The organism is Aeromonas sp. Y293-4 (assembly GCF_027705905.1).
Taxonomy (GTDB): domain Bacteria; phylum Pseudomonadota; class Gammaproteobacteria; order Enterobacterales; family Aeromonadaceae; genus Aeromonas; species Aeromonas veronii.
This window is the reverse complement of the sequence record NZ_JAPDCI010000001.1, coordinates 313,275-370,450: the sequence shown is the minus strand read 5'-3', so window position 1 is coordinate 370,450 and position 57,176 is coordinate 313,275. Positions and strand designations below refer to the sequence as shown.

The following is a 57,176-nucleotide window of genomic DNA, read 5'->3' as shown; positions in this document are numbered from 1 at the left end:
GACACCGGCACCGCGATACAGGGGATCAGGGTGGCGCGGAAGTTTTGCAGGAACAGGTAGACCACCACGAACACCAGCACGATCGCCTCGAACAGGGTGTGTACCACCTCTTCGATGGAAATCTTCACGAACTCGGTGGTGTCGTAGGGGATCTGGTACTCGATATCCTGCGGGAAGCGCTCCTTGAGTCGCTCCATGGTGGCATGTACCGCATCGGCAACCGCGACGGCGTTGGCGCCGGGTTGCAGATAGGTGGCAATACCGATGGCCGGTTTGCCGTTGGCGCGGGCGACCAGGTCATAATCCTTGCCCCCCAGCTCGACCCGGGCGACATCGCGGACCCGGATCTTGGAGCCATCGGGCATGGAGCGGACGATGATGTTCTGGAACTCCTTCACATCCTCAAGGCGCCCCTTGGTCTGCACCGTGTAGGTGAAGTCGATGGGGGCCGTGGTGGGTTGGGCACCGATCTTGCCTGCCGCGAACTGGGTGTTCTGCTCGCGAATGGCGCCGATCACGTCGCTCGGGGTGAGCTCGAGCTGGGCCAGTCGATCCGGTCGCAGCCAGATACGCATCGCGTAGTCGGTACCGCCAAACAAGGTGGTATCACCGATGCCGGGAATCCGCTTGAGCTCGTCGATGATGTTGAGCAGGGCGTAATTCGACAGATAGGTGGTATCAAACGAGCCGTTCGGTGACTGGAGGGTGACCACCTGCAGGATGGAGGTCGATTTCTTCTTGACCGTCACCCCCTGCTTTTTCACCTCTTCCGGCAGCTGGGCCATGGCGGCCGAGACCCGGTTGTTGACGTTGATGGTGGCCTGATCCGGATCGGTGCCGATCTCGAAGTAGACGTTGAGGTTCATCTGGCCGTTGGAGGCCGACCCCGATTGCATGTAGATCATCCGCTCGACGCCGTTGATCTGCTGCTCCAGCGGCGCAGCCACGGTCTGGGAGATCACCTCCGGGGTTGCGCCCGGATAAAACGCCGTGACCGAGACCACCGGCGGGGTGATCTGGGGATATTGCTCGATGGGGAGCGCCCGCATCGCCGCCAAACCGCCCAGCACGATAATGATCGAAATCACGCTGGCGAAGATGGGGCGTTCTATGAAGAACTTGGAAAACATACGGGCTCCTTACTTGGCCGCAGACTGGCTGACTACCTTGCCGGTGATCGCCTTCATCTCGTCGGCAGAGACAGGTTTTACCACGGCGCCGGGGCGAGCCTTCATCAAGCCTTCGACGATATAGCGCTCACCTGCCTGCAGGCCGCTCTCGATCAGCACGCCGGAGTCGACCGCTGCGCCCAAGGTCACCGGACGGGGCACTACCTTGTTGTCGGCATCGACCACCATCACCATGCGGTCAGCCTGGGACTGGACGATGGCGCGCGGCGGCACCACGATGGCATTTTTGCGGGTGCCCAGATCGATGGTCATGCGGACAAACTGGCCGGGCAGCAGTACGCCGTCCTTGTTGTCGAAGATGGCACGGGCACGGATGGTGCCGGTCTGGGGATCGACCCGGTTGTCGGAGAAGTTGAGCTTGCCCGCCTCCGGATAGAGGGAGCCATCGGCCAGACGAATATGGGTGCGCCAGGTGGTGGCATCCTTCGCCTCAATCACCCCTTTTTTTACCGAGTTTTCGAAGTTGAGGCGATCCTGCTCCGAGTAGGAGAAGTTGACGTAGAGCGGATCAAACTGGGTGATGGTAGTGAGCAGGCCGTTGTCGCCGCTGGTGGAGATAAGGCTTCCCTCGGACTGGGAGCTCTTGCTCGCCATGCCGTTGATGGGGGCGGTCACCTGGGTGTAGCTGAGGTTGAGCTCTGCCTCTTTCACCTTGGCCTGAGCGGCCTGATGGCTGGCGATGGCCGCTTCGTAGTTGGCGATGGTGTCGTCATAGTCCTTGCGACTGACCACCTGACGCTTGAAGAGGGGAATGATGCGATCCCGGTCGGCACGGGCCTTGTTGAGACGGGCCTGCTCCTGAGCCAAGGTCCCTTTGGCCTGCTCCAGCGCCACTTTGTAGGGCTCAGGGTCGATCAAAAACAGCTCCTGACCGGCGGTAACCGGCTGGCCTTCCACATAAGTGCGCTTGAGCAGGATGCCACTGACCCGGGAGCGCACATCAATCTCGCGAAAACCGGCGGTCTCTCCCACCATCTCGGTGGTGAGCGGCACATCGGTCAGCTTGACCTCGGCGACCACCACAGGGACGGCGGGCATGGTCTGGGCCGTTTGGGTCGTCTCGCCGCCACAGGCGCTCAGACCGCTGATCAGCGCCAGGGTCAGCAAGCTGCGTTTGTAAACCTCTCTTCCGGCATTGGGCACCTTCATCATCACACTCCTGTTGGATCGATTTCGGCTGCTGCGTTCAGCATGTTTCTCCATATACATCATTAACTTCATGATTAAAAAAACAACTTCTTTATGATTGGAATGGGAGATGATATGGCGGCAACCTTGAACACAACCTTCTCAAAGTGACAATTAGGGTTGCCGATTGACGAAAAAAGTCTGACTTTTCCGATTTGGGCGGGGGGCTTCGGGGATGTTCATCCCGGGCCCGGGCTCTTCGCAACCGTATCACGCCAGCCACTCCTTGCTGCAAAAAATAAGGTGCCATAAGGCACCTTGTCTGGATGGGTTTTTTACGCCCTTTTATCGCAGGCAACCGCGAGCCGCTTCACAGTTTACGAATTCGTCGCGGCTCATCGGTTAATCTTGCGCCGCATCAGGCGAAGCAGGCCCAGATGGGGGCGTGGTCGGAGGGTTTCTCGATGCCGCGCAGCTCGTAGTCGATACCGGTCTCGGTCACCTTGTCCTTGAGGGCGTCGGAGGCCATGATGAGGTCGATGCGCAGGCCGCGGTTCTCGTCAAAGCCCTTGGAGCGGTAGTCAAACCAGGAGAAACGCTCGCACTCGGTGGGGTTGGCGGCGCGGAAGGTGTCGGTGAGGCCAAACCCTTTCAGTCGCTCCATCCATTCGCGCTCGATGGGCAGGAAGGAGCACTTGCCATCCCGCAGCCAGCGCTTGCGGTTAGCTTCGCCGATGCCGATGTCGAGATCGGTGGGGGAGATATTCATATCCCCGATCAGCACCAGCTGGTCGTCCGGGGTGTGGTTGGTCTCGAGGTAGTGCTGCAGATCCTCGTAGAACTTCTGTTTGGCCGGGAACTTGGTCTCGTGATCCTGGCTTTCACCCTGCGGGAAGTAGCCGTTCATCACCTTGATGAGAGAGCCGTCTTCACGTTCGAAGGTGGCCATGATCATCCGGCGCTGGGCCTCTTCGTCATCGGTGGGGAAGCCTTTCTCCACCTTGACCGGCTTCTGCTTGCTCATGATGGCGACCCCGTAGTGGGCCTTCTGGCCGTGAAACTCTACGTGATAGCCCATGGCTTCCACATCGGCCAGCGGGAATGCTTCATCGTGCACCTTGATCTCTTGCAGGCCGATCACATCGGGCTGGTGCTTGTCGATGATGGCTTGCAGTTGGTGCAAACGGGCGCGCAGGCCGTTGATATTGAAAGAGATGATCTTCATGTCCGGGATGCTCATGTCATTTTTATAAGTGGCTATTGGACTAGGAATCGGCGGTGGATGCAAGTTTGGCCGCGGGCCTGCATCAGTGGCAGGCACCGCGGGGTGGGCAGAGGTGTCAGCGGGTCATCTTTTTGACGAATACCACCACAAACAGCGCCAGCGTGAAGCTGCCGGTAAAGGCTTCAAAGGCGGCGAAGATCCTGGAGAGGCCCACCGGAGTGAAGTCGCCGTACCCCAACGTGGTGAAGGTGACCACGCTGTAGTAGAGGCATTCGAGCAGGAAGATGGCATTTTGCTCGAGCGGGGCACCGGGTTGGTAGATGAGGTGCTCGCCCTGAAAATGCAGTCCGCAGAAGAAGTAAAAAATGCTGCAGATAAAGATGAGCAGCAACGAGAAGAGCACCACCCGCATCGGGGCCTCGCCATAGCCGCAGAAGAGATCGACCACCCAGGAGGTAAAACGCTGGGTCGACCAGAACGGCAGTTGCAGGCGGCGCATGGTGAGTTCCTGCTGGATATAGTTGCCGGACATGGTGAAGATCCCCTGTGCCTCGGAGGCTTTGCGCAGATCCCGGTAGGTCTCTTCCGCCTCCTTGAACCAGATGCGCGCCTGTTTGGGATCCCGTTCGCGGCGCCCCTTGCGATCCTGCATCACCCGTTTGCCGGTCTGCATGTTGTCGAGCCGGGTGTTGTGCCAGCGGATGCCGAGCAGGTTGACGTCATCGAGGGTGGCGCACTGGAGGTTGGCATCACTGAGATCGGCCTTCATCAGGCTGCCGCCTTTCATGCGCAGGCCGTAGAGGTGACCACCGCGCAGGTTGGCACGATAGAGGTTGCACTGCTCCAGCAAAAATCCCTGATCGGACTCCTTGTTGACCAGATTTAGGCCCGCCAGATTGGCCCGTGACAGCTGCAGGCCGTGGCAGAGTCCGCCAGCGCGAACGTACTGTTCAAGCGCCTCGGCGGTATGGGCTTCCTGATGGGTATGGTGGGGATCATGCCAGTGGCAGAGATCGTGCTCGCCAGCCTCTTCACTGCAGTGGCGGCCATCGGCCACCAGATAACGACACATCGCCATCTTCGTTTCCCTCGCATTGCCGAACTGGTTTCAGCATAGGCGGGGAAAAGGGGGCGTGGCGGCGTCGTCTTAGCTGAACTGGTTGAACTCCTGACGCAGCTTGCGAAAACGCTCCTGCTGGGCCGGGTTGAGGGGGATGCCGTCGAGCACGTCCAGAGTGTCTTTGCATTCGGCACCAAATTCCGGACTCTTGCGGTTTTTCTGCATCAGTTGCAGCAGCACCTGGATCTTGTTGAGAGCCGCACCGGTATTGGCGGGGGCGCGGCGCAGTGCTTCGCGGAAATGGCCGAGGGCCTGCTCCAGCTCGCCGCTCTGATAGGCCTTGATCCCCAGATCGTTGAGCTGCTGGTAGCGCTGACGCCGCTCCAGCACCGTCTTGTCATCCCGGGTTGCCTGAATGCAGGTGGTGAGCAGCCGATCTTCGTCCTCCGCCAGCAGCCCTTGCAGGCTTTCGGCATATTCGAACTCGCCGAGCTGATAGAGGGCAAGGATGGTTTCGCCAAGCAGGACGGGGGGCATGGTGGCCGGTTCATCGAGCCAGTTCTGGTTGGCGCGATAGAGCATCTTCTTGCCCTTGAGCAGCTCGCCCAGCGCAATCTGCACCCGGGCCTGACAGATCTGCTCGAACACCGGGTAGTTGAACTCCGACATCATCAGCGAATCGCGGATGCGCGACAGGGCAGAATTGACCTGCTTTTGCAGGTTGGCGATGTGGTAGCTGTCGTTGCTGTTGAGGGCGTAGAGGGTCAGGGTCTGGATATAGGCCCCCAGATAATGGGGCGTGCGGTGGATGGAGTTGCGCGACAGGTCGATCAGCGACATCAGCACATCCTTGGCCTGGGCGTAGTCGTGACGCTGCAGGCACACCTCCGCCAGCCGACGGGAGAGTTGCACAGACTGGGGGGAGATATCCACCGCCCGTCTGAGCTCCTGCTGCGCCTGCTCGTCATTGCCAAGGGCCAGCAGGGATTCCGCCAGCCAGAGGTGAGCCTCCACCATCAGCGGGGTATTTTTGAGGGTCGCCTGCAGATGGCTGACCGCCTCTTCGTGGAGCCCCAGGGTGTTGCACGCCTTGCCCAGCGTCAGGCGGGCCCAGCTGTTCTCCTGCCCGGCCAGCAGCTGGCGCATTAAAGAGCGCGCCTCCTGTGCCTGACCCAGCTTGAGGTGGGTATCGGCCTGCAGGCAGCGGCAGTAGTTGGCAAAACGGGGCACCGCATCGGCCCGCTCGGCACAGGCGGTAATGAGGGCTGCCAGATTGTCATCGGCCAGCGCGGTAAAGACGCTGGCCAGCGCATTGCGCCGGGCGAGGGCACGCTTCAAGCGAAACGAGAACTGCTCCTGAGAGAAGGGCTTCATCAGGTATTCGTCGGGCTCGGCCTCCAGCGCGCTCAGTACCATGGCGCGGGAGCTGTCGCCACTCACCATGATCACCACGCTCTGGGGCGGGATCAGATCTTTGTCGCGCAGGCTCTCGAGCAACTGGCGGCCATTCTCGCCAACCCCCAGATCGTAATCGATCAGATAGATGTCGAAACTGCCCTTCTGGCAGCGGCGCCGCGCATCCTCGGCGGTATTGGAGTAGGTGATGTTGCTGATACCCAGATTGAGCAGCATCGCCTTCATCATCACCTGAAACGAGCGCTGCTCATTGACCATCAGAATGCGTTGTGGCTTGGCTGGGCTCTTTTTTTCTGGCTCTTGTTCAGGTGTCTGCATCTGTCTGGGTCGAGGCGCTGCGGGCTGATGGGAGAAAGTGTGCCACCAAAGCGCCCGAAGAGGCAATTGGCCAAGTTGTCGATTGCGAACCATCTCCGTTTGTCCGCCTTTTGCCCGCGATGAGTGAAAGAGAAAGGCCCTGTTGCCAGGGCCTTGAACTCACCGTTTTTTCTCTGCCAGATAGGGAGCAAATTGCGGCGTGTACTCGGCCTTGAACCCCTGTTCGGTCTTGATGATGAGATAGACTGCCAGCTGGTGCTGCTTGGCAAATGTCATCCCCGCTTCAGGTCCCATCACCATCAGCGCGGTATCGAGGGCATCGGCCTCCAGCGCGGTCGGGGTGATGACGCTGGCGGAGACCAGCTTGTGGGTGACCGGCTGGCCGGTGGCGGGGTCGATGATATGGGAGTAACGCTGGCCATCCAGCTCGTAGTAGTTGCGATAGCTGCCCGCAGTGCTGAGCGCCATGCCGTTGGGGATGACGATATCGGAAAACGCTCCCGGCTGATCGGAGGGTTCGACGATGGCCACTTTCCATGGCGAGCCCTTGCTGTTGTTGCCCTTGCTGCGCACCGCACCGGCCACTTCGATCAGGTAGTTGTGTACCCCCTTGCCCTCGAGCAGGGTGGCGATTTCATCCGATGCCGCCCCTTCGCCGAGAGTGGAGAGGTCGAGATAGAGATCCGGGATCGTTTTTTCGAGCAGGAAGTGATCCCCTTGCGGGGTCAGGGTCAGCTTGTCGATGCCCACCTTGTGGCGGGCGGCGGCGATGGCCGCCTCATCGGGCCGCTTGACCGGCCGTTTGTCCGGGCCAAAGCCCCACAGATTGACCAGTGGCCCCACGGTCACATCCAGCTTGCCGTTGGTCAGCTTACCGGCATCAATCCCCTGCTGGACTATGATGGCCATGGCGGGCGGGATGGCAAACGGGATGTTGGCGGGCCCCTGATTGAAACGGGAGATGAGCGAGCCCGGATCGTAGGTGGAGATCTCCTTGTTCATCCGGGCCAGCAGGCTCTCTACGTCGCTTTTGAGGGCGGGCTCTCCACCGGGGTAGCTATCGCTCAGGGTCACCACATAGTAGGTGCCCATGGTTTTGCCCTGAATACGGGTCTGGGCAGGCGGGGTGGGCTGGCAGCCGGCCAGCGCCAGCAGCAGGGTCAGCAGCAGGCCGCGCAGGGCCGCCACGGGGGTTATCGCAATCATCCGGCGCTCTCATCTGGAGAAGGTTCATATCGGGGCGCTAGCTTAGCCAAGGGGCGCCCGCCGGGCGAGCCCTGATAGGGCCAATCGGAGGGAAAAGGGCAGAAAAAATTAAACAGTTTTGAACCTGTGACAGCCGAGCGCCGTATCGTCCATCCGTGAGGGAGATAGTGGCGAGTAGAGCACCGTCTGGTGACCTGGCCCGCAGCTTTGGCCAAAAGCCATAGCCGATTGAAGACAATTGAGTAAAATGAAGGTCGATTTAGACGGCATCTTTGCGAAGCGTTAACCGCATCCGCCAAGTCGTTGCCATCCATTGCCAATCAAAGGAGAAGATGATGAAAAAGGCGATTACCCTGCTGTTTCTGAGTACCCTGGCTGCCCCCGTGCTGGCGGATGAGTGTGCACTGGTCATTGAAGGCAATGATGCCATGCAGTACAACCTCAAAGAGATGAGCGTGCCGGCCACCTGCAAGGAGGTGACGGTCACCCTGAATCACACCGGCAAGCTGCCCGTGACCGCCATGGGCCACAACTGGGTGCTGGCCAGCACCGCCGACTATCAGACCGTGGCGACTGCCGGGATGAGCGCCGGGGCCGAGAACGGTTATCTGCCCAAGGATGATCCCCGTGTACTGGCTCACACCAAGCTGATTGGCGGCGGCGAGAGCAGCAGCGTCACCTTCAAGACCGACGGTCTGGCGGGCAAGGATCTCACCTTCTTCTGCTCCTTCCCCGGCCACTTCGCCATGATGAAGGGCTCCTTCAAGGTCAACTAAGGTGCTGACCGGCACGAGCCGGTTGCCTCAATAGCAAAAGCCGGGATTTCCCGGCTTTTTCATCTCTGCTGTTTGTGTGTGGCGTGGCATGACTGCACACCGCCGACTTTTGCGCTATTTGGCCTGCAGGGTAAAGAAGGCGATGGCGGTCTTCTTCTGGCATTCGAAGTGAATGCTCTCTTCACCGGTCACCACCAGCGTCTCGTTGATGGCCACCTCTTTGCCCTGCACGGCCAGCTGGCCGCTCAGCAGGTGACAGAGGTAGGTCTTCTCTGGCTCGAGGGTAAGGGTCAGCGGGAAGGGGAGGTTCAGTACCCGCACGTTGGCGCTGATGCGATCCGGATGGTAGATAAGCCCCAGATCGGTCACCTCTTTTTTCAGCAACTCGCAGTGGGTCTCCTCATCGCCGCTAAAGTGCGCCACCTCGAAGGTGGCGTAGGGGTGGCCGTTGAGCACAAAGCCTGCCCCGCTCACCGGCAGCAAAATGCGCTGATAGCCAGGAAAGGGGGAGAAGGGGCCCGCGCTCTTGATGGGGGCCGAGCTCAGTCGATAGTCAAAGTCGAGTTTGGCAAGGCTGCTCCCCTTGGGGGAGATGAGGATCTGGCTGGTAGTGCCCTGCTGGTTTTTCCAGGGCATCTTCTGGTGGTCAGACTCTTTAATCAGGGTGATCACGGGCACTTCCTCACGATAAAAAACGCAGGGAGCCGGGGACATCTGCCCCGGCTCCCTGATAGAGATTGGCGATGGTAAAGGCGATCAGCCCTGACCATCCAGTGCTGCCAGCCGAGCTTCCATTGCGGCGAGACGGCTCTTGAGCTCGTTCACCTCCTGCTCCAGCTCGCTCAGGCGGTCGGCGGCAGGGGAGGCATAGGCCGCGGCGGGGGCGGCATCCATCATCGCCTGAATATCCACTTCGCCGCTAAACAGGTGGGCGTAGCGGGATTCGCGCTTGCCCGGCTCGCGCGGCAGCTTGACCACGTAGGGGCCACGCTCGATGAGTTGGGTCAGTACCGCATCCACCTCGGTGACATCATCGAAGCTGCAGAGTCGGTTGGTGCGCGAGCGCAGCTCCCCCGGGGTTTGTGGGCCGCGCAGCAGCAGTTCGCAGACGATGCCGAGCTCCTGGGCACTGAATTTCAGCTCGCCAAATTCGGTGTTGCAGAATCTGTGCTGATAGCGGGGCACCCGGGCGTTGAAGCCGGCGGTGTTGACCACCAGCCGCTTGCGGATCAGCTCGTCCACCACGGCGCGGATATCGAGCTCGGAGAGATCCAGCACCGGCTCGCGGTTGCTCTTCTGGTTGCAAGCGTTGACCAGTGCATTAAGGGAGAGGGGATATTGATCCGGGGTGCAGATCTCTTTTTCAATCAGACAGCCGATGACGCGGGCTTCCAGCGGGCCAAGTACTAACTCCATTTCCTACTCCCTTCCAAATCGAGACATCAAGAGCCCCTATCTTAGTCATGGTCCGCGCCGCGTCTAGCGTTGCGCGCCATTTTTGCGAGCTGATCAGGGCGTTGGCGAAAGGCTCGCCAACGCCGCAGACCTCCGCTTTTTAGCGCTGCCCCTGATAGAAGCGCGCCTTATTGGCATACATGGCGTCGTCAGCCACCCTGCTCAGCTCCGCCAGGGGGGTCTGGTCGCTGCTGCTCCAGCCGATGGCAAAACGCAGTGGGAAGCTGTGCTCCCCATGCTGCACGATGGCGTGCTGCTGGCTTGCCTCCAACCTGCCTGCCAGCTGCTGGCTGGCGAGGTGATCCGCCTCCGCCAGCAGAACGAACTCGTCGCCGCCGATACGGAAAATCTTCTCATCCTGACGGCAGAGGGTGCGTAGCTGGTGAGCCATCTGGATCAGCAGGGCGTCGCCCGCCTCGTGCCCATACTGGTCGTTGGTGCGCTTGAGGCCGTTGAGGTCGAGCATGAAGAGGGCGAGGTGACGCTCCGGATGGCGCGCCAGCACCGCTTGATAGTGGTGGAAGGTCTCTTCGAACGCCTGCCGGTTGGGCAGTCCGGTGAGGTTGTCGGTGCGGGCGACCCGCGCCAGCTCGTCGGTGAAGAGGCGCCCCTCGATGCCCACCGCCAACTGCTTGGCAAACAGCCGCAAGATGGCCCTGTCTTCGGACTCCAGCCCTTCGGCGCTCACCATCAGATAGCCAAACAGCACGCCGCTCTGGCTACCGGGCAGGGTCATGATCTTCCAGAGTGCGTTGTCCCACTGGCATTCGGAGTGTTTGACCTCCTCATCCATCAGTTGAACCAGTTTCTCCTGCAGGGCATCCCGCAAGGGGGCATCGACCCCCTGGATCAGGGAGTAGTGGGGCTGGCCATCGCGGCGGATCACCAGCCCCCAGCGGTGGCCGGGATAGAGCTGCGAGAGCTGCAGCAGGGCGGAGCTGGCCAGCTCGGCAATATCGATATCCAGCTGCTGGTGCAGACCGAACTGCAGCCAGGATTGCAGGATATGACGGCTGCGCTCCTCCCGGCTCAGGGCCGAGCGCAGGGCGGTCGTTTGCGAGGCAACCTCTTGCTCCAGTTCGTCGTTGAAGCCGAGCAGCCGCTGGTTGAAGGCCTCTTTCTCGCTATTGGCCTGCTGCAGCTGTTCATTTTGCTGATAGAGCGCCCGCACCTGATCCGAGATGGTGCTGGCCATCTCTTGCAGCAGTTGGCGCACCTCGTCGTACTCCACAAAGCGCAGCGGCGCCTGCCGTTGCTGGTAATTGCCCTTGCCATAGCTGCGCACCAGTGCGGCCAGCGAGCGCAGCGGTCGGGTGAGCCAGCGGGTGAGCCAGACGCAGCCGATGGCCACCAGCAGCAACATGACGGCGATGCTGACGGTCAGCAGCTGTTGGGATTTGTTGAGCTCGCTGACCCTGTCATTGCTGTAGCTGTAGAGGGTGATGGTGGGGGTGATCTCCTGCTCCAGCTGGGGCCAGCCAATAGCCAGGGGCTGCGCCATCTTGCTTGGCTCCCTGTCATCCATGGCGTTGGCGCTCTGGTGAGCCCCTTCGTAGAGACGGTTCTCGCCCTGGGAGATCACCAGATATTCGCTTCCCTTGAGATAGGGTTCCAGCAACTGGGCCATCTGCCGCCAGGGGAGAATGGTCATCACGAAGCCGGAAGGGGTCTGCATCACCCCTGCTCGCTGGTGGTTGCGATAGATGGGGGCCACCAGCGCAAGCCCGCCACTGCGGTTTTGCTCCATGTCGTCGACCAGTACGGGATCATTGACGGGGAGCAGCAGATGCTTGCCCTGTTTCGCCTCGCGGGTCTTGCCCCAGGCCATCAGCTGCGGCATCAGGTCGCTCGACTCGAGGTGGGAGGCCTGGCCATTGATGTACTCCACCACCAACCCCTTGTCATCGATGAGGTAGGCCGAGGTGAGCAGGCTGTTGGATTTGACAAAGGTGGCCAGCGCCAGCCGGGCATGGCTGGAGAAGAGAAAGTTGTCGAGGGCCTGATGGAGCACCCGATCCTGGCTGAGCTGATTGAGCTGGGTGCCGATCAGCTCGCTGCGAAAGCGGGCCTCGCGGGTCATGCTGGTGAGGGCCCGCTCCAGCTGCGACTGCTCGCTCTGGGCGATGATTTGGTGCTGGCGGATCAGCAGCACAGTGCTGGCCAGCAGTGCCGGCAGCAAGGCGACGGTGAACAGGATGATGATGAGGGTCGGGCCGAGCCGAAAGGTGCGATGTTTCATGGTGTTTTGACCTGCCGGTACTGCTGATCGGCCAGCTGCTGCATATAGCGTGCGGTGTCGGCAGCACTGATCCCCTCTTTAAATCGCTCGAACCCTTTCTCCATCGCTTGCCAGGCGATGGACATGGCGCTGTCGGAGGGCATGGGGGTACTGAGGGTGAACTGTTCCAGCAGCACTTTTTCCTGAGGCGTGGGACGGCGGCTGATGGCGGTAAAAGCCTGCTGATTGACCGGCAGCAGCGCCCCCTGATGATAGATGAACTGCTGAATATCCTGACGCTGGATAAAGGCCATCAGTGCCTTGATGACGGGTTGCCGATCCTCATCATCCATCGCCCAGCGGGAGGCTCCCATCACGTAGGCGCCGCTCATGGAGTGCATGGGATGGCTTTGCCAGCGGGGCAGCAGGGCGACGCCCAGCTTATCCCCCATGTTCTTCACCAGATCGTTGAAGGCCCAGTCCCCATTGATGAGGTAGGCGCTCTTGCCCTCATTGAAGCGGGTGAGGGCGGTGTCATAGTCGCACTCGGGATCGACCCACTGTTCGCTGACGACGGTGCGGTAGGCCTCCAGTGCCTGCACCATGGCCGGGCTGTCGAGGGTGATGCGCCCTTCGGTCACCGGCGAGCCGCCAAAGGTGTGTAAAAAGGCGGCGAAGTAGTACATGTCGTGATAGGGCCAGCTGACGGGGTAGACCCCCTTGGCCTTGAGGGCCGGGGTGATAGCTGTCAGTTGCTGCCATTGGGTCACCGGAGTCGAGACCAGCGCCTTGTTGTAAAACAGCATCAGATGGTTGCCCTGCATCATGGGCATGCCCCAGCGTTGCCGCTCCAGGGTGACATAACGCAAGGCGCTGGCCATCAGCGCGGGGGAAAACCACTCGGCCGGGAGGGGAGCGAGGGTCATCTGGCGATAGAGGCCGATAAAATCGGAGGGGATCAGCATCAGATCGGGCAGCCCCCTGGCCTGAGCCGCCAGCAGGAGATCCGCCTTGATCTTGCCCGGCTCAATCTGGGTGACCCGCACTCTGTGGTTCCCCTCCTGATTGAAGCGGGCGATCACGTCGTCGATCACGTAACCGGCTTGCTGGGAGTGCCACAGCTCCAGTTCAGGCTCCTGAGCCTGCAGGGGGTGGCTCAATGCGAACAGGCAAAGCAGCAAGAGATGATAAAAAGATCGTTTTCTGCTCATGTTATCATCACCGTTAATCCCTGAATTCCAAGGGAAAAATGTAACAAACTACCGGCAAGATCGGTAGGCTAGAGTGTCAACTAATTGACTGAAACAACAAAAAGCCCGGCGCGTGGGCCGGGCTGGGGGATAAATTGCTTATCCGCATATTCTTCGAGGCATCTATTGTGGATGTTGTTTGAGGATGTCGTATATCTCCTCTTTCAGTTTGAGTTTCTGTTTTTTCAGATCTCTCACCTCGGCGCTATAGTCGCTGGCGTGATGCTTTTCCAACTTTCTAATCTCCGCATCCAGGTCGTTGTGCAAGTCAAACTTCTTCTGGAAATGGACATCACTGCTCTTCAGTTTCGAGATGAGTTCTCTGTACTCTGGGAACATGTAATGGAGCCTCCTTGGTTTCGTTTGATTGTGCCTGTAAGACCAAAGCTACCCCTTAGTGCCGGGGATAAATGTGATCCTGATCGGATTTGGGGGCAATGATTTGGAGTATTCGGCGGGATATTTATAACTTGTTGAATCAAAACAAGATAAGTGATTTATCAATCTGAATGGTGAGCCAAACTGTGCGACAAGTCACAACAGGGGCAGTGTTGGCGTGAGGGTGCAGGATCAAAAAAGGGGCCGAGTGGCCCCTTTTTATGGATGCAGGCAACGTTACTCTTTATCTTCGTCCGCCTGCTCTTTTTTCTTTTTCTTCTCGGGTAGCGGCTTGCCATCGCGGTGTATCACCTTGCCCGCCTCAAAGCCAATCTGGGCGGCCAGCTCCTCCAGATCCGCCGACTTGGCCTGATCCCCGATGGCGTAGCGATAGTTGGCGATGGAGAGTTTGTCAGCCACCGGCGTGCCCGGGACGATAGGCTCGCGCCAGCCCTGGCCGATGTGGGCCACCAGGGTGCCGTTCATCAACAGTTCGCCGACGATCTCCTGGGTCGGATTGCCCTTGCCGTAGGTGAGACCCTGCGGGTGTTTCTTGCCGACCAGCGGCTCGTTGCTGGCGGGGATCAGCTTGGTGCGGATTAGCCACTTGGGCTTCTTGGTGTTGCCCACCGCCTTGCCGGTCTGGTACTCGTTGATCTTGATGGTCTTGATCATCTGGGCCATGAAGTCCTTGGTCAGCGCCTTCTGGGCGTCGCTGGTTTCATCGATGGCGATGGGGGCCACATACCAGGTCTGGGTGGCTTGAGCCTTGGGAGCGGCAGGGGCAGTTTGCGCCATGGCCAGGGGGCTGAGCAGGATGGCAGCCAGCAAGAGTCCTATCTTCTTCATTGTGATTCCGCTTTTGTTTCAACAAGAATTTTGTTTTGCCAGCGACGACTGCGCCAGCGCCAGAACATGGCCAGACCGCGCACCCACTCGTCGCAGGCCAGCGCCAGCCAGATACCGACCAGTCCATAACCCTGCATGATACCGAGGAAATAGGAGAGTGGCACGGCAATTCCCCACATGGAGAGCAACGCCATGTAGAGGGGGAAACGGGCATCCCCGGTGGCCCGCAGGGCGTTGATCACCACCAGATTGAAGGTGCGGCCGGGTTCGAGGATAAGGCTGATGAGAAACAGTTGCGCCACCTGGGTGATGATGTCGGCATCATCGGTAAAGAGGCTGATGATGGTGCGGCCATTGAGGGCCGCCGCCACGGCGATGACGCAGGTAACTGCCAACCCCAGCTTGAGGCTCTTGAGCAGTTGCTGATAGGCGCGATCGAACTGTCTGGCCCCCGCCAGATGGCCGATGATGATCTCGTTGCCAAGGCCGATGGAGAGGCCAAACAGCAGGATAAACAGGCAGATCTGAAAGAAGTAGGACTGGGTTGCCAGCGCCTTGTCCCCCAGCAGTCCGACAAAGGCTGTCACCACCATAAACTGCAGCATCCAGGAGAGGTTCTCCCCTGCCGCCGGCAGGCCGATATGGAGCACCTTGCCCAGCATCTCCCGGCTGGGGTGGACGATATCGCGCACCACCAGTCGAATGCCGGTCTTGCGGGCCACTAGCCACACCAGCAGCACCACGCCGACCAGTCGACCCGCGACCGTGCTGATGGCGACACCGGCGACCCCCAGCTGGGGCAAGCCGAACCAGCCGTAGAGCAGCAGCAGGTTGCCGACGAAGGTGATGAGGTTGACGATCAGGGTAACATACATCGCCTGGCGGGTGTGGCCGTGAGCGCGCAGGGTGGCTGCCAGACAGAGGGCTGCCGCTTCCGGTAACAGGCAGAGACCGATGATCTGCAAGTAAAGCGTCCCGTCGCTCATCAGGTTGGCAGGCAGGTTCATCAGCGCCAGCATGGTGCTGGCCCCCGCCATCACGCCAATGGCGGCCACCAGACCGATCAGCAGGTTGAAGCCGATTGCGGTGTGGATCACCACCCGACTCTTCTCCCGATCGCCGGCCCCCAGATACTGGGTGATCACCACGCTGGTACCGATACTGACGAAGCTGAACAATGTGATGGCGAGATCGAACACTTGATTGCCGACCGCCAGCGCGGCCACTCCCTGATAGGAGACATGACCCACCATGAAGGTATTGAGGGCTCCCGTCAGAAAGTGCAGGGCGAGATCGATAAAGAGCGGCCAGGTCAGCGCAAAGAGGGTGCCCGGGCCTGCGTGGGATTGAGATTGCATGGCATGTCCAACAGCTGGGAAGGCACGGGGGAGTGCCCTCTGGGGGCGCATTTAACACCAAGGCCAAGGCCGGTGCAATCCTTGTGCAGGATTGCACCGGCCAGGGGAGCAGGCCAAGGGATCAGGCAGGCGTGGCGCCCGCCTCCTGTTCGCTTGGCAAGGTGAGGCGCGCCGAGTCGGGCAGGGCATCATCCTGCGGCCAGTTGGAGCGGATGGCATCTGTGGTGCTCTCCACCACCGCATCATCCTTGAACACCGGCTCGCGGTAGCAGCGGGTCAGGCGCAGCGCCTGATACATATCGGGGCAGAGGATGATCCCTTCATCGCCCACCCGCACGCCCGCTTGCTTTAACCAGTGAGTCATCTGGCCGTGGCGACCCGCCATCACCATATGGATGCCGCGCCGTTTCAGCTCTTTGTGCAGCTCTCCCACCATGCTCATCACGCTGATGTCCTGATGGGTGAAGCAGGCGACCGCATCGATCACCAGACACTTGGGGGCTCGGGGATCCTGCACCAGCAGGGCCAGCACCCGCCGCTTGAAATAGGGGGCATTGAAGTAGGTGAGCGGCGAGTTGAAGCGATAGACCAGAATACCCGGGATCGCCTTGGCCTGTTCGTTGTCCCCCAGGGTACGTACTACCCCCTCGTCATCCATGCCAAGCAGCTGGTCGGTGGGGCGCATCACATTGCGCAGGAACTGGAACAAGCCCAGCAACACGGCGAGGGTGATCCCGGGGATCACTCCCATGGTGAGCACGCTGATAAAGGTGACCAGCGCCAGCCAGAAGGCGGAGCGATCGGAGTTACGCAGCGCCCACAGTCCGCGAAAGTCGGTGAGCGAGAGTGAGGCCATTACCAGCACCACCCCGAGGGCGGCGGTCGGGATGTATTTGAGCGGCGCCGTCAGATAGAAGGTGATGAGGGCGATCACCGCCGCGGCGATGATAGAGACCAGCTGGCTCTTGCCGCCGTTGGCGTCGTTGACCGCGGTACGCGAATCCGCCCCGCTGATGGCGAAACCTTGCGAGACCGCGGAGGCGAGGTTGGCCATACCGAGGGCCCGAAACTCCTTGTCTGCGTCGATTTCGTAACCGTTTTTGGCGGCAAAGCTGCGGGCGGTCAGCATCATGGAGACGAAGCTCACCATGGCGAGGTTAAGGGCAGGCAGTACCAGCTCCCGCATCAGACCGGGGGGAAATTCCGGCATCTGGAACGCGGGCAGGCCGGAGCCCACCGTCCCCAGGGTGGCGATATCAAACTGGCCGAGATTAAAGCCCCACACCAGCGCAGCGGTCACCACCATGGCCACCATGGAGGAGGGCCATGCCGGTTTGTAGCGCTTGGCCAGCAGCAGGGTGAGCAGAGCCACCAGACTCATGGCCAGGGTCGGCAGATGGGTTTGGGTAATATAGGTAGCCCCGCTGGCGATCCGCTCGATGAGGTAACGTTCGCTGAAAGTGAAGCCGAAGATCTTGGAGAGCTGGCCCACCATGATGGTGATGGCCACACCATTGAGCAGCCCCATCAGGATGGGGCGGGAGAGAAAGTCCGCCAGTACTCCCAGCTTGAAGCGGCTGGCAATCAGGCACCAGAAGCCGGTCATGGCGGTCATGGTCATCACCAGTTGCCAGTGACGGGTGGGGTCGCCTGCGGCCAGCGGCGTCACCACGGCGGCGATGACCGCACAGGTGGCGGCATCGGGGCCGACAATCAGCTGGCGGGAGGTGCCAAACAGGGCGTAGACCAGCATGGGCAGGATGCAGGAGTAGAGACCGACGATGGCACCCACTCCGGCGAGTTCTGCATAGGCAATGGCGACGGGCAGCGCCACTGCCGCCACCGAGAGTCCGGCGCGAAGATCTGGCATCAACCAGGCGCGCTGGTATTGCAGCAGGGCGGCGAGGCCCGGTAGCCAGCGTTCGAGAGAGAAGAAGTCGCGCATTATTTAACCCATTGAGTTACAACCAGCTTTTCCCCTAGTGTGCCCAAGGTTATCGAAAGATTGCAATCAGGTTATGGCCAGTTTACCTGAAGGTCAGGCCAGATAGCCTGCCAGCGTTTCTCCTTGATGCGCTGGGTAAAAATCTGTTTGTCCTGACGACATCTGGGGTTGGCACTCACTTGCAGCGACCAGTTGATGGTAAAGCCGTAGGGGGCGAGCCACTCGAACTCGCCATCTCGGGTGAGGCGTACGCCGATGCAGGTGGGCACTTCGACCCAGTGGCTGAGCGCCTCAAGGCTGCTGGCAAACGGCGCTACCAGCTGGCGAGTGTGCATGCGGGCCTGATTGCGCACCTCCCACTGCTGGCCGGGTAGGCGCTTGGCGAGCCAAGCTTCGTGCTCCGCTTCGGCCAGCCCTTGCGGATCGGTTTTATCGAGATAGATAAGGTCGATATCGTTGAGCGGGGTGGGCACCGCCTTGCGGTGAAGGTGATCCCAGATGAGGTTGCGGATAAAACCGGCCCCCAGCGCCCAGTCGGGCAGATTGAGCTCGGCCGCGACTTGCAGGCAGGCCATCCGCTGCGGATCGGCCCGCAGCAGGGCTTCTGTTTTGGCTTGGAATTGCTGTTCGAGGGCGGAGTTCAGAGGTTCAGTTGTTGGCATTGCGGCGTAACCAGACATCAATGTAGCGGCAGCTCGGCACTATAGTGAGCCCCTCCGCCTGAGTCCAGTTGAAGAAGGCGCGCGCCAGCTGATCGGCAATCCCCTGCACCCGCAGCTCTGGGGGCACGAAGGTGCTGTAGGCGTCGATGGTCTTGGCATCGAGCCGCCGGTAGCGCAGTCTCGACTCTTTCCCCTCCACCATACAGATGAACTGCTGCTGGTTGGCCTGATGGATGATGTCGCTCATGGTGGGCACCTCTGGCATAAAGTTGGGTCTCTCGGCACAACATAACTGTTAGCCAAGGTATAGAACAGATAATGAGAGCCCGTGGTCAATATCATCCCCCTTTGACAGAGGGCGCATCGATATCGCGATGCAGATCAAGGTGCCCGATGGTGAGTCGGGCACCGCGTTAGTGTCAGCACAAGAGTGTTGGCAAAGGGGAGGGATCAGACCCAGGCTCGCTCCAGCAGGGTGAGTAACTGCTCACGGTCGGCGTCCTTGCGATTGAACAGCAGGGCACCGTCGTTGACCGCCAGATCGCGGATCTCGGTCAGTAGCGAGCGATCGCTTACCCCAGCCTCGCTCATGGTGCGCGGCAGCTTGACCGCTTGCCACAAGGTGTCGCGCAGGGTGCGAATGGCTGTGATGGTCGCCTCCGCCCGCTGATGGGCCGGGGTGGCAGCAAAGCGCTCTGCCCCCACCAGCGGCAACAGCAGTCGGGCCAACTCGCTATCCACCTCGGGGCGGTTGTAGTCGAGCACGGTCGGCAAAAAGAGGTTCATGCACAGCCCGTGGGGCAGATGGCAGCGGGCTCCCAGACTGTGGCCGAGGGCGTGCACCAGCCCCACCATGGAGTTGGAAAAAGCCATGCCAGCCAGCGTGGAGCCTTCCGCCAGTTGCAGCCGCAGCTGTTTGTTTTGCGGGTCGTGGATGATTTGCGGCAGGGCGCTGGCGATCTTCTCCACTGCCATCAGTGCCAGCGCATCGCTCACTGGATTTTTCGCTGTGCCGATAAAGGCTTCGATGGCGTGGGTCATGGCGTCCATGGCGGTAGCGGCGGTGATATTGAGGGGCAGCCCCTGGGTCAGGCGCGGGTCGAGCACCGCCAGCTGGGGCAGCAGGAAGGGGGAGGTGAAGGGCACCTTGCGCCCGCTCGCCTCATCCTTGATCACCGCCACCAGCGTCACTTCTGATCCTGTGCCCGCCGTGGTGGGCACCACTGCCAGCGGCTTGAGGGGACGGGTCAGGCAACCGGCGCCCGAGTAGTCGAGCAGATGATCCCCCCCCATGGAAGTGAGAATGTTGACCGCCTTGGCGGTGTCGATGACCGAGCCGCCCCCCAGCGCCACCAGACTGTCGCAGTCGAGCTCGCGATAGCGTTTGGCGATCCGCTCCACCACGGCGGTGGAAGAGTCGGCCGGGATCTCGTCCCAGATGGCGGCAACCGGCAGCTCCCCCTCGGCCAGCACATTGGCCAGCAGGGTGGCAAGGCCGGTGGCATTGACCCCCTTGTCGGTCAGCAGCAGCGGGCGACGGGCCCCGAGGCTGGCCAGCTCGCTGGCCAGCTGCTCCAGCGCCTGTTCACCGGCCAGCAGTTTGACCGGGCAGAAGAAATCGTAATAGCGGCTCATTTCAAGGCTCCTTGCGCGTTAGCCGGTCACCAGACCCAGATAGATGTTGCAGGCCCGGCCGATCTTGTTGGTCGGGGCGGGATAGTGGCGCAGCAGTGGCCGCGCGATAAAGGCGGGCAGGATCAGGGACTGCAACTGCTCAAGCCCCCGCACCAGATGCATGGCAACGGTCAGGTCTCCCTCCACCAGCAGCCGGTTTTCGCCAAATGCCTGATTGACCCCGAGCCGAAAGCTCAGGGCGCGAAAGGCGATATTGGGGTGCTTGAAGCGCACCCGCAGCGGATGGATGGTGGCATGGGGTGCCGCCGGCGCGCCGGGATACCAGCGGCCCCCCTGCTTGTGCATGTTCATGGCGTAGCCGATGCCGCCCACTTCGAGGCGAATAGCCAGCCCGTCCGGCAACGGCGCCAATTCGCGGCGTACCGCCTCATCGGTGCGGGCGGCGCGGCAGAGGGTGCGACCCACCACCCAGAGCAGTGTGGTGATCCAGAGGCGGCGGCCAAGTGCGGCCAGAGATTCAACGGTCGGAGTTGTCATAGGGGTTGGCTCCTGAGATGGCTGACCAGAAGAGGGCAAAGGCACTGGCTTGCCAGTAGTCGTCCTGTCCCAGCTCCGGTTGATCGACAAACAGTGATGCGCAGGCGAGGAACTGGCCCTGACACACCTCCAGCAACAGTGGTGCGGGAGCCTGCATCAGCTCGCCGCTGGCCTGCCCCTTTGCCAGCAGGGCAGGCAGAAAGCGCAGGGCATCGTTCAGGATCTGGCTGCGGGCCGGTCTGGCCAGCAGCGGAGAGTGAAAGAAGCCCAGCACGAATTTGAGCTCATTGGGATGCGCGAGCATCCACCCCATCGCCAGCTGCCAGTAGTGGCGGGTCTGGTCGTACAGCGACAGGGTGGGATCTGCTTCATGGATGGCGCTCCCCATCCGGGTTTTCACATCCTGATAGAGGGCGAGGATCAGCGCCTCCTTGCTCGGAAAGTGGTGGAACAGAGTGCCGTTGGCCACCCCGGCCGCCTTGGCGATGCGGGCGGTGGCGGCCCCCTGCAGGCCATCTTCGGCGCAGAGGGCGAGGGCGGCATCCAGGATCTGGCGGCGCTTGTCGGTCATGGTTTGTGGCTGCGGGATAGCCTGGTTCATGGTCATCTCCATCAGCGCAGGAAGAAGGCCATCATCAGCTTCTGGATCCAGCTGTGGTAGGGCGGATGGATCAGGGAGCCGGTGGTGAACTTGCCGCGGGTCAGCACGGTTTTCGCCTTGGAGAAGGTAAGAAACCCCTCGTGGCCGTGGTAGTGGCCCATGCCGGAGGCGCCGATGCCGCCAAACGGCACATCATCGGCAGCCACCTGAAACAGGCTCTCGTTGATCGCCATGCCGCCGGAGTGGGTCTCCCGGGTCACCCGTGCCTGCAACTCGGGATCGAAGCTCATCAGATAGAGGGCCAGCGGGCGGGGCCGTTCAGCCACATAGGCGAGCGCCTCCTCCAGGGTGTCGTAGGTAATGAGCGGCAGCAGCGGGCCAAAGATCTCCTGCTGCATCACCTGACACTGACTCGGCACCCCGGTCAGCAGGTGGGGCACCAGCAGGCGACGCTGGTCGTCGCGGGCCGGGTTGCCACAGGGGTGGAGCTGGGCACCCGCCTGCTCGGCTTCATCCAGCCAGCTGACGAGACGTTGATACTGGCGGTCGTTGATGATGGCGCCGTAGTCGGCGCTATTGAGCCCCTGCGGGTAGAGCTTGCTGAAGTGGCGGCGATAGGCGGCGATAAAGTTATCCACCTCGCTGCGGGGCAGCAGCACATAGTCGGGGGCGACGCAGATCTGGCCAGCGTTGAGGCTCTTGCCGAAGATCATCCGCTCGACCGCGGTGGCGACCGGCATGTCGGGGGCGATGAGACAAGGGCTCTTGCCGCCCAGCTCAAGGGTGAGGGGGGTGAGCTGGGGCGCGGCAGCGGCCATCACCAGCTTGCCCACCATGGTGGAGCCGGTAAAGAGCAGGTGATCGAACGGCAGTGAGCTGAACGCCGCCGCCATCTGGGCATCTCCCTCGATGATGGCGATCTCGTTTTCGTCAAACACGCTGGTGAGCATGGTGCGCAGCACGGCGTTGGTATGAGGGGTGAACTCGGAGAGTTTCAGCATCGCCCGGTTGCCCGCCGCGATGGCGGTGATGAGGGGGCCAAGGCTCAGCATCACCGGAAAGTTCCACGGCACGATAATGCCGACCACCCCGAGCGGCTGGAAGTGCACCTCTACTTTGGCGGGGGCCAGCAGCAGGCCGGTGTGACGGCGGTGGGGCTGCATCCAGCGCTTGAGCCGCTTCTGGGTGTAGTTGATCTGCATGATGCAGGGCAGCACATCGGCGATCAGGCTGTCGTAGTGGCTGCGCTGGCCATAATCTGCCGCCAGCGCCTTGCACAGCTCTCCCTTGTGGGCGAGCAACGCCTGCTTGAGTTTGGTCAGCTGCGCCCGGCGCTCGGCCAGGGTAGGCATGGGGTGAGCCAGACTCGCCCGCTTGAGCCGCGCCAGCTGATCCGGCAGGGACAATTTGATGGCGAGGATATCCTCAGGAGTGTGTTGAAGCTGCGCCGCACCCATGTTGTTCTCCGCATGAAAAATGACCGACTGATTAGTCGGTCTAAATCTAGCTGTTTGTTACCGGAATGTAAAGCTGGCAAGCTGTCTGCCGTTCACCACGAGCCAGACGCAAGAGAGAACTGTGTGTCTCCCCACACTTTTGTGGTTTGCTCGTTGGTGACTTATCTAATAAGGGGTAGTTTTTGGCTATTAACCTACACGGAGAGAGCACTATGACCAGGGAACTGAACAGCTTGTTGGCCCGGCTTGAAGATGTGGTTGAGCGGATGCCGGATTGCTTCAACACCTACGAATTCGCCCAGAAGCTGGCACTGCAATATCAGCCGGAATTCTTTGCCGCGGGCCACTCTCTGGCCGAGCACGAGGGCAAGGTACTGCGGGTGCTGCACCAGAAGATCGCCGAGGCGCTGGCAGGCAGCGAGATGGTGATTGAAGGGGCGCTGCTCCCCTGCGTCACCCCCTGGGGAGAGAAGGCGACCTCACCGCGCTGGCACCGCAAGCACTGAGGGGCGTAGTAAGGCAGATCACTGCCAGATAGCAGATAACGAACAACGATAAAGGGCGCGGCGCTGGCAACAGGGCCGCGCCGTTTCTTGTGCAGATTGTCGCCAGCAGCGTGTCGTTGCCGAGAGCAAAGGCCCGCTCTGTGATCCCATGCCGGGATACGGGGCCGTTAGCCGGGTAGACTCTCCCTTTTGTCGCAGGGTTTGTCACCGTAGGAATTTCTCATGACCCATAAAATCATTCTGGATACCGACCCGGGTATCGACGATGCCATGGCCATCCTGTTTGCCGAGGCCCACCCCGCCATCGACCTGCTTGCCATCACCACTGTTTTTGGTAACGCCACCATCGACAATGGCACCCGCAACGCCCTCTGGCTCAAGCAGAAGTACGGCATGAAGGCGGATGTGGTCAAAGGTGCTGCCGCCCCGCGGCTGCGCGAGCCGGTCGGCCCCACCACCATAGTCCACGGCCCGAGCGGCTTTGGCGACATGGAGGCGGGGGAGGTGACTATCGCTCCGGATCCCCGCCCCGCCTGGCAATATATTGTCGAGGCGGTGAAAGCCGCGCCGGGGGAGATCACCCTCGTCACTATCGGCCCGCTGACCAATCTGGCGCTGGCGCTACAACAGGCGCCCGAGATTGTCTCGCTGGTGAAACAGGTGGTAGTGATGGGCGGCGCCTTTGGCGTCAACGGCCATCGCGGCAACGTCACCCCCTATGCCGAAGCCAATATCCACGACGATCCCGATGCCGCCGACCGGGTCTTTACCGCCGATTGGCCTGTGGTGATCATCGGGCTGGACGTGACCCAGCAGAGCTTCTTCAGCAGCGCCTATCTGGATGAACTCAGGGACAAGGCGGGCGAGCCGGGCCAGTTCCTGTGGGATGTCAGCCGCTTCTACCTGCGCTTCTACTCCGAGAAGCTGGGGCTCTCCGGTTGCCATGTCCACGACCCGTCCGCCATCGCCTATGTGATTGATCCGACCCTCTTTACCCTGCGGGAAGGGCCGGTGCGGGTGATCACCAGCGGCCCGGCAATCGGCCACACCCTGCAAAAGTTCGATGGCAAACGCCACTCCCACGATGACTGGGCAGCCTATCGCCCGCAGCAGGTCGGGGTGGCGGTGCGCGATGAAGCCTTGCTGGCGCTCTATCGCGAGACGCTGGTGGGCTGGGGCAAGGATTGCTGAGCTAAGAGGCGCTATTGCGCTGACGCGGGGGCTGTGATCGGCGCCAAACAATCGGAGCGCACGGCCGCTTATACTGCCTTATATCAAGAGCTTGGGAGGGATGAAGATGGCCTGGATTTCCTTGATAGTGGCGATAGCCCTGATCTGGTGGTTGATGAAGCTGGGGCGTGGCGCCCTGTTCGAGATCCGTCTTGCACCCGGCAAGGTAGTGGTCAAGCAGGGCAAGGTGTCACCCGCCTTTATTGAGCATGCCAAGCAGATCCTGCGCCACGACACGGTGCGCGGTCGCATTGTGGGGCAGCGTGATGGCGATGGCGTGAAGCTGATCTTCTCCCGCTCCATCCCCGAACCGGTGGCCCAGCGGTTTCGCAATATCTTCCCCTATGGCGATTACCGCCAGCCAACGGCACCGCTGCCGGGGCCCAAATCCCGCAAGGGATAAGTACCGGAACCTGGTTCATCAATAGCAAACGGGCCTCCAGTGGAGGCCCGTTTTTTATGGCACTTGGCCAAGAGAGAGCTGACAGCCCTTACTCTTTACCGTGCAGCTCGCGCTGGGCCTTGACCGCCGCCGCCTTGACGGCGGTGCCTTCATTGCCCCAGGAGGCGCGCAGGGTGTTGACCAGCTCGGCGAGCCGCTCGTCATCCATGGTCCAGCCGTAGCCCGGCATGTGGTAACCCAGATTGCCGTAGGTGACCGGTGTTTCGGCGCCGTGCAGCAGCACGTTGATCAGGCTCGACGGATCGCTCGCCAGCACGGTGCTGTTGTTCACCAGCGAGGGGATGACATGGTCATTGCCCTGACCGTTGACCCCGTGACAGGTGGAGCAGTACATGGCGTAATCCGCCTTGCCGCTGGCACTGGCATAGGCACGGGCCCCTTTCTCCGCCACTGGTTCATCTTTCAGGTCGGTCAGATAGGTGGCGATGCTGGCCAGATCGGCGTCGCTGAAATACTGGCTGCTGTGAGTGATCACTTCCCCCATGGGGCCCGCGACCGCTTCATGTTGGCTGCGGCCGGTTTTCAGCAGATCGATCAGCGCCTGCTTGCTGTAACGGCTGCCGCGAATGTCGGGGGCATACCAGCCATCCAGCGCCGCACCGCTCAGGTAGACGGGATCCGCCTCAGTCAGCGCTTTCTCCTGCATGCCAAGCCCGCGCGGGGTGTGGCAGCTGCCGCAGTGGCCGGCACCCTGTACCAGATAGGCGCCGCGGTTCCACTCTTCGCTCTTGCCTGCGACCGGGGTGAAGCGGCTGTCATCGTGATAGACCCAGTTCCAGCCCATCAGCGGCCAGCGCATGTTGAGCGGCCAGGGGATGTCGCTCTCCTTGTTGGCGATGGCCAGCGGCTGTACCTCCTTCATCAGGTAGTGATAGAGATCTTCGAGATCCTTATCGCTCATCTTGGCGTAGGCGGTGTAGGGCATGGCCGGATAGAGGTGATGGCAATCGCGGGCCACCCCTTCGCGCATCACCTTGATGAACTCCGGCAGGCTGTAGTTGCCGATACCGTGTGTCTTGTCGGGGGTAATGTTGGTGGCAAATACGGTACCGATGGGGGTCGGGAACCCTTTGCCGCCCGCCAGCGGCTTGCTGGTTTCGCTGGTGTGACAGGCGGCGCAATCGCCGAGCTTCGCCACGTATTCCCCCACAGACATGGCGGGGGCTGCGTTGGCGGCAAGGGCGGGCAGGGCCAGCAGCAGGGCGCTGGCGGTCAGTGACAGGGCGCGGTTCATTGGGCACCTCCCTTGCTCATGGCTACCAGCTCGTTGACGGCGCGCCACGCTTCGTCGATGGCGGCGTGGGCGTAGGGGCTCCAGCCTGCATCCGAGTTGGCGATGGTGATGTTGCCGATCGGCTGGCGACCCAGTTCAATCCATTTTTCGCACTGCGCTTCGTCATCAAACAGGGTGTTGGTGACATAGGAGTAACCGTGAGACCAGCGGTTGACCGTGATGGCGAGGATGTCCTGCTCATGGTTGAAACCGGCGCTGCCCAGCATCCCCTGCAACTGCTCGCGGATCATCTGCTCATGCTGCTCGAACGGCATGCCGAGGATCATGGCGCGCCCCTTGCGGGACTGTTCGCGGGCCGAGAGGCCGCTGCCCGGCAGGGTCGGCACATAGACCATGTGCAGGCACATCGGCTGATCCGGGCTCTTGGGATGCTCGTAGCCACCCATGCTGACCGGATAGTCGAGCTTGACCCGGCTATAGGGTGCGGCGGGGGAGTAGACCTCGTGTACCCCCAGCTTGACGAAGGCTTGCCAGTTCTTGATCACCACCTTGGTGTAGACCAGCGGCGCCTTGGCATTCTGGCGCAGCGCCTCCTTCTGGGGCTCCGGCATCTCGGGCACCATGTAGGGGATCATCATGTTGTAGCCCGCCATGATCGACTGCTTGGCTCGCACCCGATGCAGTTTCCCCTCCTTGATGTAGGTGACATCCACCGCCAGCTTGCCGTCGGCGAGGCGCACGTTTTTGGCCTGCAACGCCGTGCTGCCAAGGCGCAGTTGCACCTTGTGCTCAGGCAGGTCGAGCTTGCTGTAGTCAAACTTGGCCAGCACTACATCCTGCATGGTGTGACCCGGCGCCACCTGCGGAATGAGCTTGCGTACCATCAGGCGGGTGAGACCGGCGTTGCCATCGGGGAAGTGGAAGATGTAGGGATCGTCCAGCTCCGCCTGCTCCTCGGCATCCAGCGGCGTCAGATTGAGGCCGTCGAAACCCGGCAAGGCGCAGAGGCGCGCATCGGCGCAGGCGGTGGCGTCGATGCCGACCGCCTGGAAATCGTTGGTGCGCTGCTGGAAGTAAGTGATCGCCCGCTCGCTGAGACCCACTTTATCGCGCAGGAAGGTGGTGTAGCTGTTGCGGGTCACCCACTCGTCCTGCTGCTCGCGGGTCATGCCGCTCAGGTAGTCGATCTTCGATTCGTGCAGGGCCAACAGGGCGGCTTTGTCGGCATCATCGAGGGGGAAGTCACCGATAAATTCTGCCAGCGGCCGGCCGTTCAGGCGATCGCGCGGGATATCATCCGCCACGTTGTGACCCGGATCGCCGTTCACTATCTTGTTGACGCCAAAGTGCTTCTCGTCGAAATAGACGCCGCGGCTCAGCCCCAGATCCGGATAGAAGGTCTGCTGGAAACCTGCGGCCAGCTCGTCGATGTTGACCTCCAGCGCCTTGAGCAGACCGAGCGCCACCGGGCTGTAGACCGAACGCGGTGATTGCAGGGACTCACTGCCGCCGTAACCCAGACGCAGGCCATCGGGGGTGGTGAACTCGTTGCGCTTGGCGTGGCCGCCAAAGTCGTCGTGGTTGTCGAGCAGCAGGATCTTCTTATCCGCGCCGAGCAGTTGCTGATAGAAGCAGGCGGCGGCCAGGCCGCTGATCCCGGCGCCGACGATCACCAGATCGTACTCCCCCTCAAGGGGAATATTGGCGAAGTCATACTGCTTGCCGTCACGGGCGATGCTGTGGGCCGGTTCGAAAGAGCCCGGGTGGTTACCGCGCAGGCCGGTGAGGGCGGGCGGGTAGGCCAGGGTTTTATCCGCCAGCGTGCTGCCGCCTTCGGCAGCCTTGAGCAGATTGATGGGGGCGACGCCTGCCGCAATGGTGATGGCAACGCCGTTGAGAAAATCTCTGCGTGTAATACTCATGGCTATCCCTGTGTTAGGAGAAGTAATGAATAAGTGGATTCATTATGGGAGGGAGACACAGATCCTGTTCAGGATTGGGCGCCGAATCTACCGCTATCCTCACGCTGAGTCCATACGATTGCTAATGGATTATTAAGCACCATTTTCCTGCTTGTGACGAGAGTGATGCGCTGATGGGGGGGATTTGCCCTGTTGCAGGGCAAATTAACTCTCGGCTCGGTCGGTCAATGATTGCCGCAGCTGATTAGTTTGGGAGGCGTTCGGGCATCATTGTCGACTCGGGGGGATGATCGCGCTAAGCTCTTAACTACTTGTTTTATCGACTCTCTTTTTTATTCATAGGCATAAAAGCCACTCAGGAGGCGTAATGAACTGGTATATCTCGGTCCTCAAGCAATATGCGGTATTCAGCGGGCGGGCCCGTCGCACCGAATACTGGATGTTTGTGCTGTGCAACGTCATCGTTATGCTGCTGCTCGGCATGGTGGACAAGCTGATCGGCGGCGACAATGAGCTGATCAGCTCCATCTATTCGCTTGCTGTGCTGCTGCCATCGCTGGCGGTGGCGGCCCGTCGCCTGCACGATACCGACCGCAGCGCTTGGTGGCTGCTGCTCGGGCTTATCCCAATTATCGGCACCCTGGTGCTTATCTACTTTATGGTTTGCAACGGTCAGCAGGGGCCAAACCGCTTCGGTGACGATCCCAAAGCGGCCCCCTCGCAGGGTTTTATCGTCAGCTAACGGGCGCGGCTTGGCCAATCATCGGTCAATAAAAAGAGAGGGAGGCATCACGCCTCCCTCTCTTTTTCGTTTTGATGGCCGATCAACGCTCGATCAGAGGGGCGGAGCGGTAGCTCCACATGCCGTAGGTGCGCAGGGCGTCGCGGTAGATGCCGAGCAGCTCGCTCTCGCTCGGGGTGGCCAGCTCCTCGAGGGGCTTGTCAGGGTAGCTGACGCTCGCCACCTTGATGTTGGCCGGGCCAATCTGGTCGCAGGCGATTTCCAGCACCGTCTGCCCGCGGCGTACATGGCTGGCGGAGCTTACCAGCACCGCATAGTCAATCTGGTGGCGGGCGAGGGCATAGGCGCTGTAGAGGGCATTATCCACCGTGCTGGTGGCGTAGTTCTCTTCAATCAGGCGGCTGCGGTCAATGCCGTGGTTGGCCAGCCAGTCAGCCATCAGCTTGCCCTCGGTCTGGCGGTTCTGGGGCACGCCGCCGGTCAGGATGATCAGCGCTTCTGGGTCGGCTTTGGCCAGCTCAAGGGTTGTTTGCAGCCGGCCCAGCAGGATCTTGTCCATGCTGCCGTCGGGATTGAGGGCGTAGCCCAGGGTGACGATGGCGCGTTTGCCCTCCTGGGTGGCCTTGACCTGATCCCCGGTCAGTTCGGTCTGCAGCGGGGCGGCGGTGATCCGCTGCACCCGGGCGATGATCTCCTCCAGATCGGCGGCGCGGCCACTGTTGCGATCCGCCACTTTCGCCAGATAGCTGCGGGAAGCCTCCTTGTTACCCTTCACCAGCTGCCAGATGGCGAGATAGCTGTTGATGTCGAGATCATCTGGGGCGACGGCCTGCGCCTGCTCCAGCAAGGTGATGACGCGGCTCAGGTTGCCGTTGTAGATCTGGGCGTTGGCCGCCGAGATGAGCAGGTCGGTGCGGTAGGGTTCAAGCTGGTAGGCGGCCAGCAGCCGCTCGGTCACCAGTTCCATATTGCTCGGCATCTTGGCGGTAAAACCGGCGTGGGAGATCTTGGCAGGCGACTTGTAGATCTGCAGCGCTTCGCCGAGCAGCATGTCCACCGCCTGGCGTTTGCTGACCAGAGTATTGAGGTCGTGCTCCATCTGCATCGAGCTCTCGGCCGCTTGCAGGGCGAGGGGCGAGAGCGCCAGCAGGCCGCCGAGGGTGAGGGCAAGAAGGGTCTGTTTCATCAAAAGGTCCTCTGTCGGGCTGAATCGCGCCGTGGGCTCCGGTTTGCGGGCCGATGGGATAAGGCAAATGTGCGTCAATTCAGTCTGTTAGTGCCAAAGAGAGGGCAATATACCAGTTAACGGCGTGGCAAACTGTGAGTCGGGGCGGGTCGTCGGGTGATGCCACACCTGTGGCCGCAAAAATGGCCGCAACAGTGGCCGCAACGGGTCAGCAGCCATCTGAAAAGGGCAGGGGAAGTGTAACTCCCCCTGCCTCTGTTGCGATGCAAGACTGATGGCGTCTCAATCTATCTGCGGATGAGTTGTTCGAGTCAGTTCCACATCGGGGAGATGCGGGCTTCCAGCGTCTCTTGCTGCTCTTCGGGCATATCGCTGAAGAAGTTGAGCTGGGTTTGCTCCTCCACCTCACGTACCGAGACCCGGTAGTCGGCGATCTGGCTGATGGGCACCTCTTCCTGCGGCATGATAAAGGCGATGGCCTGCAGTCTGGCCGGGTCCATCACGATCTTGTAGTAGGCGCTCGGGATCGCCACACCCTGACCGATGGACTCTTCAGAGCCGGTAAAGATGGGGCCGGTGATCACCTGCACATCCTTGCGGGAGACCGCCCACTTGTTCACCTTGTCCTCCAGCACGCGCCACGCCTTCTGGTTGAGCACCCCGATCTGCGGCGTCATGTTGCTCAGCAGGAAGCTCTCTTTCATGGTGTTCTTGTTCGATTTCATGTCCCCCGCCGGGGCCTGATGGCCACGGTCGTAGCCCGAGCCCTTGTAGTCGGAGAGGGTGGCGCGGTAGGCAACCGGGATCTCCCTGTCCTCGGCGAAGGCATCCTTGCGCGGCACAGTGCCCTGTGCGCTCTGGGCTGTCATTCGGTAGGAGACCCAGTCCGCCACCTTGTAGTCGTAGTTGTAGCCGACCGCATACCCTTCACGGCAGAGCTTCTGATCCGATTCGGAGGGCAGGCCGAAGCGCACGTGCTCACCGCACTCCCAATGGGCGGCCAGCAAGGGGGTGGCAGTGAGGGTGAGGGTAACAGCCAGAACCAATTTATTGATTTTTATCATTTTTGTGATGCTCCAGTTTAGTAGGCGGAGCCATTTGACATGAGATCTGACCAGCGCTTCAATTGCTGTTTTTTTACACGTCACCGTTCTGTGACGGCTCGCCAAGATCCGTGATGTGACTGGTTAATATGTTTTAAATCAGTGGCTTGGTCGGTGGGATGATGTGCGGTTGCTCGGCAGACAACGAAAAGGGGCCCGCGATGGGCCCCTTGTGATGAGCTGTCTGACTGCTATCAGGCGGCGTTTGCCTTGTTGCCCAGCGTGCGGGCCAGCAGTGCTTCCGGATTGTGAATCGCCTCCTTGGTCTTCACATCGATGACTTCGATATCGGTGAAGCGCTCGCGGTTCTTGATAGCCACGTCGTGGGCGAAGATGACGCAGCGGGCGTTGGCGACATCCTTGGCGGTAATGCGGTTGATGATGCCGTTGGCGCCCTGGGTCTCGACCTTGATCTTGATCCCCTGCTTGGCGGCGGCCTTCTGCAGGCTCTTGGCGGCCAGGAAGGTGTGGGCAACGCCAGAGGGGCAGGCAGTGATGGCCAGTACGTCCGCTTCTCCTTCCGCTTCAATGACTTCGAAGCTGGTTTGGGTGGCGGTCACGTCATCTTCTTCGCTCACCGGCTTCTTCAGCAGGTTGACGATGATGGCGGTGGTCAGGGCGCCGAGGATGGTACCCAGGATGTAGCCCATCTTGCCTTCAACAACCGGCAGGACAATCCAGCCACCCCAGGGGGCGTGGTTGATACTGTGCATCATAAAGCCGGTGATGTTGCCGACGATGCCGCCTGCCACGATGGCCGGGATAACGCGCATGGGGTCAGCAGCGGCAAACGGGATGGCACCTTCACTGATACCGATCATGCCCATGATGGCGGCCGCTTTACCGGATTCACGCTCCTCTTTCTTGTAACGCTTCGGAGACATAAAGGTCGCCAGTGCCATACCGAGCGGCGGCACACAGATGGCGATACCGACGCCGCCCATCAGCCAGGGCTGGGTGTTGACCTGAGTCTGGGCAAACAGGGTAGCAACCTTGTTGACCGGGCCGCCCATATCGAAGGCGGTCATACCACCGAGAATGGCACCCAGCATCACTTTACCTGAGCCCGCCATGCTGGAGAGCCAGTGGTTCATCCCTTCCATCATGGCGGCGATCGGGGCACCGATCCCCCACATCACGATGCCACACACCAGGAAGGTACCGATCAACGGATAGATGAAGATGGAACCAAGGGAGGTCATGGAGTCAGGCAGCTTGATCCGTTTGAGCTGATTGACCACGAAACCTGCGATAAAGCCCACCAGAATGGCGCCAAGGAAACCGGTTTGATAGTGCTGTACGGCAATCCAGGAGCCGATCATGCCCGGAGCCAGGCCCGGCTTGTCAGCCAGTGAGTAGGCGATGTAGCCACCCAGCACGGCGGTAAACAGGGTCAGACCGGCGATACCCATGGTCGCCATGTCTTTGAGGAAGCCCGCCTCCGGCACGGCGCCCTTGCCGCTCATCATCACTGACAGGGAGAGCAGCACACCGCCCGCCACGATGAAGGGGATCATGTGGGAGGTACCAAACAGCAGGTGCTGCTTCATGGTGTTGAGGCGATCCTTGAAGGTGCGATCGGTGGGTTCAACCGGAGCAGTGGCAGCCGGTTTGGCGGTTGGCGCCGTTTTTTCCGCTTTCGGGCCTTGCTTGAGCAGGGTCAGGGCTTGCTCGACGGTAGTGGCCGCCTTCATCTGCTCGATAAAGCCCGGCTCCAGCAGACGGGTAGATAGTTCGGCCAGCACTTCGATGTGGTGGTTGGCGCCGCCATCCGGGGAGGCGATCATGAAGATCAGCTGGGTCGGCTTGCCATCTTCGGCGCCGTACTCGATACCCTGACGGCTGACACCGATGGCAATGGCCGGACGGCTGACCGCCTTGCTCTTGGCGTGGGGCAGGGCGACACCCTGCTCGAAGCCGGTGCAGTCCAGCTGTTCGCGGGCCCAGATATCCTTGACGAATTGCTGTTGATCAGACACGGCGCCATCGCGCGCCAGCATCTGTGCCATCTCGTCGAACAGAGCCTCCTTGCTGGTGGCCTTCAACTCCAGGCAGATGAGTCTGCCGTTGGTCATGGTGGGTAACATATTACTCTCCTGGCTCCGTTGCCGAGCCGCATGATGGGGGGAACAATTGACCTGGATATTGTTCTCCCGTTGGCGCGGTGCCGAAATCGGACAAATGTGTCGTTTACTGGATTTTTGTGCTGTGCAAGTCGCCATGTGACCCAGCTCGCATATCATCATGAAAGCCAATTCATACCGATTCTTTTATTTTTTTAAATAAAAACAATTAATTGTGAGTGCGTCTTGCTACTTGTATGAGAGCAACGAAAAGGTTTCGTCTTCGGAGGTATGGAGATTTGTGTGCTGTTTTGAGGGCGGAAAATGTGAAGGTGCTGGCAAAACGCGTTGAGATAACAATCAGAAAGAGAGAGGGCAGCTCTTGATGTGAGTCAATCCATCCACTGCTCACTTGTTATGTGCAGCATTGGTGTCTTCGGGTTTTGTATGGTTCCTTATTTGACAAAGCCCGCCACTATTATGAATGGCGGGCTGTTTAGTGCTTCAGCCTTATTGAGCTGATTAATGAGGGGAGGAGAATCGGGCGTTATGTCCGAAACTTGCGTACAACCTCCTGCAGTTGTGTTGCCAACAGGTTGAGGTCGTTGCAAGCCTGAGCCATTTGTTTGGCGCCGGTCGCCACTTCTTCCGAGGCATTGCTGATGTTGACTACATTGCGATTGAGCTCCTCGCTTACCGCCCCCTGCTCTTCAGTTGCGGTGGCAATCTGAATATTCATGTGGGAGATACTGTTAACCGAGCTACTTATTTCAGCAATAGAGGCTCCCGCTTCGCGAGCAGTATGGACCGTCTCGGACATCATATCCTGACTCTGTTGCATGGTGACGCCCGCTTCGTTAGCACGCTGCTGCAGTTCGGAGATGATGTGGTTGATCTGGGAAGTGGAGTCTTGGGTTCGTTTGGCCAGAGTGCGGACTTCATCTGCAACCACGGCGAAACCACGACCTTGTTCACCGGCTCGGGCTGCCTCGATTGCCGCATTCAGTGCCAGCAGGTTGGTTTGCTCGGCAATCCCCTGAATGACTTCAAGCACCATGCCGATATTTCGGCTGTCATCACCCAGCTGGCGGATCACCAGAGCAGTCTCTTCGATGGCTGTAGCCACCTTTTCAATCCTGCCGATTGAGTCATTGACGGTTTCATTGCCTTGTGCGGCTGTGTCGCTGGCTGACGTTGCTGCGCTGGCGGCGTCGTTGGTGTTGCGGGCCACCTCCTGTACCGTGGCTTGCATCTCGTTCATGGCTGTGGCCAGCTGATTGAGCTCATGTTGCTGGGCGCCCATGTTGTTGGCTGATTGCTGTGCCACCGCGCTGATCTCTTCGGCGGCCGCACCCAACTGCACTACCGAGCCGGAAACCTCGTTGACCAGCATGCGCAGATTGGATTGCATCTCGTTGAACCCTTGAGCCAGCTTACCCAGTTCGTCATGGGAGAATTGCTTCATGTCGAGTTGGCTGGTGAGGTTGCCTGCCGCCACCTGGCGTGTCTGCTCCAGCAGGGTCATCACAGGATTTCTGATCTGCCGGATCAGCAGCCAGGCCACAATAACGACGAACAGCAAGGTTAGCGCACCGACTGTAGTGCTCAGCAGTTTTGCCCGTTCATAGGAGGCCTCACTCTGCTTGGTCAGCAGGTTGGCGACCCGATCGTTCTCCTTGCGAAGCTCCAGACCATCCTGTCCTGCCTGCTCGAGGGCTGCGCGAGATTCGTTTTTGATCAGCGACTGCACCTTGGCAATATCTCCCTGCCGTATGGCTGTTTCCAAGTCACCATGGGCTGAAAAATATTTGGCTGCTGCAGTTTTCAGCTCTGCAAACATGTTGCGATCTCGCTCCGACACAAAAGGCATTGATCCATACCGTTGCTCGGCGGCCATATACTGACTCTTTGCCGCTTCGAAAGACTGTGTGCTGCTGTTGAGGGAGTCGGGATCCTTGCTCAGTGCATCTATCACCATGTTCAGTTCGGCACGACGAGCGTCCAGCAAGGACACATGCATCTGGCTGGATGCCCGGATGGAGGGAACGATATTGTCGCTGACCTCACTGGCGTCACGGTAAATATTGGAGAGTTGTAAAGTGGCAAACCAGGCAAAACCCAGCATCAACAAAGCGAGAGTGGTAAACGCCATGGTCAGCTTTTGCCCAATTGTCATTTTTGTCAGCATATATCCTCTTTTATCTATTTTTGTCAGCGGATCTTTGTGTGAAATTTATATCGGCGAATGGATGTGATACCTTAAAAATAAATCAAATAAAAGAGATCTTAATCACAGAGGGTATTTAAGGTCTATTTCTTTACTGCAATGAGGTTTGGCTGGCATATCAAAAAATAAATATCAAATCTCTCATTACCCTGCTTTTAAATTGATTAAATTATCATTTCATGCGGCCTGGCTTTTTTACGGATTACGTCAACTGAAGGTGTGGCGTAAAAGAAAAGGCGCTATATATCATAGCCTTATTGTTTTTATTAAGTTGTTATTTTCGACAAAGAACGAATGATCTGCTTGGAATTAAATTATAGAACGACTAGAAAATAGGGCCGCATCTCGAAAATTCAAAAGAGATTCCTTTCGTTTGCATTATTAATGGTTCTGTATGACTACGTTTGCTAAATGTTTCCAGACCGAATGATGATGGCTGGGGAAAGGTTTAATGGCGATGCATCTATGTGCTGTTTTAGTTTTCATCAGGGGGTGAAAATAGTAGAGGATAGAGTTGTTATTTTTATTTCCTCCATTTTAGCCGGATACTCAGAGTGTCGCCGTTGCTTGTGCAGGCTGGAAATTTCTTCGTTCCAGCAGACCAAGCCATCTGCATCAGGGGAGCGCCAAGCTTGGGCGACAAACCTGTGGAGCTGGTTGTGGGCAGGATGCATTCAGGGATGGACTTCAGAGCGAGATGCCTGAAGGAAGGTAGGCATAAGAGAGCAGTAGAGATACAGACGGACTTGACGGGTAGGTCATATTGCTCTGTTGGGAGGGGGAGGCATATTCCCCCTCCAACAAGAGTCGGCTCTTATGCTGATTAGCAGCGGTTGCCGGCGCGGGCGACCCGCCCTTCGGCCAGCAGTTGATAACTGCCAGTCGCTGCAGGAATAAAGGCTGATTGCCCCTTTTCCAGACGCAGTGACTGTTCGCCCTGCTTGAGGGTCACTGTGTCATCGATGGCAAACAGGATCTCGGCGCTGGCAGTGGTGAGCTGATGCTCGCCAGCCGGGTAGACGCTGAAGGTGAAGTCAGGTACCGGTACCTCGAAGTGCTGCACCGATCCTTCAACATGGGGAGCAAGCAGGATCTGGTCATCCGGCTTGGCCAGGCAGCGGGTGCAGTCCAGCAGTTCTGCCACATCGATGTATTTGGGGGTGAGGCCGGCGCGCAGCACGTTGTCGGAGTTGGCCATGATCTCGAGACCCGTGCCGCGCACGTAGGCGTGCGGGGTACAGGCATCGAGGAACATCGCCTGACCTGGCTCAAGCGTCACCACGTTCAGCAGCAGCGGCGAGAAGAGGCCGACGTCGCCCGGGTACTGGGCCGCCAGATTGGTGATGAGGGCAAACGTCTCCTCATCCTGATGGGCGGCGGCATAGGTCAGCAGCCCTGCAAGCGCCTCTTCCTTGCGCGCCCCTTCCAGTACCAGCAACTGGTGGAAGAAGTGCTGCAGGCCCGCTTCGTTCTGGCTGGCGGCAAGGGCTGCGGTCAGATCGGCGATGGCCGCCAGATTGACCCGCTCGAACAGTGCCAGAATGGCGGGAATGGCGCGAAAGCCGTTCATCGCCTGATAGGGGGTGAGGGCAAAAACCAGCTCCGGCTTATGGTTCGGGTCCTTGTAGTTGCGATTGCTCGCCTTGATATCGATGCCTGCGGCCTCCTCTTTGGCAAAGCCCGCTTCAGCCTGAGCCTTGCTCGGGTGCACCTGAATGGAGAGAGCCTTCTCGGCACACAACACCTTGAACAGGAACGGCAGGCTGCCAAAACGGGCGAAGGTGGCCTCACCCAGCGCGGCGGCCGGAGCCCTGTCGATCACCGAAGAGAGCTTTTGCACACTGCCCGCCAGCGTCACCTCGGAGCAGCCGTTGGGATGGGCGCCCATCCAGAGCTCGGCCTGGGGTTTGCCTTGCGGGTTGGGAATGCCAAACAGGGTGGTGAGGGAGTCATGACTGCCCCAGTCATAGCCTTGAATCGGGTTTTGCATCAACAGAAAGGAGGGCAGATCGCTACTGCTCATAAGGGACGCCTCGTCTAGTTTGAAGAAAATCGGGTGCAGAAAAGGGTGGCATTACTGCTGTGGACCGGACTATAACATGGGCGGTCGTGCGCGCCGCAACCGCTTGCCTCTCTCTTGATCAGGATCACCATGTCTCTCATCTTCAGCCAACTGCTCGACGGAGCCCTGAGCGAACAGGTTCCATTTGACCAAATCTGGTTTGCCAGTGAACAGGGGGTGCCCCCCAGTTTCAGCTATCAGGTCAACTTTCCCCGCCTCGAGCTGGTCTTTAGCGGCGAGTATCTCAACCAAATTTGGGACAGGGAGGAGGGGGTCAGAGAGATCAGTGTATTGCCGGGACAGGCGCTCTATATCCCTCCCAACGGCTGGAACAAGCCGCTCTGGACCACCGACTGCTCGGTGCTGAGCCTGCTGTTTGGCAAACGCCAGCTGGGGTTCAGTCTGGTGAGCAAGCGCCGTGAAGATCCGGACTTTTTCGATGTGCAAAAGCACAGCATCATGGCGCGGGCGGGCCATGTGATCGAACACATTTTGGCGGCGCTGAACGTACTGACCGAGGATCCCGGTCGCTCCCCCACCGATGATCACCTGCTGCAGGCCCTGCTGGCGAGTGCCCGTCAGCTGTTGCTGGAGTCCGCCACGGATCGGCCACGGGGGGCAGAGCTCTTTCACGGGATCTGCATCTATATCCAGGAGAACTTTCACCGCTCCATCACCCGTGACTCCATCGCCCATCGTTTCAACGTCTCGGCCAGCCATCTCTCCCACCTGTTCCGCGAGCAGGGTCATATGCGCCTTGCCGATTACATCAGCTGGGTGCGGATCGATCGGGCCAAATTCATGCTGAAAAAGTACCGCTTTCGTCTTGAAGAGGTGGCCAGTCGTTGCGGTTACAGTGACGTGAACTACTTCTGCCGGGTGTTCAAACAGAAGACCGGTTTGACCCCTTCCCAGTATCGTTCCCTGAGTCAGCCGCAGGCGGCGGCCAGCGAGCTGGAGGGATAACGGGGCTGTGTCGGGAAGGCGTGGTGACGGCGCACTGGCGGGTGGCTACCTCTTTGGTCTGACATGCTTTCTTGTCGTTTTATTATGAAAATGAATGGGCTAAGATGGCCGCGCGCAACAAACAAGTTGATAACAAACGGAAGTTAGGAGATGCCGATGGAAAGCAAAGTAGTTATCCCGACCCAGGGCCAGAAAATCACAGTCGACGCCAGCGGCAAGCTGCAGGTTCCCAACCATCCGATCATTCCGTTTATCGAAGGGGATGGCATCGGTGTTGACGTAACCCCGGCCATGTTGAATGTGGTGAATGCTGCGGTCGAGAAAGCCTACAAGGGCGAGCGCAAGATCGCCTGGATGGAGATCTATACCGGCGAGAAATCGACTCATGTCTATGGCGAAGGTGCCTGGCTGCCGGCCGAAACCCTGGATTTCATTCGTGAATATTGCGTGGCCATCAAGGGCCCGCTGACCACGCCGGTCGGTGGCGGTATTCGCTCCCTCAACGTAGCCCTGCGTCAGGAGCTGGATCTCTACATCTGCCTGCGTCCGGTGCGTTACTACGACGGCACCCCGAGCCCGGTGAAACGTCCTGATCTGACCGACATGGTGATCTTCCGCGAAAACGCCGAAGACATCTACGCCGGTATCGAGTGGAAGGCCGACAGCGCCGAAGCAAACAAGGTGATCGCCTTCCTGCAAAACGAGATGGGCGTGAAGAAAATTCGCTTCCCGGAGTCCTGCGGTATCGGCATCAAGCCGATGTCCAAGGCTGGTACCGAGCGTCTGGTGCGTGCCGCCATCGAGTATGCCATCGACAACGATCGCGACTCCGTGACTCTGGTGCACAAGGGCAACATCATGAAGTTCACCGAAGGTGCCTTCAAGGATTGGGGTTATGCTCTGGCCCAGAACGAGTACGGTGCCCAGCTGATTGACGGCGGCCCCTGGTGCTCCTTCAAGAACCCGAAAACCGGCAAGACCATCGTCATCAAGGATGTCATCGCCGATGCCTTCCTGCAGCAGATCCTGCTGCGTCCGGCCGAGTATGACGTCATCGCCTGTATGAACCTCAACGGCGACTATATCTCCGATGCGCTGGCTGCTCAGGTGGGCGGTATCGGTATCGCACCGGGTGCCAACATTGGTGACGGCGTAGCTCTGTTCGAGGCGACCCACGGCACTGCACCGAAGTATGCCGGACAGGACAAGGTCAACCCGGGCTCCCTGATCCTCTCCGCCGAGATGATGCTGCGCCACATGGGTTGGGTCGAAGCGGCCGATCTCATCATCAAGGGGATGGAAGCGGCGATCCGCAACAAGACCGTCACCTATGACTTCGAGCGTCTGATGGAAGGGGCCACCCTGCGCTCCTGCTCCCAGTTTGCTCAGGACATGATCGACCAGATGTAATCTGCTGCTTGCCAGAAACGCAAAACCGGCGCCATGTGCGCCGGTTTTTTTATCGCGAAAGAGTGAAGGGGCTTATTGCGCCTGCTCTACGTGTTGCTGATAGCGTTGCTGCCATTTGCTGGTTTCTGCTTCATCACCCTGGGCCTTCCAGAAGGCGCAGATGGTGTTGGCAAGTTCCGAAGCCATCGCGTGATCTCCGTCACGTCGACTCATCAGATAATCTCCCAGCCAGCTTTGATATTGTTTCATTACCCGATCTCCTTATCTCATGTGCCCTTGAGGGTGCCCACCGTGACGGGAGCCTGTCGGCTCATCTTGGGGGGAACATCATCAGGCATGATGGTGCAAATTCACGACCCGGGCAGAGAGCCCGATGGGCAATCTGGCGGCGAACGTGACGCGAGATGTCAAAAAATGAGCGCCATTTTAGCACAAACTGACCAACTTGGGGAAATTGTCGCCATGGATTGCGACAGAACTGCCCCATCCCCTTGTTCCCAAAACAGAAAACCCGCCGTGATGGCGGGTTGATTTGCAGATAAAAGTGGCAAAAAAGCCTAGATCTTGGCGCTGGCCAGGTACTTTGCCATCTCTTCGGCGGGCACCATGCCACCGCCGGTGGCCCACACAAGATGGGTGGCCTGTGCCATGGTTGCGGCATCGAAACCGCGCACGGTGAGCCACTCGGGATTGGCTGCCACCCGCCACGGGCCAGCCATACCAGCCAGAGCGGAGGGCTCGAGTGTGATCTGCTCATCGCGCGCCAGCAGTCCCAGCAGGTCATACATCTCCTGATCGCTCAGGGTGTAGAAGCCCGCCAGCAGCCGCTCCATGGCGCGGCCGACGAAGCCGGAGGCGCGACCTACTGCGAGGCCGTCGGCTGCGGTGAGGTTGTCAATGCCCATATCCTGCACCGCAATGGCATCGTGCAATCCGGTGTGGACCCCCAGCAGCATGCAGGGGGAGTGAGTGGGCTCGGCGAAGAAGCAGTGGACGTTGTCTCCGAACGCGAGCTTGAGACCAAAGGCCACGCCGCCCGGGCCGCCACCCACGCCGCAGGGCAGGTAGACAAACAGCGGGTGGTCGGCATCCACCTTGATGCCCATCTGGTCGAACTGCGTTTTCACCCGCTCGCCCGCCACCGAGTAGCCGAGGAACAGGGTGCGGGAGTTCTCGTCGTCTATAAAGAAGCAGTTGGGATCGCGCTCGGCCTCTTTGCGCCCCTGCTCCACCGCCACCCCGTAATCTTCGACATATTCGACCACGATGACGCCGTGTTCACGCAGCTTGCGCTTCTTCCACTCCCGCGCATCGGCTGACATGTGGACGGTGACGGTAAAGCCGAGCTTGGCGCTCATGATGCCGATGGACATGCCAAGGTTGCCGGTGGAGCCCACTGCGATGCTGTACTGGCTGAAGAACTGGCGAAACTCGTCGCTGAACAGTTTTCGGTAGTCATCCTCTTCGCAGAGCAGTCCCGCCTTGATCGCCAACTGTTCGGCGTGAGTCAGCACCTCGTAGATACCGCCTCGCGCCTTGATGGAGCCGGAGATGGGCAGGTGACTATCTTTTTTCAGCAGCAGTCGACCGGTGACCTCAACCCCGTAGCACTGGTTGAGCGTGGCCTGCATCGCCGGAATAGCGGCGATCTCGGACTCCAGAATACCGTTGCTGGCGCGGGTCTCGGGGAAGGCTTCGCACATGTAGGGGGCGAAGCGGGCCAGCCGAGCGGAAGCGTCCGCCACATTGTTGTTATCGAGCCCCACATAGGGCAGACCGGCAGCCAGAGTGGTGGTGTTGGGGTTGAACCAGGTGACTGGCTCAAGCTCGATCAGGGATTGCACTAGTGGAAATTGCGCTGTGAGCTGTTGGACGTCGATGTTTTTCATAGTGTTCTCGGTCTTGTTACACGATAAAGGAGAGCAGGAAAGTACCGGCCAGCGCCATCAGGGAGGCGACCAAGGTGGCTGTGGTGTAGTACTTGAGCGTTTCGTTCAGGGTGGCGCCGCAATACTGTTTGACCAGCCAGAATAGAGAGTCAGTCACCATGGTGCAGCCAATGGCACCGGAGCCGATGGCCAGGGTCATGATCTCCGGGCTGATATCCGGGTAGTGCGCCATGATGGGGGAGACGATGGCGGTGGCGCCCATCATGGCGACGGTGGCGGAGCCCACGGCGGCGTGCAGCACGATAGCCACCAGCCAGGCGAGCAGAATCGGGTGCATATCCAACTGTGAGAGGATAGTGGCCAGAGAGTCGCCCAGCCCGCTGGTTTTGAGCACGCCGTTGAAGGCGCCACCCGCCCCGATGATGAGCAGGATATTGGCGATGGAGGAGAAGCACTCCTCGGTCTTGTTGAGCAGCCCTTCCATCTTCATCTGCTGGCGGATCCCCAGCAAGTAGTAGGCGGTGAAGGCGGCGATAAACATGGCGGTGATGGGGTTGCCGATAAACTCCAGCACGGTGTAGAGGTGGCTGGCGTGCTCCATATTGAGCTCGGCGACCGTCTTGGCCAGCATCAGCAGGATGGGCAGCAGCACGGTAAAGAGCGAGGCGCTTAAGGTCGGGAGAGTTGCCTCATCGCGGGCCTTGATGTCGGCAAAGGCGGCTGGCACCTCCTTGAAAGGGAGCCGGTTGCCCAGCAGTTTGAGGAACAGGGGGCCGCCGATAAGCGAGGCAAAGAGGCCGACCGCCAGACCATAGACGATGACAGAACCCACATCGGCGCCCAGCTGATTGGTGACATAGAGGGCAGCAGGGTGGGGCGGCACTATGCAGTGCACGGCCATCAGGGAGGTGCAGAGCGGAATGGCCAGGGTCAGCAGCGAGGTTCTGGTCTTGCGGGCGATGGAGAAGGCGAGCGGGATCAGCAGCACTACCCCCACTTCGACAAAGAGGGTGATGCCGCACACCAGACCCACCAGTACCATGATGACCTGAGGCGAGAGCCAGCGGCATCTCTGCAGGGCGAGACCGATGCGCTCTGCAGCCCCTGACACCTCCATCATCTTGCCGAGTATGGTGCCAAGACCAATGACGGCGGCGAGAAAACCGAGGGTGCCACCAATGCCCGATTCCATGGCACTGACCATGTTGACCGGGTTCATCCCCATCAGGGTGCCGACATAGAAGCTCGCCAGCAGCAGAGCGAGGAAAGGATGCACCTTGCCCTTCACTATGGTAACCACGATAAGAACGATGCTACTTAGCAAGGTAGCGATGACCCATACCTCTGAACTCATACTGCGCCTCGACATCTGTTGTGTGTGATTGTTTATGCGCTTATTGAATGAAAATGAGGCGGGGCTGACAAATGATGAAATCGACCACTTGGGTGAGATGAGGTGATGCAAAGGTGCTACATTGGTCGCAATTTATCTAAATCACATTCTTTGGGTCTTTTGACTTCATCCTGAAGGTGGCCTGTGGGTGTATCATCGGTGGCCATTGCGAAGAGGGGGATGAATGTATAACGGGGATAATTACATATCGCGCAACAAGCTGCTGAGTGGCTACCAGCTGGCCAAGCTGCACACCTTCGAGGCGGCCGCCCGCCACGGATCCTTTGCCATGGCAGCTGATGAGCTGTCGCTGAGTCCCAGTGCCGTGAGTCACCGGATCAGCGCACTGGAAGAGGAGCTGGGGTTCAAGCTCTTTGAGCGTTTTCACCGCAAGGTGGTACTGACGACGGATGGGCAGCGGGTGTTCTGGGCGCTCAAATCCTCGCTGGAGTTCATCAATCAGGAGATCCTGGAGATCAAGAATCAGGAGCTCTCCGGTACCCTGACCATCTATTCGCGTCCCTCCATCGCCCAGTGCTGGCTGGTGCCCAGGTTGGCGGATTTCTCCCGCCTGCATCCGCAGATCGAGCTCAATATCATCACCGGTAACGAGAGCATCAACCTGCATGGTTATGGCATCGATTTGACCCTCTATTTCGATGAGAAGAGCCCGGAGCGGCTTGCCATCCACCCGCTGATGGATGAGTTCATGCTGCCGGTCTGCAGCCCGGAATATGCCGAGCAGCACGGGCTTGTCGGCAATCCCGCCAACTTGTCCTTGTGCCGGCTGCTCCATGATCGGCAGGCATGGGGATTTGACTCGGATACCGATGAATGGAGCTGCTGGGCTCGCCACGCCGGGGTCAGCCTCGAGGCATGCCAGCTGAGCATGGGTTTTGATCGCTCGGATCTCGCCATCATCGCCGCCATGAATCACGCCGGGATCGCCATGGGGCGCAAGAATCTGGTGAGCAAGCGACTGGCACGCAACGAGCTGGTGGCCCCTTTTGCCGGGCTGGAGGTCAAGTGCGAGCAGCGTTATTACATGGCGACCCTGCCCAATCGGGCGTGTCCCAAGATCCAGGCCTTTATCGACTGGGCGCAGGAAATGGCTGCCGAGATGGAATGAACAGAGGCCGGTGCGCAAGAGCAAAATGAAGATGGTAAAGCGCGAGTGAACGAAGGTAGCGGTTTAACGTAGCGGGAAAATTGGGGGAGAGGGGTTGGCTGATGGTGGTTGGTCGCGAGTGGCCTTGCTGCCAACACCGGGTGGCTGGCAGCAAGGCAACGGTCGGGATCAGGTGGTCTTTTCCAGATGGTTCTGGTAAATCTGCTGCCACTTGTCCAGTTCGTTTTCATCACCCTGCTGCTGCCAGAACTCGCAGATGGAACTCGCCATCTCGCATGCCATGGCGTGGTCACCGTCACGGCGACTCATCAGGTATTGCCCCAGCCAGCTTTGATACTGTTTCATTGCACGATCTCCTTATCTATTTAACCCTTGATACTGCAGCTGTGGGACACCCGTCCGGCAGTGTCGCGCCACACTCCACTTTCGCCGCGCGCTGCTTGTTATTGCCTCGCTTGTTGTCAATCAGGACAGAGAGCGTATGAGAAAAAGGCGAAAGTGTTAAAAATTGGCCACCACCTTATCACAAAATGGTGTGATATGCAGGCTTTGGGGCCAATTGAGTTATAAGCGCGGGTTGTGTGTCCCGACATAGCGACAGGAATTGACGGAGAGTATCGGCACGCAACTTGTGCCGCAAGCAGGCGTTTGAGCGGTTACTGGGTCACCCGACGTGCCTGCCAGTAGCGACTGTTCCAGTAGACGTTGTCGAGGCGGGAGCGGATCACTCCCTTGCTGGTGGAGGCGTGAATAAACTCGCCGGCACCGGTGTAGACCCCCACATGGTACTGTTGCCAGCCGGTTTTGAAGAAGACCAGATCCCCGTGTTGCAGCCGGTAGCGATCCACCGGTTTGCCAATGCTGGCCTGAGATTCGGTGGTTCTTGGCAGGTTGAAGCCCAGCACTTGACTGTAGGCGAGCTGGGTGAAGGCGGAGCAGTCTAGCCCGGCGCGGCTGGCGCCGCCCATGCGGTAAGGGACACCGCGCCACTGTTGGTAGAAGCCATCGAAGGCACTGCTCTGCCGGGGGGCCGGAGGTGGCTCCGGCGTGCTGGAGCAGGCGGCCAGCAGCAGAGTCAGCAGGGATAGCAGCAGCTTGCGATACATCGGGCTCTCTCCACGGACGGGTCTACCAAACGAGACATTTATCGAGCGCCATATCCTGCCAAATCGTTCTGGCGGCAGGAGAGGGCACGCGACAACTTTTCCATCATAAACAGGGATCTGGCTCCAGACCTAGTCTCCGAGAGGAAAAATGTGGTGGGGAACTGAAAAACGCCAACCCGAGGGCTGGCGTTTGTTGTCACTCGTTGTGGCTGATCAGCGGTTTAAGCAGCTCGGCAAGCTTGTAGAAGGTCTGCACCCGGGTGGTGCTGGGGCGCCAGACCAGCCCAATCTCGCGATAGGAGGTCTCTCCCGGCAGCGGGATGGCCACCAGATCGGAGTTGGCAAGAATGCCGGCATCGATGGCCATCTGCGGCAGGAAGGTGGTGCCAAGACCCGCTTCCACCATCTGTACCAGGGTGTGCAGGCTGGTGGCGGCGAACGGGTTGATCTTGCTCTTGTCCCGCAGGCGGCAGGCGCTCACTGCGTGCTCGGTGAGGCAGTGCTCCCGCTCCAGCAGGAAGATGCTCTGGTTGGGCAGCTCCTTGTAGTCGAACGGGGTATGCAGACCGGCCGCCATGCTGGCGGGCATCACCATGTGGAACGGATCCTGGCCGACGGTCTTGCAGTGAAATCCCCCGATCTCGATGGGCAGGGCGAGGATCAGCAAGTCGAGCTGACCCTGTTCCAGCTGCTTGAGCAGATTGCTGGTGGTGTCTTCACGCAGCAACAATTCGAGGTCAGGATAGGTTTTGCTGCACACTTTCAGCAGCTTGCTCAGCAAGAAGGGGGCGATGGTGGGAATGCAACCCAGACGTACCGTCCCCTGCATCACGCCACCCTGATGTTGCCCGAGCTCCATCAGATCCCGCGCATCGGAGAGCAAATTGCGAGCGCGCTCGACGATTTCCATGCCGACCGGGGTCATAATGAAGCTCTTGTGGTCCCGCTCCACCAGTTGCAGGTTCATCATGTCCTCCAGCGTCTGGATCCCGGTACTCAGGGTCGACTGGCTGACATGACAGGCCTTGGCGGCGCGGTTGAAGTTCTTGTGCTCATCGAGAGCGACCAGATATTGCAGCTGTTTGAGGCTGGGCCAACGTTGCATAGAAAAACCCGATTAATGCTATCTATTTAATTTGATTTAACTAATCTACCACCGGGTCTATAGTTTGTCGCTTGAATTAGATGGACTTGGCTCTAGGTAGCCCAATCCTCACCGGATTGTTCACTTCACATAAAGAGGAATTGAATATGGTATTGGTAGGCCGTCCCGCACCCGATTTTACCGCCGCAGCTGTTCTGGGTAATGGCGAGATCGTTGATTCATTCAACCTGTCATCCCACATCAAAGGCAAAGCTGCCGTTGTCTTCTTTTATCCGCTCGATTTCACCTTCGTCTGCCCGTCCGAGCTGATTGCCTTCGATCACCGTTATGAAGAGTTCCAGAAGCGTGGCGTGGAAGTGATTGGTGTTTCCATCGATTCCCAGTTCTCCCACAATGCATGGCGTAACACCAAAGTGGAAGATGGCGGTATCGGTCAGGTCAAGTACCCGCTGATCGCCGACGTGAAACACGAAATCTGCAAAGCCTATGACGTTGAGCATCCGGAAGCCGGCGTGGCGTTCCGTGGCTCCTTCCTGATCGACAAGAACGGTGTCGTTCGCCATCAGGTGGTCAACGATCTGCCGCTGGGCCGCAACATCGACGAGATGCTGCGCATGGTCGATGCCCTGCAATTCCACGAAGAGCACGGCGAAGTGTGCCCGGCTCAGTGGGAAAAAGGCAAAAAAGGTATGCAAGCCTCTCCGGACGGCGTTGCCAAGTACCTGTCCGAGAACGCTGACTCCCTGTAATCGGGTCGCACTCTCCTTGAAGAACCGGCGTCTTGGCGCCGGTTTTTTTATACCTGAGATTTATCCATCCCCTGACATAGGCCACACTCTTCTCGTTCCATCGTTCCATCGTTCCATCGTTCCATCGTTCCATCGTTCCATCGTTCCATCGCTATTCCAAGCTGCCGTTCGCTGGCGTACTCGTCGTTTCGAAATGAGGTGCTGCCCCTATGGCTGGATGGGGGATATGCCGACAGACAAACATGAACCATAAAAAAAGCGCGCCATAGGCGCGCTCAGTTCACAAGTGGAGGGGTTATTCCTCAAAGATCCCGAAGTGGTCTTTGGCGAAGTTGACCCGCTGCTCCACGTTCATCTTCACCTGGCCCAGCTTCTCGATGGTCTTGAGATTGGGCACCAGGCCGCGACCGTTGGCGATCTGGATGGCAAGACCGGGACGGGCGTTGAGCTCCAGCAGCATGGGGCCGCGGAACTTGTCCAGCACCATGTCAGTACCGATATAACCCAGACCCGACATCTCGTAGCAGGAGGCGGCCAGGGTGAGCAGGGTATCCCAGTGGGGCACCTTGAGCTCATAGAGGTCGAGGCCGGTATCCGGATGGTGGCGCAGCGGATTGCCAAACTGCACCGCCCGCAGGGCACGACCGGTACGCAGGCACAGACCCACCCCCACGGCGCCCTGGTGCAGATTCGCCTTGCCGTCGGAGGCGGCGGTGGAGAGGCGCATCATCGCCATCACCGGGAACCCCTTGAAGATGATGACCCGGGCATCGGGTACCCCTTCGAAGGAGTAGCCGTCGAACACATCATCAAAGTTGATGAGGCCTTCCACCAGTGCCACGTCGGGCTTGCCGCCAAGCGAATAGAGCCCCGCCAGAATGTTGGAGACATGGCGCTCCAGATCCTGACCGTTGGAGGCGCTGCCGTTGGGTTTATAGAAGAGGCCATCTTCCTGACGCAGGATCACCAGGATCCCCTTGCCGCCCGAGCCACGGGCTGGCTTGATGCAGAAGCCCGGCCAATCTTTTACCAGCTCGGTGATGCGACCCACATCGTGCTGGGCACGGATGGTACCGATCAGCTCAGGCACGGTGACCCCTGCATCCAGCGCAATTTGCTTGGTCTGCAGCTTGTCATCCACCAGCGGATAGAGGCTGCGCGGATTGTAGCGGCTGATGTAGGAGTGGTTGCGTTTGTTCATGCCGAGGATGCCTGATTGGGACAGGCTCCACGGGGTGGTGTATTTTTCCCAGAACCACATCGGTTACTTGTCCTTACCCGGGGTGACGCCAGATTTCATCTCGTCCACCAGCGGCTTGAAGCGCTTCAGTTCGCTCAGCTTGTAGCCGGTGTAGTTACCCATCAACAGCACGGTCGCCATCAGCACCAGCTGCAGGCCGAGGAAGTTGAAGGTGAGGTGACGAATGAGCTCGTTATCCATGGCCAGATAGGCGATGACGGCAACCAGCAGAGAGCCGCCGCCCTGGCGGAACACCTCTTTCGGGCCCTCTTCTTCCCACAGGATGGACATCCGTTCGATGGTCCAGGAGAGGATGATCATCGGGAAGAAGGTGATCTTCATACCGTCGGTCAGCCCCAGCTTGAAGGCGAACGCGGAGAAGATACCGATCATCGAGATAACCATGATGATGATGGCCGATATTCGGGCGACCAGCAGCAGGTTAAGCCGAGACAGATAGGAGCGAATGATGAGACCGGTGCCGACGATCAGCAGGAAGCCGATGAGACCGGTGACCAGCGAGGTCTGGATAAAGGCGACCGCGATCAGCACCGGCATAAAGGTACCTGAGGTCTTGATCCCCACCAGAACCCGCAGGAACACCACCATCAGCACGCCGATCGGGATCAGCAGCAAGCCCTTGAACAGGGTCTGCTCTTCCAGTGGCAGGCTGTGGATGGAGAAGTTCATCATCTCTGATTTTTCGAACTTCTGCGCCAGTGCAACGCTCACCGGCTGCTCTTGCTCGATCATCGAGAAGCTGACACGGGAGTTGTGACCACCGGTCACGTCCAGCAGGGCGCCGGAGTTGTATTCCCACAGCAGCAGGTTGGCCGGACGACCCTGTTCACCGGTTTGCGGGTTGAACAGCTTGTAGTCGGTCGGGCTGTTGAATACCTGCAGGTAATCCACCAGCTCCTGACGACGGCGCCCATCTTCCAGATTCAGGGCATGCACCACGCGGGTGGGGACGTCAGCATTGTTGAGCAACTCGGCGATCAGGTTGGCGCGGCTCTTGTGCTTTTTCAGCAGCTCGGCATTCTGCTCCTGTTTCTCGATCTCTTTGATGATCTCGCGAGTCAGGGTGTAGCCGTCGGCAGAGCGCTCCTGGGCCCGCTCGAGGATCTGCTTCATCGCGGTGGCATAAGGCTCACTCTCGATCTGCTTCTCGATGGCAGGCGGCTGCGGATTGGCGGCCGGTTTGGCGTGGGCATCCGCCATCATGTCGACGCGGTAGTAGAGTTCCTGACGGCCGGAGGCGGTGCGGATGGACCACTCGGCGCGGGCATCGCCATCTTTCTCGACGAAGGAGAGGCCGTAGCCGGGGCTGGCGGCGTTCTCGTTCATCAGGGTGAAACCGGGCTGGGTGCCCGGAATGGCCAGGGAGGCGATCACCGGCTCACCGGTCGCCTCAAACTCCAGCTTGGCTTCGATGGACCAGATCTGGCGCTTTTCACCGGGCGTCAGCGGCACATCCAACGCGATATGGTGATAGATCGTCATCCCCAGGCCGACAATGTACAGCAGGGCTACCAGCAAATAGAACGGCTTACGGGAAACCATGGATTATTTCACATCCTTGAGCTTGGGTTTGGGTTGGATATATTCGCGGGCCACATCAACCACGGCGATGTCTTTCAAAAATTCGCGACCCAGCAGCACAGGGAAGGTCATGTCGCTACGGTCTTTCAGGGTAAATTCGGCTTTCTCGGTCATGTCGCCAATGCGCACGGCCAGACGCACTACCGGACGGCGGTCCAGATCGTCGGCAGAGGCCTGACGCACCCGTACATGGCGTACCAGCGGCGCTTCGATCTGGATCTTGTCGTCTACTTCCTGATGGCTCAGGAAGAAGCGCACCCAGTTTTTGCCGTTGCGCTCGAAAATGGTGATCTCCTGCGCACTGATGGAGGAGGTGGTCGCACCGGTATCGACCCGCGCCTGGAAGGCGTCGTTGGCCGCATCAACCCAGATCCACTCGGCTTCACCGACCATCAGCTTGCCATCGATGGTGTGACCCTGATTGGGGGCCGGGCACTTCTCGGTGGGGATGGCCATCGGCTTGGGCGGCTCGGAGGGGAGGGTGGCGAGCTTGTGGTCTACTTGCTTGACGGACTCTTTCATATTGGTGACATCTGTGTTGAGCTGAACCAGCAGGTGCTGTTGCTGCACATACTGCTTCTGTTGCTGTTCCATGGATGTTTGCAGGCGTTGCTCGCTCTGGCTCAGCTCGCTACGAAGCTCGGCCAGCGTCAGAGCAGGGACCTGAGGCGCTTTTTCCATATTGACACACCCGCCGAGACTAAGCAGGGAGAGCAGGGTCATTCCTTTTAATTTGCTTTTCATGTCATTCATTTAACTGTGCTTCCTGGAATTGGGTCAGTGTAACTTCCTGAATCGCCATCGGCTAGTCTTTGGCCTTGCGGGCAATCAGTACGGCACGTTTCGGCGCCGGGTGTCCTTCTACCGTGAGTGCCGGATTGTCTGGATCCAGATAGTCACTCAGGGATTCATTAATCATCCAGTCGGTACGACGCTGTTCGTCGGTGCTGGTCATATTCTCGTCTACTATCCGCACGTCGGTGAAGCCGCAGCGCTCGACCCACAGCTTGAGGGCGCGGCTTGAGGGAATAAACCAGACGTTGCGCATCTTGCCGTAACGATCGGTGGGCATCAGCACGTCGTTGACCCCGCCATCAATCACCAGCGTCTCCAGTACCAGCTCGCCATCATCTTTCAATTGATTGCGCAACTGCTCGATGTGCTCGATGGGGGATTTGCGGTGATAGAGCACCCCCATGGAGAAGACGGTGTCAAAGGCACGCAGCTCCGGCAGCTCCTGAATGCCGAGCGGCAACAGGTGGGCGCGCTGATCATTGCCCGCGAAGTGGCGAATGGCCTCGAACTGGCAGAGGAACAGCGGGCTCGGGTCGATGCCGACTGCAAGCCGAGCCCCTTCACCCACCATGCGCCAGAGGTGGTAACCGCTGCCGCAGCCCACATCCAGCACGTAACGGCCTTCGAGCGGGCTGATATGGGGCAGCACCCGATCCCACTTCCAGTCAGAGCGCCACTCGGTATCGATGTGGATGCCGTGTACGGTGAACGGCCCCTTGCGCCAGGGCATGAAGTGACGCAGCAGGCTCTCGACCTTCTTGCGTTCACCTTCGCCAAGGCTCTCGGCCGAGCCAATCTCGACCCGGCTTTTCAGCTCGACGTTGCCGGGAGCCACCTGCGGCAGCTTGTTGAGGGCGCGATTCCAGCGCGGCAGGTCGCCATGCTGGTTGTCATGTTGCCAGGCGTGCAGCTGGGCGGGCAGGGTATGCAGCCAGTGGCTCAGCCGGTTTTTGGCAATCAGTTGATAGAAATTGGCAAAGTCGATCATGGCTGGGCGTCGCTGGATTTGATGGCAATCATGGAGCCGAAGTTGAAGCACTGGAACCAGAGATCCTGATGGACGAAACCGGCATCCCGCAGACGGGCCTGATGCACCGGCAGGCTGTCGGTGCGCATCACGTTCTCAAGGGCAGTGCGTTTCTGGCTGATCTCCAGCTCGCTGTAGCCATTGGCCCGCTTGAAGTCGAGATGCAGATCGATCAGCAGCTCGTTGACCGGTTCATCTTCGAAGCGAAACTTTTCGCTCAGGATCAGGATCCCGCCCGGGCGCAGACCATCGTGAATGCGCTGGATCAGGGCGGCCCGTTTCTCTGGCTCGACAAATTGCAGGGTGAAATTGAGCACCACCACGGAGGCGTTCTCGATCTCGATGTCGCAGATATCTGCTTCCACCAGCTCCACCGGCACCTCGGATTTGAAACCGGAGAGGTGGGCGCGGGCGCGCTCAATCATCGGGTGGGAGAGATCCACCGCGGTGATGCGGCAGCCGGGCTGGCTGACATGGCGACGCATCGCCTGGGTCGCGGCGCCCAGTGAGCAGCCGAGATCATAGAGTCGGCTCTCGGGTTGGGCGTAGCGGGCGGCCATCATGCCGATGGCAGAGATGATGTTACTGTAACCCGGCACCGAGCGCTGGATCATATCGGGAAACACGTCGACGACCTGTTCGTCAAAACAGAAGTCACCCAATCGGGCGATCGGGGCGGCAAAAATTTGATCTTTGGTATGCATGCTGGCGCAACCTGACAGTCGGGACATCACCCGGCTGTATTGTTCAATTGAGTCGTTGGGTGACACCCATCAGAGTAGATTTATCACCTGTTTACGAACGGGGTGGCTGGTCGTGAAATCCTTTGGACCGTTCCTGTTCGTACGGGCCATGTTCCGGACCCTTACTTGGGGCGGTAGTGTAGAGGATTGATGGCCGTTTGTCTTGACGCCAGGGCTTGCCACGCCACAAAAAAGCACTTTTTTTGCAGCGAAACGATGGCCGCAGAATGGGTTGGCTAAAAGCGCAGCACTCCCTGCCGTGCGCGATCGTTTTCCCCCGGCCAGGGGGCCATCTCCTGCTCCAGCAAGCGGGTGATCTGGCGGGCCAGCTCAGGTGCCTGGGCGTTGTCGGCAGTATGTATATAGAGGTAGAGGTCCTTGCCCTCGGAAAGCCACTGGTGCCAGTGGGGGAGCCAGTTGGGCAGGAAGGGGTGATTGGCCGCCGGATCCGGCAGGCCGATAAAGCGCACCATGGGAGCGTGGGCGGTGACCAGCAGATGCACCGGCAGGCGCGGTTTCTTGCCCTGGGCATCGACAAGGGCTGGCGTGGTTGCTGGCACCGAGAATAGTGGCCGGCTGTCGAGCATCACCCGGTTCACACCCTGTTCCATCAGCAGTCGGTTCAATGCCCGCTCGGCCTCCCCCTTGGCGAAGAACTCAGGGTGACGCACTTCAATGGCGTAGCGAAACTCCCGCGGCAGCCGCTCGATAAAGGCCGCCAGTCTGGCCAGCCCCTGTGGCCCGAAACGGGCGGGCAACTGCAGAGTGAGCAGCCCCAGCTTGTCGTGTAGTGGCGCGAGCAGACGAATAAAGTCGGCGACTTGCTTGTCTGCGCTCACCAGATCGCTTTGGTGGCTGATGGTTTGCGGAAACTTGAAGTTGAAACGAAAGTGATTAGGCACCGCATCGGCCCAGCGCTGTACCGTGTCCTGTGTCGGCAGGGCGTAGAAGGTGGTGTTACCCTCCACCGAGTTGAAGACGGTCGCGTAGTGGGCGAGGTGTTCGGCAGGCTTGGCGCCAAGGCCCAGCAACTGGCCGGGCCAGCTGGGGTGGGACCACTGTGGCAGGCCCAAATAGAGGCTCATGGTGGCTATTCTCTTCGCTCTTGGTGCATTCGTGCCGATTTTTTGCCCGCTTTTTGCCATCGAGTGCAAAAAACTGGCGAAAGGAGGCTGCTGGCCATTTTACCCAAAAGGGGGTTTTCCTCTATAATGCTAGCCCTTTTGTTTTTCAATTTCTTGTGACCCATGCCTATCTACGAATATCGTTGCGACGTCTGTGGCCATGAATTGGCAAAACTGCAAAAGCTTTCCGATGCCCCCCTGACCGACTGTCCGGCCTGTAGCAAGCCGAATCTGGTCAAGCTGATATCGGCGGCAGGCTTCCGGCTCAAGGGAACCGGATGGTACGAGACTGATTTCAAACCGGGTAAGAAAAAGAATCTGGCCAGCTGTGAGACAGACGGTGCTTGCCAGTCGTGCCCGGCGGCCCAAGGTTAACCGTCTCTCTACAATTTCGAAGGAAGAAGTCCATGCGCTCTATCTATTGCGGACAGGTCAATGAGGCCCATGCAGGGCAGACCATTACATTGTGCGGTTGGGTTCATCGTCGTCGTGATCTCGGCGGTCTGATCTTTATCGATATGCGCGACCGGGAAGGGATCGTTCAGGTGTTCTTCGATCCGGACAAGCCGGACGCGTTCGCCCTGGCCTCCGAGCTGCGCGGCGAGTTCTGCATCCAGGTGACCGGCGTGGTGCGCACCCGTCCCGAGTCCCAGCGCAACAGCGACATGGCCACTGGCGCCATCGAAGTGTTCGCCCACGAACTCAACATCATCAACCGTGCCGAGCCGCTGCCGCTGGACTTCAACCAGGTCAACAGCGAAGAGATCAGCCTCAAGTATCGCTACCTGGATCTGCGTCGTCCCGAGATGGCCAAGTACCTGAAGACCCGTGCCAAGGCCAGCGCCTTCGTACGCCGCTTCATGGACGAGCACGGCTTCCTCGATATCGAGACCCCGATGCTGACCAAGGCCACCCCGGAAGGTGCCCGTGACTATCTGGTGCCGAGCCGCGTGCACAAGGGCAAGTTCTACGCTCTGCCGCAATCACCCCAGCTGTTCAAGCAGTTGCTGATGATGTCCGGCTTCGATCGCTACTACCAGATAGTCAAGTGCTTCCGTGACGAAGACCTGCGTGCCGACCGCCAGCCGGAATTCACCCAGATCGACGTGGAGACCTCCTTCATGACCGCGCCGCAGGTGCGTGAAGTGATGGAAGAGATGATCCGCAAACTGTGGCTGCACATCCTGAACGTGGATCTGGGCGACTTCCCGATCATGACCTTCGACGAAGCCATGCGTCGCTACGGCTCCGACAAGCCGGACCTGCGTCTGCCAATGGAGCTGGTCGATGTGGCTGATCTGCTGACTGCTGTCGAGTTCGCCGTGTTCGCTGGCCCCGCCAACGATCCGAAAGGCCGTGTGGCTGCCCTGAAAGTCCCGGGTGGTGCCGAGCTCTCTCGCAAGCAGATCGATGAGTACACCAAGTTTGTCGGCATCTACGGTGCCAAGGGCCTGGCCTGGATGAAGGTCAACGAAGCGGCCAATGGTATCGAAGGCGTGCAGTCTCCGGTTGCCAAGTTCCTCTCTGACGCCATCGTGCGCGAGATCCTGGCCCGTACCGGCGCAGCCGACGGCGACATCATCTTCTTTGGCGCTGACAGCAAGAAAGTGGTCTGCGATGCCATGGGCGCCCTGCGTCTGAAAGTGGGTCGCGATCTGGGCCTGCTGGAGAACAGCTGGAAACCGCTGTGGGTCATCGACTTCCCGATGTTCGAGGAAGATGGTGAAGGTGGTCTGGCCGCCATGCACCACCCGTTCACCGCGCCGAGCAACATGAGCCCGGCCGAGCTGAAAGCCAACCCTGTGGGTGCTTACGCCAACGCCTACGACATGGTGATCAACGGCTACGAAGTGGGTGGAGGCTCTGTCCGTATCCACAACAGCGAGATGCAATCCACCGTGTTCGATATCCTGGGTATCACCCCGGCCGAGCAGCGCCTGAAATTCGGCTTCCTGCTGGATGCGTTGAAGTACGGTACCCCGCCGCACGCCGGTCTGGCCTTCGGTCTGGACCGTCTCAGCATGCTGCTGACCGGCACCGAAAACATTCGGGACGTCATCGCCTTCCCGAAAACGACCGCGGCCGCCTGTCTGATGACAGACGCCCCCAGCCTTGCCAACGCCGCCCAACTGGGTGAGCTGGCGATTGCAACCACCGTCAAGGGCGACGAGTAAGCCGATACCGGCACCGGAGGCCGCCGCCGTGCGGCCTCTGTGTTTCCCTTGGGTTAGTCATGATCAGTGTTACTGACATTTAAAAAATAACGGAGAGTCTCTATGGCAGGTCACAGTAAATGGGCCAACATCAAACACCGCAAGGCCGCTCAGGACGCCAAGCGTGGCAAGATCTTCACCAAACTGATCCGCGAAATCACTACCTCCGCGCGTCTGGGTGATGCCGATCCGGCCAACAACCCGCGTCTGCGTGCTGCGGTGACTGCCGCCCTGACCAACAACATGACCCGCGACACCATCAACCGTGCCATTCAGCGTGGCGCCGGTGGTGGCGATGGCGAACAGCTCGAGACCATCGTATACGAAGGTTACGGCCCGGCTGGCTCTGCCGTGATGGTAGAGTGCCTGACCGATAACCGTAACCGTACCGTAGCCGAAGTGCGCCACGCCTTCAGCAAGTGCGGTGGCAACCTGGGTACCGACGGCTCCGTTGCCTATCTGTTCAGCAAGAAAGGTCTGCTGACTTTCGTGGGCGTAGACGAAGATGCCCTGATGGATGCCGCGCTGGAAGCGGGCGCCGATGACGTGGTCACCGAAGAGGATGGCACCATCGAGGTGTACACCACCCCGAACGACTTCGGTACCGTGCTGGACGGTCTGGAAGCTGCCGGCTTCAAGGCCCAGAGCGCCGAAGTGACCATGATCCCCTCCACCGAAGCGGAGCTGGATGCAGAAACTGCACCCAAGCTGATGCGTCTGATCGACATGCTGGAAGATCTGGACGATGTGCAAGAGGTGTATCACAACGGCTCCATCTCCGATGAAGTCGCTGCGACCCTCTGATCGCTGAATCGTGCTCTCCCAATGGCAGCCAGATGGCTGCCATTTTTTTATCTTTGCATCGTGGCAACTGCTGATGTGTCGGTTGAGCAACCGGTGCAACAACTCTCTTCACTGACAGTCTTTCCCGCTTTCTCTGCGAATTATCATTGCTCTGTCTCTGCCAGTCGGTTGGCCCTGCACGTATGCCAGTCGCAGTTCTGCTGCATTGCGTTAGCGAGGCTCCGCTTATCCTGTTTATCACACCTTTAGCTCTTGAGATGGCGTTGACTGCTCACATCTGCCCGTCAGGGTAATTCGTTGCGGGTAGGGGATAGGAGGTGATGGAGCGTGCTCTTGTTATCACAGGGGCCCATCAATACAGAGTGACAGGTTGGGATGTTGATAGCGGATTGGCTGGGGCGAGTTGGTTGGTTGGTTGGTTGGTTGGTTGGTTGGTTGGTTGGTTGGTTGGTTGGTTGGTTGGTTGGTTGGTTGGTTGG

Annotated in this window: 51 protein-coding genes (1 of these 51 only partly in view); 12 read left to right on the top strand and 39 right to left on the bottom strand. The window is 59.5% G+C overall.

The features are described from left to right. The 6 genes from OKC31_RS01575 to OKC31_RS01550 all read right to left on the bottom strand — a co-directional run. Positions 1–1,130, bottom strand: the start of a protein-coding gene (locus OKC31_RS01575) for an efflux RND transporter permease subunit (RefSeq protein WP_064341877.1). It extends 1,975 nt beyond the left edge of the window; only the first 1,130 of its 3,105 coding nucleotides appear in the window; its start codon is at positions 1,128–1,130; the stop codon falls past the left edge of the window. Positions 1,131–1,139: 9 nt separating this feature from the next. Next, positions 1,140–2,339: an efflux RND transporter periplasmic adaptor subunit gene (locus OKC31_RS01570; protein ID WP_005353223.1), complete on the bottom strand. Its 1,200-nt coding sequence runs from the start codon at positions 2,337–2,339 to the stop codon at positions 1,140–1,142. Positions 2,340–2,736: 397 nt separating this feature from the next. Beyond that, entirely contained in the window at positions 2,737–3,543 is an 807-nt protein-coding gene (xthA, locus tag OKC31_RS01565; RefSeq protein ID WP_005337776.1) for an exodeoxyribonuclease III, read from the bottom strand. A gap of 115 nt (positions 3,544–3,658) precedes the next feature. Continuing rightward, the gene (locus tag OKC31_RS01560; protein ID WP_005353221.1) at positions 3,659–4,621 is read right to left on the bottom strand and encodes an ion channel; all 963 of its coding nucleotides are present in this window, start codon (positions 4,619–4,621) and stop codon (positions 3,659–3,661) included. A 69-nt stretch (positions 4,622–4,690) separates the two neighbouring features. Then, the gene (locus OKC31_RS01555) at positions 4,691–6,337 is read right to left on the bottom strand and encodes a tetratricopeptide repeat-containing response regulator (protein ID WP_216977977.1); all 1,647 of its coding nucleotides are present in this window, start codon (positions 6,335–6,337) and stop codon (positions 4,691–4,693) included. 159 nt (positions 6,338–6,496) lie between these two features. Further along, the gene (locus OKC31_RS01550; RefSeq protein ID WP_270656025.1) at positions 6,497–7,543 is read right to left on the bottom strand and encodes an FAD:protein FMN transferase; all 1,047 of its coding nucleotides are present in this window, start codon (positions 7,541–7,543) and stop codon (positions 6,497–6,499) included. A gap of 335 nt (positions 7,544–7,878) precedes the next feature. On the opposite strand from OKC31_RS01550, the gene azu reads away from it, so the two are divergent. Further along, positions 7,879–8,319 (top strand): azurin, encoded by a 441-nt coding sequence (gene azu / locus OKC31_RS01545; protein WP_005337768.1) that lies wholly within the window; start codon positions 7,879–7,881, stop codon positions 8,317–8,319. A 114-nt stretch (positions 8,320–8,433) separates the two neighbouring features. Here the strand turns inward: azu and OKC31_RS01540 are convergent, their stop codons facing one another. The 14 genes from OKC31_RS01540 to OKC31_RS01475 form a co-directional block, all read right to left on the bottom strand. Further along, positions 8,434–8,991 (bottom strand): HutD family protein, encoded by a 558-nt coding sequence (locus OKC31_RS01540; RefSeq protein WP_270656023.1) that lies wholly within the window; start codon positions 8,989–8,991, stop codon positions 8,434–8,436. 84 nt (positions 8,992–9,075) lie between these two features. Continuing rightward, positions 9,076–9,735, bottom strand: coding sequence for a YceH family protein (locus OKC31_RS01535; RefSeq protein WP_108541993.1), 660 nt, complete (start codon positions 9,733–9,735; stop codon positions 9,076–9,078). A 139-nt stretch (positions 9,736–9,874) separates the two neighbouring features. Then, positions 9,875–12,013: a sensor domain-containing diguanylate cyclase gene (locus OKC31_RS01530; RefSeq protein ID WP_270656022.1), complete on the bottom strand. Its 2,139-nt coding sequence runs from the start codon at positions 12,011–12,013 to the stop codon at positions 9,875–9,877. Continuing rightward, complete coding sequence (locus OKC31_RS01525; RefSeq protein ID WP_270656021.1) at positions 12,010–13,203, bottom strand: sugar ABC transporter substrate-binding protein; 1,194 nt, start codon at positions 13,201–13,203, stop codon at positions 12,010–12,012. The genes OKC31_RS01530 and OKC31_RS01525 overlap by 4 nt, the downstream gene beginning before the upstream one ends. A 162-nt stretch (positions 13,204–13,365) precedes the next feature. Next, the gene (locus tag OKC31_RS01520) at positions 13,366–13,581 is read right to left on the bottom strand and encodes a YdcH family protein (protein ID WP_005337763.1); all 216 of its coding nucleotides are present in this window, start codon (positions 13,579–13,581) and stop codon (positions 13,366–13,368) included. 276 nt (positions 13,582–13,857) lie between these two features. Next, the gene (locus OKC31_RS01515; RefSeq protein ID WP_040094762.1) at positions 13,858–14,469 is read right to left on the bottom strand and encodes a hypothetical protein; all 612 of its coding nucleotides are present in this window, start codon (positions 14,467–14,469) and stop codon (positions 13,858–13,860) included. After that, the gene (locus OKC31_RS01510; RefSeq protein WP_005361670.1) at positions 14,466–15,827 is read right to left on the bottom strand and encodes an MATE family efflux transporter; all 1,362 of its coding nucleotides are present in this window, start codon (positions 15,825–15,827) and stop codon (positions 14,466–14,468) included. Before OKC31_RS01510 ends, OKC31_RS01515 begins: the two co-directional genes overlap by 4 nt. Before the next feature lie 121 nt (positions 15,828–15,948). After that, complete coding sequence (locus OKC31_RS01505; protein WP_058055883.1) at positions 15,949–17,772, bottom strand: SulP family inorganic anion transporter; 1,824 nt, start codon at positions 17,770–17,772, stop codon at positions 15,949–15,951. A gap of 71 nt (positions 17,773–17,843) precedes the next feature. Further along, on the bottom strand, positions 17,844–18,434 hold the full coding sequence (locus tag OKC31_RS01500; RefSeq protein ID WP_270656019.1) for a nucleotidyltransferase family protein: 591 nt from the start codon (positions 18,432–18,434) through the stop codon (positions 17,844–17,846). Next, positions 18,421–18,681 (bottom strand): GNAT family N-acetyltransferase, encoded by a 261-nt coding sequence (locus OKC31_RS01495; RefSeq protein WP_005337747.1) that lies wholly within the window; start codon positions 18,679–18,681, stop codon positions 18,421–18,423. The genes OKC31_RS01500 and OKC31_RS01495 overlap by 14 nt, the downstream gene beginning before the upstream one ends. Before the next feature lie 203 nt (positions 18,682–18,884). Then, complete coding sequence (locus OKC31_RS01490) at positions 18,885–20,069, bottom strand: iron-containing alcohol dehydrogenase (protein ID WP_139708930.1); 1,185 nt, start codon at positions 20,067–20,069, stop codon at positions 18,885–18,887. Positions 20,070–20,087: 18 nt separating this feature from the next. Beyond that, entirely contained in the window at positions 20,088–20,606 is a 519-nt protein-coding gene (locus OKC31_RS01485) for a hypothetical protein (protein WP_069555457.1), read from the bottom strand. Beyond that, positions 20,587–21,207, bottom strand: a complete 621-nt coding sequence (locus OKC31_RS01480; protein WP_158109357.1) for a TetR/AcrR family transcriptional regulator — start codon at positions 21,205–21,207, stop codon at positions 20,587–20,589. Before OKC31_RS01480 ends, OKC31_RS01485 begins: the two co-directional genes overlap by 20 nt. 11 nt (positions 21,208–21,218) lie before the next feature. After that, positions 21,219–22,664, bottom strand: coding sequence for a coniferyl aldehyde dehydrogenase (locus OKC31_RS01475; protein ID WP_270656018.1), 1,446 nt, complete (start codon positions 22,662–22,664; stop codon positions 21,219–21,221). Between the two features lie 212 nt (positions 22,665–22,876). On the opposite strand from OKC31_RS01475, the gene OKC31_RS01470 reads away from it, so the two are divergent. The 3 genes from OKC31_RS01470 to OKC31_RS01460 all read left to right on the top strand — a co-directional run bounded on the left by OKC31_RS01470 (position 22,877) and on the right by OKC31_RS01460 (position 24,803). After that, the gene (locus OKC31_RS01470) at positions 22,877–23,170 is read left to right on the top strand and encodes a hypothetical protein (protein ID WP_005353197.1); all 294 of its coding nucleotides are present in this window, start codon (positions 22,877–22,879) and stop codon (positions 23,168–23,170) included. 222 nt (positions 23,171–23,392) lie between these two features. After that, positions 23,393–24,361, top strand: coding sequence for a nucleoside hydrolase (locus OKC31_RS01465; RefSeq protein ID WP_270656016.1), 969 nt, complete (start codon positions 23,393–23,395; stop codon positions 24,359–24,361). Positions 24,362–24,467: 106 nt separating this feature from the next. Further along, complete coding sequence (locus OKC31_RS01460; protein WP_005353195.1) at positions 24,468–24,803, top strand: DUF3634 family protein; 336 nt, start codon at positions 24,468–24,470, stop codon at positions 24,801–24,803. 88 nt (positions 24,804–24,891) lie between these two features. Here the strand turns inward: OKC31_RS01460 and OKC31_RS01455 are convergent, their stop codons facing one another. Together OKC31_RS01455 and OKC31_RS01450 are read right to left on the bottom strand one after the other, a co-directional pair. Next, positions 24,892–26,097, bottom strand: a complete 1,206-nt coding sequence (locus OKC31_RS01455; protein ID WP_270656015.1) for a c-type cytochrome — start codon at positions 26,095–26,097, stop codon at positions 24,892–24,894. Further along, the gene (locus OKC31_RS01450; protein ID WP_043821315.1) at positions 26,094–28,019 is read right to left on the bottom strand and encodes an NAD(P)-binding protein; all 1,926 of its coding nucleotides are present in this window, start codon (positions 28,017–28,019) and stop codon (positions 26,094–26,096) included. Before OKC31_RS01450 ends, OKC31_RS01455 begins: the two co-directional genes overlap by 4 nt. Before the next feature lie 367 nt (positions 28,020–28,386). Between OKC31_RS01450 and OKC31_RS01445 the strand changes: the two genes are divergently transcribed. Beyond that, on the top strand, positions 28,387–28,761 hold the full coding sequence (locus OKC31_RS01445) for a DUF805 domain-containing protein (protein WP_005337730.1): 375 nt from the start codon (positions 28,387–28,389) through the stop codon (positions 28,759–28,761). Positions 28,762–28,843: 82 nt separating this feature from the next. On the opposite strand, the gene OKC31_RS01440 is transcribed toward OKC31_RS01445, so the two are convergent. The 5 genes from OKC31_RS01440 to manA all read right to left on the bottom strand — a co-directional run bounded on the left by OKC31_RS01440 (position 28,844) and on the right by manA (position 37,363). Beyond that, positions 28,844–29,947: an ElyC/SanA/YdcF family protein gene (locus OKC31_RS01440; RefSeq protein ID WP_270656012.1), complete on the bottom strand. Its 1,104-nt coding sequence runs from the start codon at positions 29,945–29,947 to the stop codon at positions 28,844–28,846. Positions 29,948–30,258: 311 nt separating this feature from the next. Beyond that, positions 30,259–31,011, bottom strand: a complete 753-nt coding sequence (locus OKC31_RS01435; RefSeq protein WP_047439217.1) for a DNA/RNA non-specific endonuclease — start codon at positions 31,009–31,011, stop codon at positions 30,259–30,261. 233 nt (positions 31,012–31,244) lie between these two features. Then, the gene (locus OKC31_RS01430) at positions 31,245–33,137 is read right to left on the bottom strand and encodes a PTS fructose transporter subunit EIIC (RefSeq protein ID WP_270656011.1); all 1,893 of its coding nucleotides are present in this window, start codon (positions 33,135–33,137) and stop codon (positions 31,245–31,247) included. A 523-nt stretch (positions 33,138–33,660) separates the two neighbouring features. Beyond that, positions 33,661–35,301, bottom strand: coding sequence for a methyl-accepting chemotaxis protein (locus tag OKC31_RS01425; RefSeq protein WP_201950288.1), 1,641 nt, complete (start codon positions 35,299–35,301; stop codon positions 33,661–33,663). A gap of 862 nt (positions 35,302–36,163) precedes the next feature. Further along, complete coding sequence (gene manA / locus OKC31_RS01420) at positions 36,164–37,363, bottom strand: mannose-6-phosphate isomerase, class I (RefSeq protein ID WP_270656010.1); 1,200 nt, start codon at positions 37,361–37,363, stop codon at positions 36,164–36,166. A gap of 129 nt (positions 37,364–37,492) precedes the next feature. Here manA and OKC31_RS01415 point away from each other — a divergent pair, with 129 nt between their 5' ends. Beyond that, the gene (locus OKC31_RS01415) at positions 37,493–38,368 is read left to right on the top strand and encodes a helix-turn-helix transcriptional regulator (protein ID WP_019446640.1); all 876 of its coding nucleotides are present in this window, start codon (positions 37,493–37,495) and stop codon (positions 38,366–38,368) included. Positions 38,369–38,524: 156 nt separating this feature from the next. Beyond that, complete coding sequence (gene icd / locus OKC31_RS01410; protein WP_033114311.1) at positions 38,525–39,778, top strand: NADP-dependent isocitrate dehydrogenase; 1,254 nt, start codon at positions 38,525–38,527, stop codon at positions 39,776–39,778. 72 nt (positions 39,779–39,850) lie between these two features. Here icd and OKC31_RS01405 read toward each other — a convergent pair whose 3' ends face one another. From OKC31_RS01405 to dsdX, 3 genes are all read right to left on the bottom strand, one after another. Then, positions 39,851–40,027, bottom strand: a complete 177-nt coding sequence (locus tag OKC31_RS01405) for a hypothetical protein (protein WP_005337712.1) — start codon at positions 40,025–40,027, stop codon at positions 39,851–39,853. Between the two features lie 308 nt (positions 40,028–40,335). Beyond that, on the bottom strand, positions 40,336–41,667 hold the full coding sequence (locus tag OKC31_RS01400) for a D-serine ammonia-lyase (protein WP_270656008.1): 1,332 nt from the start codon (positions 41,665–41,667) through the stop codon (positions 40,336–40,338). A 16-nt stretch (positions 41,668–41,683) separates the two neighbouring features. Next, positions 41,684–43,021: a D-serine transporter DsdX gene (dsdX, locus tag OKC31_RS01395; protein WP_270656007.1), complete on the bottom strand. Its 1,338-nt coding sequence runs from the start codon at positions 43,019–43,021 to the stop codon at positions 41,684–41,686. A gap of 223 nt (positions 43,022–43,244) precedes the next feature. Between dsdX and dsdC the strand changes: the two genes are divergently transcribed. Next, positions 43,245–44,189 carry a DNA-binding transcriptional regulator DsdC gene (dsdC, locus tag OKC31_RS01390; RefSeq protein WP_270656005.1) on the top strand — a complete coding sequence of 315 codons (945 nt, stop codon included), beginning with the start codon at positions 43,245–43,247 and terminating at the stop codon, positions 44,187–44,189. A 168-nt stretch (positions 44,190–44,357) separates the two neighbouring features. Here the strand turns inward: dsdC and OKC31_RS01385 are convergent, their stop codons facing one another. The 3 genes from OKC31_RS01385 to OKC31_RS01375 form a co-directional block, all read right to left on the bottom strand. After that, positions 44,358–44,534, bottom strand: coding sequence for a hypothetical protein (locus tag OKC31_RS01385; protein ID WP_005337704.1), 177 nt, complete (start codon positions 44,532–44,534; stop codon positions 44,358–44,360). Positions 44,535–44,845: 311 nt separating this feature from the next. Then, positions 44,846–45,295 (bottom strand): C40 family peptidase, encoded by a 450-nt coding sequence (locus OKC31_RS01380; RefSeq protein WP_005337703.1) that lies wholly within the window; start codon positions 45,293–45,295, stop codon positions 44,846–44,848. A 196-nt stretch (positions 45,296–45,491) separates the two neighbouring features. Continuing rightward, positions 45,492–46,400 (bottom strand): hydrogen peroxide-inducible genes activator, encoded by a 909-nt coding sequence (locus OKC31_RS01375; RefSeq protein ID WP_270656004.1) that lies wholly within the window; start codon positions 46,398–46,400, stop codon positions 45,492–45,494. A gap of 146 nt (positions 46,401–46,546) precedes the next feature. On the opposite strand from OKC31_RS01375, the gene OKC31_RS01370 reads away from it, so the two are divergent. Continuing rightward, positions 46,547–47,149, top strand: a complete 603-nt coding sequence (locus OKC31_RS01370; RefSeq protein WP_005337701.1) for a peroxiredoxin C — start codon at positions 46,547–46,549, stop codon at positions 47,147–47,149. Positions 47,150–47,444: 295 nt separating this feature from the next. On the opposite strand, the gene OKC31_RS01365 is transcribed toward OKC31_RS01370, so the two are convergent. The 6 genes from OKC31_RS01365 to OKC31_RS01340 all read right to left on the bottom strand — a co-directional run bounded on the left by OKC31_RS01365 (position 47,445) and on the right by OKC31_RS01340 (position 53,641). Beyond that, on the bottom strand, positions 47,445–48,410 hold the full coding sequence (locus OKC31_RS01365) for an alpha-L-glutamate ligase-like protein (RefSeq protein ID WP_005337700.1): 966 nt from the start codon (positions 48,408–48,410) through the stop codon (positions 47,445–47,447). 3 nt (positions 48,411–48,413) lie between these two features. Continuing rightward, a complete protein-coding gene (locus OKC31_RS01360) occupies positions 48,414–49,952 on the bottom strand; it encodes an inactive transglutaminase family protein (protein WP_005337699.1) in 1,539 nt (512 codons plus the stop codon). Positions 49,953–49,955: 3 nt separating this feature from the next. Then, entirely contained in the window at positions 49,956–50,744 is a 789-nt protein-coding gene (locus OKC31_RS01355; RefSeq protein WP_005337698.1) for an ATP-dependent zinc protease family protein, read from the bottom strand. Positions 50,745–50,796: 52 nt separating this feature from the next. Continuing rightward, the gene (gene cmoB, locus OKC31_RS01350) at positions 50,797–51,774 is read right to left on the bottom strand and encodes a tRNA 5-methoxyuridine(34)/uridine 5-oxyacetic acid(34) synthase CmoB (protein ID WP_216955578.1); all 978 of its coding nucleotides are present in this window, start codon (positions 51,772–51,774) and stop codon (positions 50,797–50,799) included. Beyond that, on the bottom strand, positions 51,771–52,517 hold the full coding sequence (gene cmoA, locus OKC31_RS01345; protein ID WP_005353159.1) for a carboxy-S-adenosyl-L-methionine synthase CmoA: 747 nt from the start codon (positions 52,515–52,517) through the stop codon (positions 51,771–51,773). The genes cmoB and cmoA overlap by 4 nt, the downstream gene beginning before the upstream one ends. 275 nt (positions 52,518–52,792) lie before the next feature. Then, entirely contained in the window at positions 52,793–53,641 is an 849-nt protein-coding gene (locus OKC31_RS01340; RefSeq protein ID WP_058055900.1) for a DUF72 domain-containing protein, read from the bottom strand. A 162-nt stretch (positions 53,642–53,803) separates the two neighbouring features. Between OKC31_RS01340 and OKC31_RS01335 the strand changes: the two genes are divergently transcribed. The 3 genes from OKC31_RS01335 (at position 53,804) to OKC31_RS01325 (ending at position 56,697) form a co-directional block, all read left to right on the top strand. Then, complete coding sequence (locus OKC31_RS01335; protein WP_005337686.1) at positions 53,804–54,055, top strand: FmdB family zinc ribbon protein; 252 nt, start codon at positions 53,804–53,806, stop codon at positions 54,053–54,055. A gap of 32 nt (positions 54,056–54,087) precedes the next feature. Further along, positions 54,088–55,854, top strand: coding sequence for an aspartate--tRNA ligase (aspS, locus tag OKC31_RS01330; protein WP_005337684.1), 1,767 nt, complete (start codon positions 54,088–54,090; stop codon positions 55,852–55,854). Positions 55,855–55,956: 102 nt separating this feature from the next. Continuing rightward, positions 55,957–56,697, top strand: coding sequence for a YebC/PmpR family DNA-binding transcriptional regulator (locus OKC31_RS01325; protein ID WP_005337681.1), 741 nt, complete (start codon positions 55,957–55,959; stop codon positions 56,695–56,697). Positions 56,698–57,176: the final 479 nt, after the last annotated feature.

Coding starts and splice junctions, on each gene's coding strand:
- cmoB (WP_216955578.1), bottom strand. CDS start 51,774: ATGATCGACTTTGCCAATTTCTATCAACTGATTGCCAAAAACCGGCTG.
- OKC31_RS01355 (WP_005337698.1), bottom strand. CDS start 50,744: ATGAATGACATGAAAAGCAAATTAAAAGGAATGACCCTGCTCTCCCTG.
- OKC31_RS01455 (WP_270656015.1), bottom strand. CDS start 26,097: ATGAACCGCGCCCTGTCACTGACCGCCAGCGCCCTGCTGCTGGCCCTG.
- OKC31_RS01325 (WP_005337681.1), top strand. CDS start 55,957: ATGGCAGGTCACAGTAAATGGGCCAACATCAAACACCGCAAGGCCGCT.
- OKC31_RS01520 (WP_005337763.1), bottom strand. CDS start 13,581: ATGTTCCCAGAGTACAGAGAACTCATCTCGAAACTGAAGAGCAGTGAT.
- dsdX (WP_270656007.1), bottom strand. CDS start 43,021: ATGAGTTCAGAGGTATGGGTCATCGCTACCTTGCTAAGTAGCATCGTT.
- OKC31_RS01460 (WP_005353195.1), top strand. CDS start 24,468: ATGGCCTGGATTTCCTTGATAGTGGCGATAGCCCTGATCTGGTGGTTG.
- aspS (WP_005337684.1), top strand. CDS start 54,088: ATGCGCTCTATCTATTGCGGACAGGTCAATGAGGCCCATGCAGGGCAG.
- OKC31_RS01480 (WP_158109357.1), bottom strand. CDS start 21,207: ATGAACCAGGCTATCCCGCAGCCACAAACCATGACCGACAAGCGCCGC.
- xthA (WP_005337776.1), bottom strand. CDS start 3,543: ATGAAGATCATCTCTTTCAATATCAACGGCCTGCGCGCCCGTTTGCAC.
- OKC31_RS01375 (WP_270656004.1), bottom strand. CDS start 46,400: ATGCAACGTTGGCCCAGCCTCAAACAGCTGCAATATCTGGTCGCTCTC.
- OKC31_RS01380 (WP_005337703.1), bottom strand. CDS start 45,295: ATGTATCGCAAGCTGCTGCTATCCCTGCTGACTCTGCTGCTGGCCGCC.
- OKC31_RS01525 (WP_270656021.1), bottom strand. CDS start 13,203: ATGAGCAGAAAACGATCTTTTTATCATCTCTTGCTGCTTTGCCTGTTC.
- OKC31_RS01555 (WP_216977977.1), bottom strand. CDS start 6,337: ATGCAGACACCTGAACAAGAGCCAGAAAAAAAGAGCCCAGCCAAGCCA.
- OKC31_RS01370 (WP_005337701.1), top strand. CDS start 46,547: ATGGTATTGGTAGGCCGTCCCGCACCCGATTTTACCGCCGCAGCTGTT.
- OKC31_RS01365 (WP_005337700.1), bottom strand. CDS start 48,410: ATGTGGTTCTGGGAAAAATACACCACCCCGTGGAGCCTGTCCCAATCA.
- OKC31_RS01445 (WP_005337730.1), top strand. CDS start 28,387: ATGAACTGGTATATCTCGGTCCTCAAGCAATATGCGGTATTCAGCGGG.
- OKC31_RS01385 (WP_005337704.1), bottom strand. CDS start 44,534: ATGAAACAGTATCAAAGCTGGCTGGGGCAATACCTGATGAGTCGCCGT.
- OKC31_RS01425 (WP_201950288.1), bottom strand. CDS start 35,301: ATGCTGACAAAAATGACAATTGGGCAAAAGCTGACCATGGCGTTTACC.
- OKC31_RS01505 (WP_058055883.1), bottom strand. CDS start 17,772: ATGCGCGACTTCTTCTCTCTCGAACGCTGGCTACCGGGCCTCGCCGCC.
- azu (WP_005337768.1), top strand. CDS start 7,879: ATGAAAAAGGCGATTACCCTGCTGTTTCTGAGTACCCTGGCTGCCCCC.
- OKC31_RS01430 (WP_270656011.1), bottom strand. CDS start 33,137: ATGTTACCCACCATGACCAACGGCAGACTCATCTGCCTGGAGTTGAAG.
- OKC31_RS01535 (WP_108541993.1), bottom strand. CDS start 9,735: ATGGAGTTAGTACTTGGCCCGCTGGAAGCCCGCGTCATCGGCTGTCTG.
- OKC31_RS01440 (WP_270656012.1), bottom strand. CDS start 29,947: ATGAAACAGACCCTTCTTGCCCTCACCCTCGGCGGCCTGCTGGCGCTC.
- OKC31_RS01470 (WP_005353197.1), top strand. CDS start 22,877: ATGACCAGGGAACTGAACAGCTTGTTGGCCCGGCTTGAAGATGTGGTT.
- OKC31_RS01500 (WP_270656019.1), bottom strand. CDS start 18,434: ATGCCAACAACTGAACCTCTGAACTCCGCCCTCGAACAGCAATTCCAA.
- OKC31_RS01495 (WP_005337747.1), bottom strand. CDS start 18,681: ATGAGCGACATCATCCATCAGGCCAACCAGCAGCAGTTCATCTGTATG.
- icd (WP_033114311.1), top strand. CDS start 38,525: ATGGAAAGCAAAGTAGTTATCCCGACCCAGGGCCAGAAAATCACAGTC.
- OKC31_RS01450 (WP_043821315.1), bottom strand. CDS start 28,019: ATGAGTATTACACGCAGAGATTTTCTCAACGGCGTTGCCATCACCATT.
- OKC31_RS01530 (WP_270656022.1), bottom strand. CDS start 12,013: ATGAAACATCGCACCTTTCGGCTCGGCCCGACCCTCATCATCATCCTG.
- OKC31_RS01475 (WP_270656018.1), bottom strand. CDS start 22,664: ATGGGTGCGGCGCAGCTTCAACACACTCCTGAGGATATCCTCGCCATC.
- OKC31_RS01485 (WP_069555457.1), bottom strand. CDS start 20,606: ATGACAACTCCGACCGTTGAATCTCTGGCCGCACTTGGCCGCCGCCTC.
- OKC31_RS01400 (WP_270656008.1), bottom strand. CDS start 41,667: ATGAAAAACATCGACGTCCAACAGCTCACAGCGCAATTTCCACTAGTG.
- cmoA (WP_005353159.1), bottom strand. CDS start 52,517: ATGCATACCAAAGATCAAATTTTTGCCGCCCCGATCGCCCGATTGGGT.
- OKC31_RS01340 (WP_058055900.1), bottom strand. CDS start 53,641: ATGAGCCTCTATTTGGGCCTGCCACAGTGGTCCCACCCCAGCTGGCCC.
- OKC31_RS01515 (WP_040094762.1), bottom strand. CDS start 14,469: ATGAAGAAGATAGGACTCTTGCTGGCTGCCATCCTGCTCAGCCCCCTG.
- dsdC (WP_270656005.1), top strand. CDS start 43,245: ATGTATAACGGGGATAATTACATATCGCGCAACAAGCTGCTGAGTGGC.
- OKC31_RS01570 (WP_005353223.1), bottom strand. CDS start 2,339: ATGAAGGTGCCCAATGCCGGAAGAGAGGTTTACAAACGCAGCTTGCTG.
- OKC31_RS01465 (WP_270656016.1), top strand. CDS start 23,393: ATGACCCATAAAATCATTCTGGATACCGACCCGGGTATCGACGATGCC.
- OKC31_RS01490 (WP_139708930.1), bottom strand. CDS start 20,069: ATGAGCCGCTATTACGATTTCTTCTGCCCGGTCAAACTGCTGGCCGGT.
- OKC31_RS01415 (WP_019446640.1), top strand. CDS start 37,493: ATGTCTCTCATCTTCAGCCAACTGCTCGACGGAGCCCTGAGCGAACAG.
- OKC31_RS01360 (WP_005337699.1), bottom strand. CDS start 49,952: ATGGTTTCCCGTAAGCCGTTCTATTTGCTGGTAGCCCTGCTGTACATT.
- OKC31_RS01550 (WP_270656025.1), bottom strand. CDS start 7,543: ATGATTGCGATAACCCCCGTGGCGGCCCTGCGCGGCCTGCTGCTGACC.
- OKC31_RS01510 (WP_005361670.1), bottom strand. CDS start 15,827: ATGCAATCTCAATCCCACGCAGGCCCGGGCACCCTCTTTGCGCTGACC.
- manA (WP_270656010.1), bottom strand. CDS start 37,363: ATGAGCAGTAGCGATCTGCCCTCCTTTCTGTTGATGCAAAACCCGATT.
- OKC31_RS01435 (WP_047439217.1), bottom strand. CDS start 31,011: ATGATAAAAATCAATAAATTGGTTCTGGCTGTTACCCTCACCCTCACT.
- OKC31_RS01335 (WP_005337686.1), top strand. CDS start 53,804: ATGCCTATCTACGAATATCGTTGCGACGTCTGTGGCCATGAATTGGCA.
- OKC31_RS01560 (WP_005353221.1), bottom strand. CDS start 4,621: ATGGCGATGTGTCGTTATCTGGTGGCCGATGGCCGCCACTGCAGTGAA.
- OKC31_RS01405 (WP_005337712.1), bottom strand. CDS start 40,027: ATGAAACAATATCAAAGCTGGCTGGGAGATTATCTGATGAGTCGACGT.